Below are 57,671 nucleotides of genomic sequence, written 5' to 3' on the forward strand. Positions count from 1 at the left end.
CCTCGTGAACGGCTTTTAGCCATCGGGCCCAACACTTCCAATTTATGAGATTTAGGGCGAGTGCCACTATGGACAAGCATATACGTCTTGTAGTAACGTTCGCAAGCTTGATGTAAAAAGAATGAACCTAATTTATATTCTTTTTCCACTTGAGCCAATTTTCCATGTCTTAATAATCCCTCTGCCATGTCGAAACATCCTGCATATTCTTCCTCCGCATATTGCTTTATTTCCCGATATGGCAACTTCTCCGGTTTGCCAATCTGAAACGTGCCGTCATCATATAACAGAATGCCGTCTCTTAAGGCCTCATAAAAGAAATAATGTTTCCTTCGGATAGCCCGATTAAAAGTTGTCGTGCTTTCAACAATGATCTGAGGTGGTGCAGGATGTCTCCTTCCTTCCATTCGTTTATCATACCTGGGAACAACAAAGGCGTTCGCATGATTCTCCGCTTTAATAGCATCGCCCGTATCACATATCACCAGAATATCAAGGTCGCTTTGGTAGTAAGTAAGTCCACCTCGTTCGTCGTATGTTTCATCCCAAATGACATATTCTCCACGTGCATAACTCCCATAGAGGATAATCATACGTACATTCACAAGGTACTGCAATATCAGTTCTTGCAGCACTGCCAACTCTTCCTGTGTGCGTTTGGGCAAACGCTTTATTGATCTTTTCATAATGACAATCATCTATTCTTAACCGCAAAGATAACTTAAATCAGTGTATTAATGATTGTATTGAAACGCTTTTTTCAAGACTTTGATAGTGTGTTATACTAAGAAATGGCATGTCTGCTATTTTTCATTCCATTGATTCTAGTACTTACTCCCATCAACTCTTGTACTTCATCTTGCAGTTTCTCGTACTTCATACTTCCAACTCAAGTACTTCAAACTCTCAACTCCAGTACTTTACTTCTTACATTCTTGTACATCATTTTCCCTCTTCAAGTACTTCAATCGTTACACTCCTCTGCCTCATTTCCTTTCACTTTTCGTTCTTTTCTCTTTGTATTTCTGTTCTTTCGCACTCACATATGTATACTATTTGCACCATTAAAAAGTCCTTTATTCCCTACTGACACTGACAACTGCCACTTTAGCGTTTCTTTAGTAATAACATTTCTTTTTCCGTTTGCATACATTACTAATTATCAACACATTATAAACATCTAAAATATTAATTTCATGCACACTCTGTCAGTATGGAACATTTAGTGGCAGTACTTTTCCATTCATTCATTTGTAAACATATACACTACAACAAATATGAATAACCGGACGAAGGTAGGAATACAAATTCAACAGCGTTGAATAGGCTTCTTTCTTCCAGTGATGACAAAGTTATTAGTAAACTATGATTAATTCAAGTTTCGCAAGTTACTTTTGCGTTATCCAAACTATCTTAATTCCCCTCCCTCCTGGTAGGAGACTTAAGATACTACCGACTTTTTAGTCACTCCCAATTGAGATACTACTGTTTGTCAATAATATAAAGAATTTGCGGAACTTCAGTGATTAAGAGTTATTTAAAGGCATTTTAATTTACATACTCATCCATTCCTCTTGGATGTATTCTCTGTAAAGAGGCCTTAAGGTGTCAGTTGTCAGTAGTGTCAGTAGATTTACTTTTCTGTAGGGATAGCACAACAATTAAAATCCTGATAATCAATCAAGAGATCATCTTTTTTATTTTTTCAGTCTTCTGCCGTTCCACCCTGCATTTACTGACATAAAAATTGTTAATCTCCCGGGGAATATCGTAAATATATGATACAAACAAGTTTTTCACCAGTCTATAAGAATGAAAACAAATAATAGAAAAAGCCAGATTAAACCATCTGTTGATTTGCAACAAATGAGCTATCGTTCATTCCCGGACAACTTATCGATTAAGACAGCATCGATATCTTTTGCCAATTCTTGATAGGTCGCCAAAGGATCATCTGTATATACAGCACGAATAATCCCCTCCTTGTCTGTTATCAATATACGGGGAATGGTATGGGAAGCAAAAAGCGAAAAGACAGCATCATCATTCTGAGCGGAAAAAGGCAAGGTAAACGAATGTTTTTCCCAATAGGCTTGTACTTCAGAGCCCGATTCTGAACGGCTGATACAAGACAATAATACATCCGGATTCTCTTTATACGTATCATAAACTTTCTGAATAACCGGAAGTTCTTTCTGACAATCCGGACAATCCGTATGAAAAAAGACAATCACTCCAACCTTCCCGCTAAATGACTGCGTATTCAACACTCCCCCATCACTCATCTCTACCGAAAACTGAGGAAGGGCGTCACCGGCAACAAGAGCAAAGTCTCCCCTATCATCATCATCGTCCGTGATACAGGAAGAAAAAACTGCCAGAACGATACATAGCAATATCACCACTTTGCTTCTTATTTCCACTTTCATATCTTTCTTCGTTAGTTATGCAACTCCCAAAAGCTCTACCTCAAATACCAATGTCGAAAAAGCCGGAATCGGACCGGATGCACGGGTTCCGTATCCCATCGTGTAAGGTATATAGATGATCCATTTATCTCCCGCACGCATCCGTTGGAGCGCCAGTTGCCAACCATCTATTACATCGCAGAGGCGGAAAGCTTCCGGACAATTACGTTCATAAGAATTATCGAACACCCGACCGTTAATCAGACTCCCTTTATAATGAACGGTAACAATACTCCGCACATTAGGAAAAACAGTCCCCGTACCGGTCTCCAAAACCTTATAATAGATGCCGCAAGGCAAGGCATAAACACCTTCCTGCGATGACAATTCTTTCAAGAACTCCAAATTCGTCTCTTTATATTCTTGCTTTCTTCCCATAAATACATGATTTGAATGTACAAAAGTAAGCAGATTTAAGAGAAATCTTCCATAAAAACTGTATATTTGTTTGTTGAATCATAAAAACTCATCGCTATGGGACAAATTAAAACCAGATGCAGCGCTGCTGCCGGACTATTCTTGATTCTTTTGACAGTAATTGCGGGATTTTCGTCCTGTAAAAGTAATCAGAAAGACATTATTCCTTCTGCCGAATACGCTCCATACGTCAATGCTTATACGGGAGGAGTGATTTCGCAAAACTCAACGATACGCATAGAGCTGACACAGGACCAGCCGATGGTAGACCTGAATCAGGAACTGAAAGACAATCCGTTCAGTTTCTCTCCTTCATTGAAAGGAAAAACGTATTGGGTCAGCAACAATACCATTGAATTTGTCCCCGAAGAAGGGGCACTGAAACCAGGTGCCTTTTACGAAGGAACCTTCCACCTGGGAGATTTCGTCGATGTAGACAAAAAGCTGGAAGAATTCAACTTCTCTTTCCGCGTGCAGGAACGAAACTTTAGTATTCATACCGATCCGATAACCGTCACAGCCACCCAGCCCGACCAAGTGACCGTAACGGGTGAAATACGTTTCAGCGATGTAGTGAAAAAAGAGGAAGTAGAGAAAATGCTCACAGCCGGAAGCGAAAAGAACAAAAGCTATCCGATTGAAATCACCCAGACAGATCACCCGACCCGATACGCATTTAGCATCAGTCAGATAATCAAAGAAGCGGAAGATTACCAACTGGAAATTACCGCCAAAGGCAATCCGGCAGGCATCGACCGTACCCAAAACGAAAGTATTCTGATCCCGGCAAAGAACAGTTTCCGCTTCCTGTCCGCCGTACGCATCGACCAACCGGAAAACGGAATTGAAATCATATTCTCCGACCCTGTATCCAACACACAGGACTTGAAAGGGCTCATCGACGTTCCGGAAGTTTCTTCCTCTATTTTCCAGATCAAAGAAAATAAAGTATTCGTTTACTTCGAAACCGGCAAACTGAACAAACTGACGCTGAATATCCATGAAGGAATAAGAAACAGCCAGGACAAACCGCTGGGCACTTCCCACTCCATCTCATTCAGCGAACTTAACCTGAAACCGCAGGTAGAAATGGCTACTTCCGCCGCTATCCTGCCCGATTCGAAAAGTCTGATCATCCCCTTCCGTGCCGTCAATCTATATGCGGTGGATTTGAGCGTGATCCGTATTTTCGAAAACAACGTATTGATGTTCATGCAGAACAACTCGCTCTCCTCAGCCAATGAATTGCGACGTTCGGGACGACTGGTTTATAAGAAGACATTGTGGCTGGCGAAAGATTCTTCCAAAGATGTGCACCGCTGGGAAGACTATTCGATAGACCTTGCCGGATTGATTCATCAGGAGCCGGGAGCCATTTACCGTGTCATCCTCTCGTTCCGCCAGGAATACTCCGCTTATCCTTGCGGGGGAAGTGAAAACAAGGAAATGCAGTTCGCGGACAACAAGTCTTCCGACAACCTGACCAAAGTCAGCGGAGAGACATTGTCGGGAGACGATGAAGCGGTATGGGACACTCCGGAAACATACTATTATTATAACGGCAGCGTGCCGATGGACTGGAGCCAGTACCGATGGACAGAACGGGATAATCCCTGCCATCCGTCCTACTATATGAATTCCGACCGGATAGCTGCCTGCAATATCTTTGCCTCCAATTTGGGAATGATTGTGAAACGTAATTCACTGAATAAGTTGTGGATTGCGGTAAATAACATTCTGGATACGAAGCCGGTAGCGAAAGCACAGGTAACAATTTACAACTTCCAGCTCCAGCCGATTGGAAAGGGAGAGACGAACGGTGAAGGGCTGGTAGAAATCACTCCGAAGGGAGTTCCTTTCATAGCGGTAGCCGAAGCGGACAAGCAAAAGGCATATGTACGCGTGGTCGATGGCGAAGAGCAGTCGGTCAGCCGGTTCGATGTGGGAGGAAAAGACATTCAGAAAGGTCTGAAAGGATTTATCTATGGCGAGAGAGGCGTATGGCGTCCGGGAGATACACTGCATATTTCCTTCATGCTGGAAGACCGTGAGAAACGCATTCCGGACAAACATCCGGTAGCATTGGAGATTTACAATCCAAGAGGACAGTTCTATACCAAAATGATCTCTACGCAGGGTACAAACGGATTTTATACATTTGCCGTGCCCACACAAGCCGACGATCCCACCGGATTATGGAATGCCTACGTGAAAGTAGGAGGAACTGCCTTCCACAAGAGTCTGCGCATCGAAACCATCAAGCCGAACCGTCTGAAGATTACACTAGCTTTACCAACCATCCTTCAGGCTTCGAGCAAAGACGTATATGCCCCGCTTACTTCTTCATGGCTGACGGGAGCCACCGCATCGCGACTGAAAGCCAAGGTCGAAATGTCCTTATCAAAGGTCAATACGCAGTTCAAGAACTACGGGCAATACCTGTTCAACAATCCGGCAACGGACTTTACGACCGTCCGGGCGGATGTGTTCAACGGGGTACTGGATGCGGAAGGAAGAGCAGGCGTCAATATACAGCTTCCGGTAGCAACGGGTGCTCCGGGCATGCTGAATGCAACGCTCACCACCCGTGTTTTCGAACCGGGAGGAGATGCAAGCATTTACTCGCAGACTGTTCCCTTCTCTCCGTTCACATCGTATGTGGGCATCAATCTGAACCAGCCGAAAGGAAAGTATATCGAAACAGACAAAGATCATGTGTTTGACATCGTGACGGTCAACGATCAGGGACAGCCGGTGAACCGTTCCAATCTGGAATATAAAATCTACCGGATCAGCTGGAGCTGGTGGTGGGAAAACGGTGAAGAGTCTTTCGGAACCTACATCAACAACAGTTCCATCACTCCCGTTGCCAGTGGTAACCTGCAGACCACAGGAGGAAAAGCCTCCTTCAAGTTCCGCATCAATTATCCGGATTGGGGACGCTATCTGGTGTACGTGAAAGACCGTGAAAGCGGACACGCCACCGGAGGAACCGTCTACATCGACTGGCCCGACTGGCGCGGACGTTCAAACAAGACAGACCCGAGCGGCATCAAGATGCTTGCTTTCTCACTGGACAAAGATTCTTATGAGATAGGAGAAACAGCCACGGCAATCATTCCCGCAGCCGCCGGAGGACGTGCGCTGGTATCCCTCGAAAACGGTTCGACCGTCTTGCAGCAGCAATGGCTCGAAGTGTCCGATCAGGGAGATACGAAACTCACCTTCAAGATTACACCGGAAATGGCTCCGAATGTTTATCTGCATATCAGCCTGTTGCAGCCTCATGCGCAGACAGTCAATGATCTGCCGATCCGTATGTACGGCATTGCTCCGGTATTTGTGACCAACCGTCAGACGATTCTGCAACCGCAGATCAAGATGCCGGAAGTGCTGCGTCCGGAAACTGACTTTAACGTGACTGTCAGCGAGAAAAGCGGAAAACCGATGACTTATACACTGGCGATTGTGGATGACGGTCTGCTCGATCTGACTAACTTCAAGACGCCCGACCCGTGGAACGAGTTTTATGCACGCGAGGCTCTCGGCATCCGTACATGGGATATGTACGACGATGTGCTGGGTGCTTCCGGCGGACGTTACAGTTCATTGTTCAGCACAGGTGGAGATGCCTCGCTGAAACCGGCAGATGCCAAAGCCAACCGTTTCAAACCGGTGGTCAAATTCATCGGTCCTTTCTATCTCGCAAAAGGTAAGCAACAGACACATACGTTGAAGCTTCCGATGTATGTGGGTTCTGTACGTGCGATGGTAGTTGCCGGACAGGACGGCGCTTACGGAAATGCGGAAAAGACTGCATTTGTGCGGACACCGCTCATGCTGTTGTCTACTCTGCCCCGTGTATTGAGTACGCAGGAAGAAATTACCGTTCCGGTAAATGTATTCGCTATGGAGAACCAAGTGAAGAACGTGACCGTATCGCTGGAAGCATCCGGCGCAGGCGTACAGATCACGGGCAATCGCCAGCAGTCACTCACTTTTGACCAGCCGGGTGACCAACTGGCATACTTCACTCTGAAAACAGGCAGCAAAACCGGAAAGGCAACCATCCACCTGACGGCAAGCGGCAACGGACAGCAGACAAAAGAAACGATCGAAATAGAAGTCCGGAATCCGAATCCGGTGGTTACCTTACGCAACAGCCAATGGATAGAAGCCGGTCAGGAGGCCGAACTGTCATACACACTGGCAGGTTCTTCTTCGGCTAACAATCAGGTGCAACTGGAAGTCTCCCGCATTCCGTCGGTAGACATCAGCCGTAGATTCGACTTCTTATACAACTATCAGCATCATTGCACAGAGCAACTGACTTCCAAAGCATTACCTCTCTTATTCGTCTCTCAGTTCAAGGCGGTGGACGAACAGGAAGCCGAGAAAATAAAGGCGAATGTACAGGAAGCTATCCGGCAGATATATGCCCGCCAGCTTCCCAACGGCGGATTTGTATACTGGCCGGGCAACGCCGTCGCCGATGAATGGATCACTTCTTACACGGGTATGTTCCTGACACTGGCACAAGAAAAAGGGTATGCCGTTCATCCGAACGTACTGAACAAATGGAAACGCTTCCAGCGTGCCGCCGCCCAAAACTGGCGTATGCCGCAGGAAGCAAGTAACTGGCAGATATGGCAATCGGAATTGCAGCAGGCCTTCCGCCTCTATACCCTTGCACTGGCCGGTGCACCGGAATACGGAGCCATGAACCGCATGAAGGAACAGCCGGGACTCTCCATCCAAGCCAAATGGAGACTGGCAGCCGCCTATGCGCTGACCGGTAAGATGAAACCTGCCGGAGAATTAGTATACAACGCAGAAACGACCGTCATTCCTTATTCTTCCATGAACCTGATTTACGGTTCGTCCGACCGGGATGAAGCAATGATTCTGGAAACGCTCATTCTGATGAAGCGGGATCGGGATGCGTTGCAACAGGCTAAGAAGGTATCACAGAATCTGGCACAGGAAAACTGGTTCAGCACGCAGTCTACCGCCTTTGCCCTGATGGCAATGGGACGCCTTGCGGAGCAATTATCCGGTACACTGGATTTCACATGGAGCTGGAACGGCAAGCAACAGCCCGCCGTGAAATCTGCTAAAGCCGTATTTGAGAAGGAGATAGCTACTTCTCCGAAATCGGGAACAGTCTCTGTGAAGAATCAAGGCAAAGGAGCATTGAGCGTAGACCTGATTACACGTACCCAATTGCTGAATGATACGCTGCCAGCCATTGCCGATAATATCCGGCTGGATGTGAAATACACAGATATGGCAGGTTCACCGATTTCCGTGGAAGACATCAGACAGGGAACGGACTTTATGTCTGCGGTCACCCTATCCAATATCAGCGGTACTTCCGATTACAGCAATCTGGCACTGACCCATATTATACCGTCCGGATGGGAAATATATAATGAACGGATGATTGTTCCGGAAGCGTCCTCTTCCAATTCTAATGAAGCGAATACTCCGGAAAGTTCAGCCGATAAGTACACCTATAAAGATATTCGTGATGACCGGGTATTGACTTATTTCGACCTGCGACGGGGTGAATCGAAAACATTTACCGTAAGGTTGCAGGCAACTTATGCAGGTAACTTTATTCTTCCGGCCATTCAGTGCGAAGCTATGTACGACGCAGCGGTACAGGCACGCACCAAAGCGGGAAGAACGACTGTCAGCCGCTGACAAGACTCTGAACAATAAGACAGCATTGACAGATAGCATAAGTGCATGGGAAGCAAAATCTTGAATTTCTTCAAACGATTGTCCGTCACCAAAAAAGTAATACTTTGTATTCTTGCTTTTTTGGTGACAGGATATATCTTTTGTCTTCCCCGCCACCTTTTTCATGTCCCCTACTCCACAGTAGTGACGGACCGGAACGAGGAACTGCTGGGTGCACGCATCGCCTCCGACGGTCAATGGAGATTCCCTCCCCGAAACACGACTCCGGAAAAGATCAAGGAATGCCTCATTACTTTCGAAGACAAACATTTCTATCACCATTGGGGAGTCAATCCGTTCGCTATCGGAAGAGCTTTCTATCAGAATGTGAAGAATAAACGCATCGTAAGCGGAGGCAGTACGCTGACCATGCAGACCATCCGCCTGGCACGGAACGAATCGCGCACCTTCCGTGAGAAACTGATTGAAATGATCTGGGCCACCCGCCTGGAATTTCGCGCTTCCAAAGAGGAGATTCTTTCCATGTATATCTCCCATGCCCCTTTCGGGGGAAATGTAGTGGGACTGGATGCCGCCGCATGGCGCTACTTCGGACATTCTGCCGATGACTTATCGTGGGCGGAGTCTGCCATGCTTGCCGTTCTTCCCAACGCGCCCGCCATGATTCATCTGTCCAAAGGACGGAAAACGTTGCTTGACAAACGAAACCGCCTGCTGAAACAGCTTCTCGAAAAGAAAACCATCGATTCGTCTACCTACGAACTGGCTATCAGCGAGCCACTTCCCGACGAGCCTCATGCGCTCCCACAAATCGCACCGTACCTGGTCAGCCGGTTCTATCAGGAACGAAACGGCGAATACTCCCGTTCGACCATCAACAAGGGCATTCAGACTCAGGTAGAGGACCTGGCGGAACGATGGAGTAACGAATTCGGGCGAAGTGATATTCGCAATCTGGCCATTCTGGTGATTGACATTCCGAGCAATCAAGTGGTGGCATACTGCGGCAACGTCCATTTCGACCGGAAGCAGGGAGGAAATCAAGTAGACGTCATTCAGGCTCCGAGAAGTACGGGCAGTATTCTCAAACCTTTCTTATATTACGCAATGTTACAGGAAGGAAGTTTACTGCCGGATATGTTGCTGCCGGACGTACCTGTCAATATCAACGGATTTACGCCACAGAATTTCAGTATGCAGTTCGAAGGAGCTGTTCCCGCTTCGGAAGCTCTCGCGCGTTCATTAAATATTCCCGCAGTCACGATGCTGCAAAGATACGGAGTCCCGAAGTTTCATAGCTTCCTGCAACAGATCGGGCTAAAAACGATCAACCGTTCTTCTTCCCACTATGGTTTATCACTTATTCTGGGAGGAGCGGAAGCCACTTTATGGGATGTAACAAACGCATATGCAATGATGGGACGCAGTTTGTTGCAACTGCCGCAAAGGTCTTGCAGCCTGTTGCTCCCGACAAGCCGAATCACAGAATCAACCGATCCTTTTCAGCCAGGCGCCGTATGGCAGACATTCGATGCCTTGAAAGAAGTCAACCGTCCCGAAGAGATTGACTGGAAATCCATTCCTTCCATGCAGACCATTGCATGGAAAACCGGAACGAGCTACGGATTCCGGGATGCTTGGGCGGTGGGTGTTACGCCCCGCTATGCAGTCGGCGTATGGGTAGGAAATGCCACCGGAGAAGGAAAACCCGGGCTGGTAGGTGCACAGACAGCCGGCCCCGTACTATTCGATATTTTTAATCTGCTCCCCTCCTCTTCGTGGTTTACACGTCCTGCGGGCATCTTTGTCGAAGCAGAGGTCTGCCGGAAATCGGGACATCTGAAAGGACGGTTCTGTGATGAAACGGACACACTTCTTGTTTTACCGGCAGGACTGCGGACAGAGGCATGCCCCTATCACCATCTCGTCACTTTATCAGCCGATGAAAGCCAGCGTATTTATGAAAATTGCGCCAACACGGAGCCTACGCTTCGAAAAAGCTGGTTCACACTGCCACCCGTATGGGAATGGTATTACAAGCAACATCATCCGGAGTATAAACCGCTGCCTCCTTTTAAAGCCGGATGCGGAGAAGATACTTTCCAGCCGATGCAATTTATATATCCTCCGATGAACGCACGCATCAAACTGCCCAAGCAACTGGATGGCAGCAAAGGTTTCCTGACTGTAGAACTGGCGCACAACAATCCTAACGCTACCGTTTTCTGGCATCTTGACGAGACCTACCAAGCGCAGACACAGGACTTTCACAAAATCTCCCTGCAACCCGCCGCCGGCAAACATTCGCTGACGGCAGTAGACGGTGAAGGAAATACCATCTCCACCACTTTCTTTGTTGAGTGATATTCATTATCTTTGCGGCATGAAACAGTCATTGAAAGAAAACGGAGGTCTGCCGGCATCCATCCTGTGGACGCTCGCCATTGTGGCAGGAGTCTCGGTAGCCAACATCTATTATATCCAACCGCTGCTAAATATGATACGCCATGAACTTGGCATATCAGAATTCCGTACCAACCTGATTGCCATGGTCACACAGATAGGCTATGCAGCGGGACTCTTGTTTATCACTCCCTTAGGTGATTTGTATCAGCGGAAAAAGATTATCCTTGTCAATTTCTTTGTCCTGATATTCTCCCTGCTGACGATTGCTTTGGCAGATAATATCCATCTGATACTCCTTGCTTCGTTCTTCACCGGAGCCTGCTCCATGATTCCGCAGATATTCATTCCCATAGCCGCCCAGTTCTCCCGTCCGGAAAACAAAGGCAGGAATGTCGGGATCGTCCTATCGGGCTTGCTGACCGGAATCCTTTCTTCACGGGTGGTCAGCGGATTCGTCGGCGAACTGTTCGGATGGCGCGAAATGTATTACATCGCCGCAACCATGATGTTCGTCTGCGCGATTGTCGTGCTCAAAGTCCTTCCCGATATTCAGACCAACTTCCGGGGCAAGTACGGCGACCTGATGAAATCCCTGCTGGCTTTGGTGAAAGAGTTTCCGCAGCTGCGCATTTATTCCATCCGTGCGGCGTTAAACTTCGGTTCCCTTCTTGCCATGTGGTCCTGCCTTGCCTTCAAGATGGGGCAAGCCCCCTTTCATGCCAACAGCGACATCATCGGTTTGCTGGGATTATGCGGTGTGGCGGGAGCATTAACCGCCTCCTTTGTGGGGAAATACGTAAAGAGAGTGGGTGTCCGCCGCTTCAACTTCATCGGTTGCGGACTGATCCTCTTTTCATGGCTACTCTTCTTCGTCGGAGAAAACACCTACCTTGGTATCATTCTGGGAATTATCATCATCGACATAGGTATGCAGTGCATCCAGCTCAGTAATCAGACCAGTATCTTCGAACTGTCACCCCGAGCCTCCAACCGCATCAATACAATTTTCATGACGACCTACTTCGTCGGCGGTTCCCTGGGAACCTTCCTTGCGGGTACATTCTGGCAATTGCACGGATGGCATGGTGTTATTGGAATTGGAGCTACACTGACCTGCATTTCTTTACTAATTACAACTTTGTCGAAGAAGTGAGTCAACAAAACGGAGCAGTAAACCGTTTAATACAAAAAAGGGAAACATGAAATACGGAGTTAACAAAGAAATCTTACTTATCACAGCAGGCACCGTCTGGATTATCGCCGGTGCCAATATCTTGCGAATAGGCATCGTTACATGGCTTAATAACTCCGAAGGCTGGATGTTCAAGATAGGAGAAGCAACCATCGTCTTTCTGCTGTTCTTCGTATTAATCTTCAAAAGACTCTATTACAAGCATACTCAAAGGATCGAACGGAAAAAGGAACAGAAGAACTGCCCTTTCTCCTTCTTCGATGTCAAAAGCTGGATCGTCATGATCTTTATGATCTGTATGGGCATCACCATCCGCAGCTTCCACCTGTTGCCCGAAAGTTTTATATCTGTCTTCTACACAGGACTGTCCATCGCACTGATCCTGACCGGTGTACTCTTTATCCGTTACTGGTGGCTGAGGCGCAAGACGAATCCGGTGTAGCAGGAAAGCATCTATATTCCAATAAAATATAAACTTATAATAAATTTTATTGTGCTGTCCGGCAAGGTAAAAAGAATTCTGTCTTTTTATTGTATCTTTGCGCGACCAAAAAAAATAAAGAAATGATTCCAACCCAACAGGATATTGCCGAATTCACCCGCTTTCAACGAAACGAGATAACAGAAAGCATCTTATATGAACGGCTCGCATCTATCGAAAAAGACGAGAATAACCGCAAAACGCTCCGACTGATAGCAGCAGAAGAAAAGTCGCATTACGCCATCCTCAAGAAATATACAGGAAAAGAAATCGGTCCGGACTATAAGCGTATCGCCCGTTTCTACTTTCTGGCACGCATACTAGGTATCACATTCGCCATCAAATTAATGGAGTCCAGTGAGGAAAATGCCCATAATAATTATGATAAATATGCCCATATACCGGACCTACAACGGCTGGCACATGAAGAAGAAGTGCACGAGCAAAAGTTGATTTCACTTATCAATGAAGAACGGCTGGAATATATGGGATCGGTCGTACTGGGACTTAATGATGCGCTGGTTGAGTTTACAGGTGCACTGGCAGGTTTCACACTTGCCTTGAGTGACAGTAAACTGATAGCACTGACCGGCAGTATCACAGGGATAGCCGCTGCACTGTCAATGGCATCTTCCGAATATCTTTCTACCAAATCGGAAGGGGATGATAAGAAACATCCGGTAAAAGCAGCTGTATATACAGGAATCGCCTATCTGATCACGGTAGTGTCACTGGTTACTCCGTTTATACTGATCAGCAATGTAATCGTAGCTTTGGGAGTGATGCTGACCATGGCACTTATCATCATTGCCCTTTTCAACTACTATTATTCCGTAGCCCGTGGAGAAAGCTTCCGAAAGCGGTTTACGGAAATGGCTGTACTCAGTTTCAGTGTGGCAGGTATCAGTTTCCTGATAGGATACGCTCTAAAGACATTTACCGGAATCGATGCCTGAAATCAATAAAGCATCCGACATCATTGAAGGTCCGGTAGTTACATAATAAAGAAACCTAAACCACCAGATTAAATAATAAAGCGTTATATTTAGAATGAAGAAAGCTCCATCTCCCCTCATATCACTATTGCCCATTGTCGTATTAGTGATATTACTATTCGCCACCATTCGTGTATTTGGCAGTGATGCCCTCAATGGCGGAAGTCAGATATCGCTGCTTACTACCACCGCCATTTGTATCCTTATCGGCATGGCTTTCTACAAAATCCCTTGGAAAGACTACGAACTGGCAATCACGAACAACGTGGCAGGAGTGACAACAGCCATCATCATCTTACTGATTATCGGCGCATTAAGCGGTATCTGGATGATTAGCGGAGTAGTGCCCACTTTGATTTATTACGGGATGCAGATTATCCATCCCAGTTTCTTCCTGACATCCACCTGTATTATTTGCGTATTGATCTCCGTTATGACCGGAAGTTCATGGACAACGATCGCCACCATCGGTATTGCTCTCATGGGCATCGGAAAGGCACAGGGATTTGAAGAAGGCTGGATTGCGGGAGCTATCATTTCCGGTGCCTATTTCGGCGATAAGGTTTCTCCCTTGTCCGAGACGACCATATTGGCGGCATCCGTCACGGACACGCCCCTCTTCCGTCATATCCGCTACATGATGATTACTACGGTGCCCTCACTGATCATCACACTGACTATATTTACGGTAGCAGGTCTGTCTCATGACGCCAGCAATACCCAGCACATCGCGGAAGTGGCAGCTGCCCTGAACGAAAAGTTCCATATCACCCCGTGGCTGCTGATTATACCGATAGCAACAGGCATATTGATTGCACGGAAAGTGCCTTCCATCATTACCCTGTTTCTGTCCACTCTATTGGCGGGCATTTTCGCTCTGATCTTCCAACCGGATTTGTTGCGGGAAATTTCGGGGGCTGCCGTTTCCAACTTCGACTCCCTGTTTAAAGGACTGATGATGACCATCTACGGCAAGACAAGCCTGCAGACCGACAATGCTGTTTTGACAGATTTAATTGCCACCCGTGGTATGTCGGGAATGATGAATACCATCTGGCTGATATTATGTGCCATGTGTTTCGGCGGGGCAATGACAGCCAGCGGTATGCTGGGAAGCATCACATCGCTCTTCGTACGTTTCATGAAGAAAACGGTCAGCGTCGTATCGGCTACCGTCTGTTCGGGGCTTTTCCTCAATCTGGCAACTGCCGACCAGTACATCAGCATCATCCTGACCGGGAATATGTTTCGCGACATTTATGCTAAAAAAGGTTACGAAAGCTGCCTGCTCAGCCGGACCACCGAGGATTCAGTAACCGTTACATCCGTACTGATCCCATGGAATACCTGCGGAATGACGCAGGCTACCATTCTGAGTGTGCCTACGCTGGTGTATCTCCCCTATTGCTTTTTCAACATTATCAGTCCTTTAATGAGTATCGCTGTCGCAGCTATCGGATATAAAATTGTAAAACGCCCGTGAACAATCTGGCATACACTTTGTTTTTGCAATAAACGAACAACGTATTAAACCTAAACAAAAAAAAGTTATGAAAAAGTTTATTGCATTATTAGCATTAGTTTTAGTAAGTGCGAGCACAATGATGTATGCACAGGAAAGTAACGCAGCCATCCGCCGCGCAGACAGAAAAGCAGAAAGAGACGCAGAAAGAGCAAAACTTCGCGCAGAAGAACAGGTACAGGACATGGCAGCCTACCAGCAGGCTGTACAGGCTTTGAAGAACAAACAGTTTGTTCTGGAAGCCAATCAGGTGATCTTCCGTAACGGTATGAGTTCCTTCGTGACTTCCAACACTAACTTCGTCCTGATGAACGGAAACAGAGCCACTGTACAGACAGCTTTCAACACTCCTTATCCCGGCCCTAACGGTATCGGTGGTGTGACTGTAGACGGTAACTCTTCGGACATGAAGATGAATATCGATAAGAAAGGAAATGTAAACTGTTCATTCAGTGTACAGGGCATCGGTATCTCAGCTCAGGTATTTATTAATATGAGCAGCGGTAACAACAATGCTTCGGTATCTATCAGCCCGAACTTCAATAACAACAACCTGACATTGAACGGTAACATCGTCCCACTGGATCAGTCAAACATCTTCAAAGGACGTGCCTGGTAATCCGAACAGAAGAATATAAGAATAACTCCGCTACAAATCGCGCAAAATGCGTACATTTGTAGCGGAGTTTTTTTAATTGATCATTATGAGGGAATATATCATCGCAGATAATCAGGATATCAGCAAGGCAGGAATGATGTTTCTGCTAAGCCGGCAAAAGGATGTATCCGTTCTTTTAGAAGCTGACAACAAGGCCGAACTGATTCAGCAGCTGCGCCTGTATCCGCAAGCAGTGGTTATTCTGGATTATACCTTATTCGATTTTGCCGGAGCGGACGAACTGATCGTCCTGCAGGAGCGGTTTAAAGAGGCCGACTGGATTCTGTTCTCCGATGAGTTAAGTATCAATTTTCTCCGGCAGGTATTATTCAGCAGTATGGCTTTCGGAGTAGTGATGAAAGATAACTCAAAAGAGGAAATCATGTCAGCCCTGCAATGCGCTTCACGCAAACAACGATATATCTGCAATCATGTCAGCAATCTGCTGCTTTCGGGAACGGCTTCTTCCGCCGCATCCCCTGCAACGGTGGATGATCATCTGCTGACGCAGACAGAAAAGAATATCCTCAAAGAAATTGCACTGGGGAAGACGACAAAAGAAATAGCGGCAGAAAAGAACCTCAGCTTTCATACAATCAACAGCCACCGAAAGAATATCTTCCGGAAGCTGGGAGTCAACAATGTGCACGAAGCTACCAAGTACGCGATGCGTGCAGGGATTGTGGATTTAGCGGAATACTATATTTGACAGCCGGTTCAGTTCTGAAAGGGAACAGCCTATCGGGTTATCTCACCACTTCCTACACATATCCCCGCTTCTTCATCATAAATCACCCCGAACTGACCGGGAGCAATGCCCTGCAACTTCTCAGAAGATAAGATACGGAACTGACCGCCCTCTTCCTGTACCAGCTTTCCCTTCGTAAATTCAGGAGTGTGACGAATCTTGAAGGTAATATCTATCTCCTTTCCGGCATCTTTCCACGGATTCTCCGTAATAAAGTGGAAATCATTGATACGGAACTCACTGCCAAACTGCGTTTCGACTCCATATCCATGAGAGACATAGATGATATTTTCCTCAACATCCTTCTTGATCACAAACCAGGGACCGCCACTCAATCCGAGTCCTTTCCGCTGTCCGATCGTATGGAACCAGTAGCCGCGATGCGTGCCCACTTTCTTTCCGGTTTCCAGTTCTATAATCGCCCCTTCCCGCTCTCCCAGGAAACGACGAACGAAATCATTATAGTTAATCTTTCCCAAAAAGCAAATTCCCTGACTGTCCTTTCTTCGGGCACTGGGCAATCCTGCCCTGCTTGCGATTTCGCGTACTTCCTGCTTCATAAGTCCGCCGATAGAAAACATCAGTTTGGAAACTTGCAGGTAGTCTATCTGGGCCAGGAAATCCGTCTGGTCTTTAACAGGGTCTTTGGCTGTTCCAAGCCACGTCTTGCCGTCCTGCCGGATGGTGGTGGCGTAATGCCCTGTCGCCGTAAAATCGAAATTCTTTCCGACCTGCTGTTCGAAACAGCCAAACTTTATGAGTTTGTTACACATCACATCCGGATTCGGTGTCAGTCCTTTCTTTATTTTATCAATCGCGTAGGCGGCCACATTCTCCCAATACTCCTTATGCAAATCCACGACTTCCAAGGACAAACCATACTTACGGGCAATGGCAGTGGACATTTCAATATCTTCTTCGGCTGAACAATCCATATACTCCGCCCCGTCCATACCTATTTTGATATAGAAAAGAGTCGGTTTGTATCCTTGCTCACAAAGAAGGTGAACGACAACAGAGCTATCGACACCTCCGGACAATAATGCAGCTATATTCATCATCATAATTATTCGTTAAACAACAAAAGTTGTGCTAAGATGCCAATGTATTAATCACCGACAAATTAGCACATCAGCAAATCTGTTTCATTAAATCTTTATCAAAGTCAGGTTACGGTCCATCCAAAAATCATTTACTCTATATCACTCTCTTTGGATTCTAATTATTCTCTCTCTATTTATATGAATACCTATTGATCATTTTCGATGTTGCAAAGATAAGGCGGGATTTGCTAACAGCCTATCACATATTGAAGGCATTTTTATACCATAAATGTGGTAGATAAGCAAAGTATTTCCTACATTTGCACACTGAAAAGCTTTTTAAGATGACGAATTTACGCAAAATACTACTTATACCTGCCCTGATCGTCGTATCTGTCAGCAGCTTCTTTTCGTGTGGTGTGGACCGCTGGCCGGAATATGCCCACCTGACTGAACTGGATACATGGATGTATGATATCATGCAACAGAATTATCTGTGGTATCAATATATGCCTGGCTACGATGAAGTAAACCTGTTTCAGGACCCTGCCACCTTCTTATCCAAAGCAAAATGGGACAAAGACAGCTACTCTTTTGTAGATTCTGTCCTGGAAGCTCCGTTGCCAACCTATGGATTCGACTACTCGCTCGTCAAGAGTCAGGATAACGATACGGCATACAATGCCTTGATTACTTATGTTATCCCCGAATCACCCGCCGAAAAAGCCGGACTCCAACGCGGTGACTGGATTATGAAAGTAGACACTTCCTATATCAGCAAGAAGTATGAAACGCAACTACTGCAAGGTACAATAGCAAGAGAACTTTCGATGGGGGTATGGAAAGAAGTCGAGGAAGAGCCCGAAGAAGGGGAAGAAGTACCGGAAGAACCGGTTATGGTGTATAAAGTAGTACCGAACGGTGTCACGCTGGATTTGGGAGCCGCCCAGTCTATAGAAGACCAACCGGTACATAAATACGAAATTCTGACTTTAGACAATGGTGCTAAAGTCGGCTATCTGATGTACAACAGCTTCACCGCCGGAACCAATGACGATCCGGAGAAGTATAATAATGAATTACGTAAAGTCTCAACGATATTTCAGGAAGCCAACGTACAAGCCACTATCCTTGACCTTCGCTATAACGAAGGAGGATCGCTGGACTGTGTTCAGTTACTTGCCACCATCCTTGTGCCAAATGCAAGAATGGGCACTCCGATGGCTTATCTGGAATATAACGACAAGAACTTGGACAAAGACGCGACCATCAATTTCGATCAGGAGGTGCTGAAGACCGGTGTCAATCTGAATCAAAACACTTTGGTAGCAATCACCAGCGGAACAACAGCCGGAGCAGCAGAAATGCTACTGACCAGCCTATACAAAGAGGATCAGGCTCCTAACATTATTGTCATGGGTAGCGCAAGCAAGGGACAAACAGTGGCTACAGAGCAATTCATCAACGAAACCTACCGTTGGTCTGTCAATCCGGTGGTATGCACCGTTTACAACTCCGACCATGATGCAGGCGAAGACGCATTCGTGCTTGTTCCCAGCGATAAATTCAAAATAAGCGAAACGTCTATTAACGGGACTACTGATTACAGCCAGTTCCTCCCTTTCGGCAATCCTAAAGAAAGAATGCTAAGCATAGCCATCCAGACATTGGAGGGAACCTATCCGCCGAAAGACGAAGACAAAGAAGAAGAAACTCGAAGTACCAAGAGTATTAAGATAGAAAAAAGTGTCAGCAGTCCTGCCAGCAGAAGATTTGCCGGAGGGTTACGGATTAAATAAACAAGTATGAAAAAGATAGCACTTCTGTTGTGTGCGATAGTAATGTTCGGTTGTTCGGATGATGAAGAAAAAGCAGGCACAGAAGTTCCTGACCCGGAAATAAGCAAGATGCTGTTCTCCGAATTTTGCAAGTCCGATGGAATCGGAGTATCTGACGTTACTAAAGAAGAAGAGTTTCGCTACGAAGATGCCTGGCTGACCGGTTATACCTACACGCAAGAAGTTTCGATAGCGGACTTGACAGAGATCATCAGCCATCCGCTTACCATCCAATACGGAAACAACAGAAGCAGTGTTACTTTCACAGACGAAATAGGGACTGAGCGTAAATACACCCTAAACGAAGAAGGATACGCCACGCAATGCGAATATGCTTCTCTCGACCAGAAGAGACAATATACCTTTTCATATACGGACGGCTATCTGACACAAGTGAATGAAAAGATTATGCCCCGGGAAGGAAGCAGCGATGCAGTTGTCGCGCACACTCTTTCTCTACAGTATGACAAGGGCGATTTAATTTCCACCATCTCTCCTTCACTGCCCTATGAATCATCCACCGGTTACGGAAAGCTTCAGACTAATTATGAAGCGGGAGAAGATATCAATTATTATCGTCTTCCCTGTATGCTGGTGGCGGATACTTATCCCCTTTCCTTCCATCGTGAAGCCTTGTTTGCCGGCATGCTTGGCAAACCGACACAACACCTTACTACCGCCTCTTATCCGGAGAAAACCAGTGACACATACACCGAAAGAACCGAATATACTTATAGCTTTGATAAAAACAAGAAACCTGTCAGTCTAAAGGTCAGCACTAAATATGGTAATGGCAAAAGTATATCTTATCTGAATCGCACGATCTCAATTACGATTGAATAACCCGATTCTTGTCAAGAGCAGATTTATAGATTCTTAACTCCGACTAGCCTTTTCCGCTACATAAAAGTCTGTTTATCGAAACAAAGCCTCCGTTTTCACCTAACAAAGCATCTGATTACACTTAACATAGTATGTAATTTGCCTTAACATACCTTCTAATTCTTCCCGACATCCCTTCTAAATTTCAATAAGCACCGAGCTGAACCACTCCCAGCACCGATCTGAACAGTTCCTCACCAAGTAGTACACAAAAAAGGAGAAAGTTTTCACTTCCTCCTTCTATCGTAGTTTAATTTCAATCTACTATATGATTATGTCTCCAAAGATACGACATCCGGATGCAAAAGTCAAGCTTTTCCGGTTTTATTTCTTGAAGAATTTATCAAAGAACAAAATCTGGTAATCGATAGCGTTATTCCAGTATTCTCCGGTATGTCCTCCGGGACGGGTGATAAAATCATGATCGATCTTCTTTTCCAATAAGCGGTTGTGCAAATCCTTATTCACCTGAATGAAGAAGTCAGCCTCGCCACAATCAAAGATAATTGCCAAATCCCCGTTCTGAATCTTATCAATCTGATTGATTACAGTATGCGTATCCCATATTTCCTTGTTAGATTCATAATCCCCCAGGCGTTTTGCCATGTCCCAATTCTTCGGGAACGGACGAATGTCTACGCCTCCACTTGTACTTCCACAAGCGCCAAAGGTATCTTTATGACGGATAGCAGTCCACAGACCACCATGTCCGCCCATACTCAGACCGGTAATGGCACGCCCCTTGCGGTCGGTGATTGTCTTGTAATGTCCGTCGATATACTTCACCAGTTCCGATGAGACAAAAGTTTCATATCGGAAAGACGGGTCTTTCGGACTGTCCCAATACCAGCTGGTACTTCCGTCCGGGCAAACAAATATGATTCCTTTCTCATCCGCAATCTGAGGCAGATTGGGTTTAATCTCAATCCACGTCTTGGCATGTCCGCCAAAACCATGCAAGAGATAAACAGTAGGACACGCCGTAGCTTTCTTTCCCAATGCCGCATCCGGAGTGACTACTACTACCTTGATGTCCTTGTTCATGGAAGGACTTTTCACTAATAACGTATCTACTTTGGCAGCAAAAGAAGACGCTGCCCCAACTAACAAAAGAGCGATTAATAGAAGTTTTTTCTTTTTCATTGTGTTTATAATATGTTTAGATCCAATCATTCTTCGTCTTCTCCCGAAGGTTGAAATTCGGCAACAGGTGTCTCAAAAGTCTGATGACACTGCTGGCAAGTATATTCCCAATGATTGTCCCCCGGAGGCGCCGCTGCCAGCATGGAAAGTACAGCCGCACCAACGGCACGCAGTTTGTGTCCTTTTCTCAATACGAATTTAATATCGGACGAACCGCAATAAGGACAGAGCGTCAGTTCTTCGGGCCAGCTTTGGTTCTGCCTCAGCACCTGAACGGCTTTCTCATAATCTTCATCCGCCACCAGGATATCCACTCCCGCAATACTGCTCACGCAACTTTTATACAAAGTAGAAAAGTTCTCATTATGCAGAATAGATTCAATGCCCTCATTCTCCAGCGCTCCTTGAAGGATATGCGCCTTCATCGCGTCATTACAGGTAATCAATTTTACGGTTTTCATACTTAACCAGATTTTATTATTCCCACAAAAATAGAACATAAAATTGAAATGTGAAACTATTTTCCATTAACTTTGCAGTCGCTAAACTACAAATAACATGAAAAGACTACTGTCGCTTCTGCTGTTTTGCAACATAACCATATCCTTCCTTCTGGCACAGCCTGTCCACCAAGTGAAGGGAACAGTCATTGATAAATCCAGCCGTCAGCCGTTGGAATTTATCAATGTAATGATTGTCGGACTCAATAAAGGCGGAGTGACGAATGCCGAAGGTAAGTTCTCGATCGGGCAAGTACCGCCCGGCATCTATCGCCTGCAAGCGTCCGCTATCGGATACAAAACTGTCACTACCCCCGAATACATACTTTCGACCAGAGACCTACATATACAAATAGAGATGGAAGAGAATCAGACGGAACTGGAAGGAGTGACCGTCACCGCCTCCCCTTTCCGCCGGGACATTGAAAGTCCGGTCAGCCTGCGCATCATCGGACTGCAGGAAATAGAAAAAAGTCCGGGAGCCAACCGGGACATCTCACGCATCGTACAGTCTTATCCGGGAGTTGCCTTCTCACCGATAGGATACCGTAACGACTTGATCGTACGCGGCGGATCGCCTTCCGAAAACCGCTTTTACCTGGACGGAGTAGAGATCCCTAATATCAACCATTTCAGCACACAGGGAGCATCGGGCGGTCCGGTAGGTATCCTTAATGCCGACCTGATACGGGAAGTGAACTTCTATACCGGAGCCTTCCCGACAGACAAAGGAAATGCGCTCAGTTCCGTGCTCGACTTCAAATTGCGCGACGGGGACATGGAACGCAATTCCCTGAAAGCTACTCTCGGAGCTTCCGAAGTCTCCCTTGCCTCCAACGGACATTTGGGCAAAAAGACTTCCTATCTGGTTTCCGTCCGTCAGTCCTACCTGCAATTCTTGTTTGATATGCTCGGGCTGCCCTTTCTGCCGACTTTTACGGATGCGCAGTTCAAGCTGAAAACAAGGTTTGACGCCCGGAATGAATTGACTGTACTAGGGCTGGGCGGCATTGATAAGATGAAACTAAACACCAAAGCCGACGATGAAGACAACGAATACATCCTCAGTTACCTGCCTAAGATTCAGCAGGAGACGTTCACTCTAGGTGCCGTATACCGGCACTATGCGGGGGCACACGTGCAGTCGGTCGTTGCCAGTCACAGTTATCTGAACAACCGGAACACCAAATATCAGCAGAACGACGAAAGCGATCCGGATCATCTGATGCTCCGCCTCCGCTCTACGGAACAAAATACTCAGCTCCGTCTTGAGAACAGTTCGTCCTTCCGCAACTGGAAAGTCACTGTCGGAACCAGTCTGGACTATAGCCAGTATAGCAACACCACCTTTCAGAAGGTATATACCGACCGTGCGCAGACGTTCGACTACCATACCTATCTGGGCATCATGCGCTGGGGACTTTTCGGAACGATCAATTACACCTCCATAGACGAGCGTTTTACGGCTTCTCTGGGACTGCGTGCCGATGCCAACAACTACTCGGCAGCCATGAAAGACCTGTCCGACCAGCTCTCTCCCCGCCTGTCACTCTCCTATCAACTGACGGAGCACTGGTCGCTGAGCGGAAACGCAGGACTCTATTATCAACTGCCTCCCTACACCGCTCTCGGCTTTAAAAACAATAACGGACTCTATGCCAACAAGTATGCGCTCCGCTATATGCAAGTCAGCCAGGGTAGCATAGGACTGAACTGGAGAAAGGGCGATACCTTCGAAGTATCCGTCGAAGGATTCTATAAAGATTATGACAAAATTCCTCTTTCCGTAGCCGACGGCATTCCGTTGACCTGCAAAGGAAACGATTACGGAGTGATTGGCAACGAGCTGCTTACTTCCACCGCACAGGGACGGTCTTACGGAGCAGAACTTCTCCTTAAATGGCTGGTCGCCAAGAAACTGAATCTCGCCTCATCTTTCACGCTCTTTAAAAGCGAATATCGTACTGATAAGGAAAGCGAATACATCGCTTCCGCATGGGACAACCGCTTTATTTTCAACTTGCGGGGAACTTACAATCTCCCCCGGCACTGGAGCGTCGGAATGAAAGTCAGCTGTATAGGCGGTGCCCCCTATACTCCTTATGATGCCGACAAGTCATCTCTGGTAACAGCCTGGAATGCACAGGGAAAACCGTATTACGACTATACCCGATACAATGAAGAACGGCTCCCGGCCTTCACTCAGGTAGATATCCGCATAGACAAAACATTCTATCTGAAGCGCTGTATGCTGGGTTTCTACATTGATCTGCAGAATATCGCGGGCAGCAAGCTGAAACAGGCAGATGTATTAATGAGCACCGGAGTAATCAAAAATCCGGACGCACCGATAGCCGAACAACGGTATGTCATGAAGTCGCTCAAGCAAGAAAGCGGTACACTGCTGCCGACTTTGGGAATCACGTTTGAATACTAACACTATATTATATAATAACAAACTAAAAATTCACTATGATGAAAAAACAAATTGCATTAGTAGCCCTGTTATTTTTGGGCATGAGTTGTTTTAACGCTTCAGCACAATTCAAGAAATTCAATTTAGGCAAAGCTATTCAAGCAGGAAAAGATGCCGCACAAGCAATCTCTCTATCTGACGCCGACATTGCTGCTATGAGCAAGGAGTATATGGAATGGATGGACAAGCATAACCCACTGACCAAACCGGACAGCGAATACGGAAAACGCCTGGAAAGACTGACCGGAAACATCAAAGAAGTAGATGGTATGAAAGTTAACTTTGGCGTATATGAAGTAGTGGACGTTAACGCTTTCGCCTGTGGTGACGGCAGCGTACGTATCTGTGCCGGACTGATGGACGTCATGACTGACGAAGAAGTAATGGCAGTAATCGGTCATGAGATCGGTCATGTCATCCATACCGACTCTAAAGACGCAATGAAGAATGCATATTTCCGTTCGGCTGTAAAGAATGCGGCAGGAGCAGCCAGCAGCCAGGTCGCCAAACTGACTGACTCTGAACTGGGAGCAATGGCAGAAGCACTTGCCGGCGCACAATACTCACAGAAACAAGAGTACGAAGCAGATGCCTACGGCGTAGAGTTCTGCGTAAAAAACAACATCGACCCTTATGGTATGTACAAATCACTGAATAAACTTCTCGAATTGTCCAATGGGGCTCCCGCATCTTCCTACATGCAGAGAATGTTTTCTTCACACCCCGACACTGCCAAACGTGTAGCCCGTGCTAAAGAACTGGCTGATAAATACAAACAATAAAAAAGACTCAAGATCAGAAATAGCAAAAGAACATATTCCGAGAGCATTTACTTTGCAACCTCGGAATATGTTCTTTTGTTCTTAAGCCCCCCTCATTTCAAAGAATACATCGCCATTCCGCACCAATTGTTTATTAAAAAATCATTAATATACAGCACATATTTGCATGATGTCGTGATTTCATGTAATTTCACGGCAATAATCATTTAAATCCATTTATGGAATTTCTTATCATACTTCTCTTACTTGTACTGAATGGCATCTTTGCCATGTACGAAATTGCGCTGGTATCATCCAGCAAAGCACGTCTCGAAACTCTCGCCGGAAAAGGCAACAAATCTGCACGTGGAGTACTGAAACAACTGGAAGAACCCGAAAAGTTCTTGTCCACCATTCAAATCGGTATTACCCTGATCGGTATCGTATCCGGTGCCTATGGTGGTGTCGCTATCGCAGACGACCTTGTTCCACTCTTCTCCCTCATACCGGGAGCGGAAGCCTATGCACGTAATCTGGCCATGATCACCACTGTGGTAATCATCACCTATCTCTCTCTTATCATCGGAGAGCTGGTTCCCAAATCCATTGCCCTCAGTAATCCGGAACGATACGCAACCTTGTTCAGTCCGATTATGATTTTATTGACGAAAGTATCCTATCCGTTCGTCTGGCTGCTCAGTATCTCCACCCGCCTGCTGAACAGAATCATCGGCGTAAAAAACGAAGAACGCCCGATGACACAGGAAGAGATCAAAATGATTCTCCACCAAAGCTCCGAACAGGGAGTGATCGACAAGGAAGAGACGGAAATGCTGCGTGATGTGTTCCGTTTCTCGGACAAACGTGCCAATGAACTGATGACGCACCGCAGAGACCTTGTCATCTTCCATCCCGACGATACAAAAGACAAGGTGATGAAGACAATCGAAGAAGAACACTACAGCAAATATCTGTTGGTGGACGAGCGGAAAGACGAGATTATCGGTGTGGTATCCGTCAAAGATATTATTCTGATGGTAGGAAATAAAAAGGAGTTCAATCTGCGCGAAATAGCCCGTCCGGCTCTGTTTATCCCCGAAAGTTTATATGCAAATAAAATTTTAGAGCTGTTCAAGAAGAACAAAAACAAGTTCGGAGTTGTTGTTAACGAGTATGGTAGTACAGAAGGTATCATTACCCTGCACGACCTTACCGAAAGCATCTTCGGAGATATCCTTGAAGAAGACGATACGGAAGAGGAAGATATCGTCAGAAGACAGGATGGTTCGATGCTGGTGGAAGCCTCGATGAACATCAAGGACTTTATGGAAGAGATGGGAATCTTATCTTATGAAGACCTGGAGGACGAAGACTTCACGACCCTCGGAGGATTGGCAATGTTCCTGCTGGGCGGTATCCCGAAAGCCGGAGATATCTTCACCTACAAGAACCTGCAATTCGAAGTAGTGGATATGGACCGTGGACGGGTAGACAAACTGCTGGTCATCAAACGGGACGAAGAATAAAGAAAAAATAACCCGAGCAGTAAGCTCACTATATTTATATTAACTTAAAGCACTTAACGATGAAAAAAGTAATTATGTTAGCAGCAGTCGTAGCTGCTTTGGCATCTTGCCAGTCAAAAGCCAACAAAGCCGCAGAGGCAGAAGCAGACAGTCTTTCTATAGAAATGGCTCCGATCACAGAAGTGACCGAAGTTTATGAAGGTACACTCCCTGCTGCCGACGGTCCGGGTATCGACTACGTATTGACTCTGAACGCTGCAACTGACGGTGTAGATACCACGTATACACTGGATATGACTTACCTCGATGCAGAAGGTCAGGGTAAGAATAAAACCTTCTCTTCTAAAGGAAAACAACAGACTATCCAAAAAGTAGTGAACAAAAAACCTACCAAAGCTGTTAAGTTAACTCCGAATGATGGTGAGGCTCCAATGTATTTTGTGATTGTAAATGACACTACCCTGCGTTTGGTAAACGATAGCCTGCAGGAAGCTGTCAGCGATCTGAATTATGACATCATCAAGGTAAAGAAATAACAACCTAAACCCTAACCAGTAAAATCATCCTCGCTACAGCTATCTGTGGCGAGGATGATTTCGTTAAAAGGGAAGTCTGACACATCCCCCTTTTTATTTCTATCCCAATACTCCTTCTCCCTCCTGCAGGCGTTTCAGACGAAGCAATGCCTCTATATAATAATAGTCTGCATAGATAATAGAAGCGTCTATCTCCGAATGAGCCGGCCAATGGCCTGTGCTATGAAGCAGGAAAGCCGGATTACTTTTACCGCTCTGATAATTGTCGGAACTCAGGCTTGTCAGCATTTCGATAGCGGCATCCTTGTAGTGTTTGCCCTTCCCATTGGGGAGATAGGCAGACAGTTCGAGCAGTGCGGAAGCAACTACGGCAGCCGCCGAAGCATCACGCGGAACATCGGGTATGCCTGGAGCACTGAAATCCCAATAAGGTACTTTGTCTTCGGGCAAGCGTTCCAGATAGACATCGGCTACTTTCTGCACAAAGTCAAGGTATTTGGGATCTTTCGTTTCACGATAGACTACGGTATAGCCATAAATAGCCCATGCTTGTCCACGTGCCCACATTGTGCTGTCCGCATATCCTTGATGAGTCACTCCTTTAATCAGGTTACCTGTGATAGTATCATATACCGCTACATGATATGAGGTATAGTCCGGACGGAACTGACACTTCATAGTCTTGTCGGCATGAGATACAGCGATGTCGTATAAGTAAGGATTACCACCGTTCTTTGCTGCCCAGAAAAGCATCTCAAGATTGATCATATTGTCCATGATGGTATTGTGGGGCCAATTGCGGGGTTCTACTTCCCGCGGCCAGGACAGCATCGTGCCGACTACCGGATTAAACAAAGTAGCCAATGAATCGGCTGTATCCAGAATCACTTGTTTGTAAGCGGGATTCTTGGTCAGGCGATATCCGTTGCCGTAGCTGCAAAAAACCAGAAAGCCCAGATCATGATCATAAGCCGGAATGCGGGAAAGGAACTCTAAGGATGCCGTAAACTTTTCGGCTTCTTCCAGTATATTCTTGTCTTGTGTATACTCATAATCATACCACAACACTCCCGGCCAGAAACCGGCACACCATTCTTCCTTCGTTGCTTTCCGACAGTTCCAATGATGTTCGTCTGCCATGACATTACGTGGCATCATTGTATAGTCTATACCCGAGTCTCCTTTCAGTTCTACCAGTGAACGTTGGGTCTGTTCCGCGCAATAATCCAGAGCTTTATTCACATCCAACGTACCGGAAGTCCGATGGGCACATGCACAAAACCCTAGTACTACAACCAACCCTGCTACAATCTTCTTCATTTTTTCGTTCTATATCTTCGTGTTAGTTTCTTATTTTTTATTCTCACTTATTCTTTCTTATCATTTAGTTACCCGGAACCAGTCTACATCCGCCCATCCGCGATTTCCGTCATTAGGAGTGACGCAGAATAAACCAACTTTCGCTCCTATCCACTTTCCCTGCCGGGCAGTAAAAGGTTCTCCCGCTGCTGTGTACTTCTTTCCGTCGAGACTATAGGCAAAGGTGCAAACGGCTCCCTTGGCAACCTTTACCCGTAAGTAAACGGTCTTCCACTCATTATCAGCCACTCCCGGCATTTTCAGATATTCCACCGGAAAACTCGCCAGTTCCTTCACTTGTTCGGGGTGCTGTTGTTCCGCATCTTTGCATACGACTTGTTGCAGGATAAACTTGTCGCCGGCTTTACGGACAGACAAATAACTATAATCCCATCCCATTACTATCATTCCGGCTTGCTCTCCATCCTGCTTGGCGGTAAACGTCAGCTTGGTAGTAGCCGTAAACTCTTCAGCGGGAAACTTTTGCAGCAACAGATTAGGCACTTCCCAAAAGTTCACGAACTCTTTGGAAAGGCTGCCTGCATAGAGTCGGATATATCCCAGATCGGTCGTAAATCCGTAGGTATCCTGTTTGTTGGCATGCCACTGCCACTGTAATCCCAAGTGCCGTGTATCGAACTCGTCACTTTCCGGAGGAGTAGTTACCGGATACATCTTTCCGACATTCGGCTTTTTATAGGTGGTGACAGGTTCTCCGCAACCGTCTTTGTCTTTATCTACTCCGATCACAGGCCATTCATTCACCCATTTCATCGGATTGAGATGAATAACACGTCCGTAAGCCCCTTGATCCTGAAAGTGGACGAACCACGATTCTCCTGTATTTGTATCTACCCAGCCTCCCTGATGCGGACCATTGATGGTGGTCTTCCCCTGCGCCATCACGATCTTTGATTCATAGGGTCCATAAATATTCCTTGAACGAAGCACCAGCTGCCAACCGGTAGCTACTCCGCCTGCCGGAGCAAAAATATAATAGTAACCATTCCGTTTATAGAGCTTCGGTCCTTCTACCGTATGATTCTTCCCGTCATTTCCATCGAACACCATTACCGGATCGGAGATCACTTCCGTTCCTTCCGCATTCAGTTCGCAAATAACCAGAATGCTGTTCACTCCGCTGCGACTGCCGGCATAAGCATGTATCAGATATACTTTCCCGTCCTCGTCCCAAAGTGGCGTCGGGTCGATCATTCCTTTTCCGGCTTTCACCAATACGGGTTTGCTCCATGATCCTTTCGGATCTCTGGTCTTTATCATGTAGATTCCATAATCCGGATCGCCCCAATAAATATAAAACTCTCCCTTATGAAAGCGGATAGCAGGAGCCCATACACCTTTCCCATGCTGCGCTTTATCGAAAAACTCTTTGGGTTCCTGTACCGGCAGCGCATAATTCACCAGCGACCAGTTTACCAGATCACGGGAATGAAGTATAGGAAGTCCCGGTATGCAATTAAAACTGGAAGCCGTCATATAGAAATCATCTCCTGCCGCACATACGTCCGGATCGGAATAGTCGGCATAAAGCACAGGGTTCTGATAAGTACCATTGCCTTTATCAGCCACCCATGTCCGGGATATTTCCTGTGCACTCGCCCAAGTACAGCAAGCCATCATTCCTGCTATAAACAGAATCTTTTTACGCATATTACCTTACTAATCATTTCATTCAAACATACTAATCGTTATTCCTAAAAACAGGTTCTTTTTACCTTATATTAAAACCAATCTTTCAAAAACTGAATCCTTTATCTCTTTTCAACAATCTTATTACTGACCTATTTGCTTATATATACGAAGGGGATCAGGTAAATACCTAATCCCCTCGCAAAAATATTCCAAAATGTATCGTCATTCCCGGTAATACATCAATGTGCCGAAACCTAACTGATCAAATCCACCGCTATTCGGTCCATAGTTTCCACCACCTCCGTCGGGGCGCATTTGCTCTGCCCACTTCCCGCTGTAAATGGAAGATATACCTTTTGCCTTGCAATATCCATAGAACAGTTCCCATGCCGGTCTTTTCGTTCCGCGCTGGTCTGTAGATATAGTTGCATTGGTATAAGACGGATTTGAATAGGAAGTATAGGGGAAAGAATTGGAATCATATACAAAATCATCACCAACTAATGTTCCTTTATTGAAGGCTTCATCTTTGATCAGATTGTACTTGCCTACATACTCAGCCATTGCTACTGCCCTATAATTATCAAAAGCAAACAGGTCCTCACCGATACTATAAGCCATCTGACAGAATGCCCCCATCAATGACACACACAATGTCGCATGCCCTTGGTCACGTCCCGACTCTTCACACTGTCCCAAAATCTCATCAGAATCCGGATCCTGATGCAAAAAAGGAACTGCATTTTTGATATTTCCAGCTTCTTTATATCTTCCTTCTTCATTCTTAAAATATACGATAGCTTGATTAATCAGCACATTATCATCACACAATATTCCAATGGAAAGAATAGATGTCATCTGAGCCAGATCCCAGTTTAGCCAGTAATGCATATTGCCCTGTCCGCCGTTATGATTCTTAAGGAACATATTGGAAACACTGTAAAACGTATCTTTCATCCAAGTCTTGAACTTCTCAAAATCATTCCTATCCCATCCGTTGTAATCTCTGAGCAATTCCGCCGCATTTGCCCACTGATGTGCCTGAATAGGTATCAAATATAAATTAGGGTCTGGAATATTATTAGTATAACCTTCCATTCTCAATATACCCTTGCAGTTCGTAGCCCATGCATTAAACAGTTTTACAGCAGCATCTGCAAATACGGTATTTCCCGACAACTGATAGCGGAGTGCCAGTTGGTAAGCAGCCGCAGCATCATACATACACGATGTGTAATTAGAGTAATCCGGATATTTACCCGACCAATTATTCTTATCCATTCGTTTCAAATATCCATCAAGCAAAGCACTCGTTTTTTCTGTATAAGAACTTTGCGCATAATCGCTTGCTTCCAGTTGAGCGTAGGCATCTTTCCAGGGCGATCGTGTCAGATTACTTTTTACGCGATCAATATCGGCCTGTGTATGAAGCATACAAGGATGCTTCAATGGCAAATAGTCTTTCTTAACCATATCTTCTTCAGGACTTTTCAAATCACTGAATTTACTGGTATCCCCATTGGGAATTTCACTACTGCAGGACATCATACCAAATGCTATCACAAAGCTAAAGAATAAGCTTATATATTTCGTTTTCATATTTCAGATTTATTTGTTATTTTCTTTTTCTACGTAAACTTTTAAATCTTCCAATGTCTTGAAAGTACGTACCCAATATACCTTATAAGAATAAGGTTGTACAGTAACGTCCGCTATCTTCAGCTGGAAAGTCGTCAACTTATCCGATGGAGCATCCGTTGGAAAATAGGGCTTAGCCTGCAAATCATAATATATAACCTGCGAATCTTCAGCCAAAACTCCGGTCGGATTGTTACCATAATCACCTTTGTTCGTATCCAACTTAAGACTTCCGTTACCCGGCACATCCATTCTAAAGGCAAGATAGCGGTAAGTTCCTATATTCAAGACAACCGGACGGTCATTAGAAGCCATCTTTAAGTCTGCCCTATATTTGCTGTTCGATTGCAGAGACATATTTACAGTCATACCTTCAGCATCAAAATTGACCGAAGCGGGCGTTTGTCCAAATCCCCATCCCAGTGCTTTCAGTTCATCCTGATTACGAACATAAGATAGTGACAATGAGACTACTCCTTCACCAACTACTTTGACAGCTATCGATGCTGATAGTCCGGACAATGGATCCTGAGCTATAATTTCGGCTTCGCCTGCACCCACAGCAGTTACCAAGCCATCAGCATCCACTGTGGCAACTCTGTCATTGGTAGTACTCCAGCTTAATAATCCAACCGATGCATCAATTGGTTCCAAAAGACAATTTATCAGAGTCTTATCTCCTATCATCATATCATATCCCGGTTCACTTAATGTGATTTTATCAATAGGAATCACTTCTTTTACTGTTACTACAGCCGTAGCAGTCAATTGACTACCATCTTGACTTGAAACTGAAATATTAGCTGTTCCAGGCTTTTTCCCCGTTATCGTACCATCGTCCGCTACCGTTGCAACTTCTTCATTATCACTTTTCCAATCAAACACATTATATCCGTCTGAAGGAGTCACATTGACAATCACTTTCTTATTTGTTCCTTCAAACAGTTCCACGTTTTCAAGCTCTATAGCTGTAGCCACCGGCATTACTTGGACTTCTATTGTTTTGAGAGTCTCAAAGGCGGTACTCTGAGACAAATTAATATATGCTTTTCCGATCATCTTAGCCGTAACCCTGCCGTCCTGCGAAACAGACACCACATTTTCATCCGATGATGTTAAAGTAATCTCCGGATTCGTCACATTCTCCGGAACCGGCTTATAATCTAAAACAAAATCCATTCCTACAGCTAAAGGTAGTGATGAACCTACATTTACCTCTATATCATTCATTAGTTGCGCCTCATTCATAGCATCACCATATTCCTTATCGCCACATGAAGCTACTGACAGTAATAAGCTTAGCATCCCAAGACCTACTGACATCCATTTTACTGATAAGAAAGCTATATGTTTCATATTTTTTCTTTTTTATTATTCATATTCCATTATTCTCCCCAACCCGGATTTTGTCCCAAAGTCAGATTTAACTGTAACTGATCAGAAGGCAATGGGTACAAGTAATTCTTATCCGCCCACTGACGCCCAGTCTCTACAACAACACATCCTTCATCATTCAAACTAAAGGTTGTATTCCAGGACTCATATTCAGTCCCCTTCCATTTAATTCCCAACATAGTCTGCGGCATCTCGTTCTCTGCTGTTTTCCAACGTTTCAAATCATCAATGCGAAATCCTTCATTAAAGAGTTCGACAGTACGTTCCCTCCGTATTTCCGTTCTCATATCCAACCCATGTGCCTGTGTAAGCTCGTTAGTCAATGCCGGCATATTGGTATTTACACGTTGACGAACCAGATTCAAGGAAATATTCAAGTCTTCATTTTCAATTTTATCATCTCTCTCATATATGGCTTCTGCATAATTCAACAAGACTTCCGCATAACGGATAAGCGGGAAATCATATCCCTCTTGCGTATCGGGTACCACACGTTCAGCACTCCATTTTTGGTTGCCATAACATGTACCGGAAGCTGGATCATAGACTTTGGATGTTTTAAGATCCGTCTCATCCCACTGCCACGAAGTTCGGCCGAATTTATTCCCCCAATAGCGGGTACCCGGTTTCAGCAACGTATAACGCATACGATTATCGCGATTCAAAAATTCAGAGACCTTTTTATCATACTTCTGGAAGCGCCCCGATTTCTCAATAGGTAATCCATCATCACACAAATAAAGATTGGCAAATTTACGAGTGACCCATTGCACATTTGCCAGACATTCTTGCGTTATATTCTTACCGATTGAGGCCAATACCTGATCATGACGACGAGCAAAAATATACTCATGATTAGAAGACTTTTTAATACCTGCCGGATTTGACTTCTCATTTTCCAAAATGAACATATACTTCTGCGCACTGTCACCCAGTATTTTTGTCTCACTGTCTGTTCCAAACAATCGGAATGTGTATCCATATTTAGCATCAATCACAGTCCGTGCTGCTTTGGCAGCTATGTCCAACAGATTAGCGGAACGTTGCGTATTCTGATTACCATTACGCGACTTCTGCCATGTTCCTTCATAAAGAGCCACTCTTGAAAGGAAAGCCTGTGCACCTTCTTTAGAAATTCGTCCTTCCTCTTCGGTCGTAAGTTCTTTAAAAGCCGGTAAATTTTCAACGGCATGATTAAGATCATCGATAATAAGATCGACTACTTCGCTGCGGTCATTCCGTTTTACTTTCATCTCAGGGTCTGTAATGTCCAACGGCTTCTTGGTGATGATAACGTCTCCATACAATTGAAGTAAGTCAAAATAACTATAAGCACGGAAAAAATAAGCCTCTCCTATATATTGCTTTATATCTTCCGGCTTAGCATAAGCTTCAGCATTCTGCAACAATAAGTTCGTGCGCCGGATATGCTTGTAGTTATCCGTATAGTTGGCGTCCGAAGACGGAATTGAATTTATTCCTCGGCTAAATTCATTGTAGCTCTGATAAGTAATCAAATCCGAACGTTTGTCACTATGTGTTCCATCATATACGACAGAAGAAAAATCACGCGTCCAACTATAAAAGGTATTGGCAAACTGCTTATAATCATTGACAGAAGTCCACATATTCTTACCACCCAACTGATCCTGAGGTTCCAGATCCAAACAAGAGTGGAATGTCATTCCTAACACTATGGCAAGGAGAATTGTTATTTTTGATCGTTTCATACTATTCTATTTAAAAAGTTGCATTAACACCTACCGTGAAAGTTCTGTTAAAAGGATAACGTCCTAAATCTTTAGTTTTACGTGAAGCTTCCGGATCCCAGCCGTCTCTTAACTTACTATGTTCCCATAAATCAGCTCCTGTAAAGTATATCCGTAGTTTACTGATCGCATTTGTTTTGGCCAACCATGAAGCAGGTAACGTATATCCCAAAGTCAGATTCTTTAAACGGAGATAGGCTCCATTCTCTACAGACCAAGAAGAACACTGATAATTATAATTATTTATAGAACCAATGCTTGTATAAGAGGGATAATAGGCATTTCTGTTCTCCGGGTTCCATGTATTACCGATGGACTGGGTTGTAGTATTCAAGTAAATAGCACTCATCGGTACCCGCCATGTTTCATTTCCTTCACCACCACGGAAAACTGTTCTGCGCCCCACTCCCTGAAAAATAGCAGAGAGATCAAAGCCCTTCCATTCCAATCCGATGTTGATTGAATAAGAAAGTTTCGGATCATCCGTCCCTAAATATACATAATCATTCTGATCCAGTTTGCCATCACCGTTCACATCTTCGAACATGTGGTCTCCCAGACGAAGATTATCCTGCATTCCAATTCCATTGCCATCCAAATAGTAATATTTGTATTTTTCCAGTTCTTCTTGGGTCTGAATTTTACCGACATAGCGTAATCCAAAATATGAGTTCAACGGGTAACCTTGCTGCTTACCAACAAAACCTGATTTCAGAACGGAAGTTGCTCCCAAATCAATCAATTTATTAGTAGTATAAGTTATAGTCCCTCCAATATGATATTGTACAGGTCCTATTTTGTCCGACCACGTCATGTTTCCTTCCCATCCTTTAGCCTCAAACTTTCCAAGATTCATCGTTGGGGCATTATCTCCCAACACACCCGGATACTGGGCATCAATCAACATATTATTATTTTTCTTCATAAATAACTCTACAGTACCAGTCAGTCGGTTATTGAAGAATCCGAAGTCCAGCCCCAAGTTATAACTATGAATACGTTCCCAAGTACGGTCTGTAGTTACAATCTTCCCATTCGTATCAATAGTCGAAACTTTTCCAGAGCCAATATATGCTCCGCTAGACGAAGAAAAATTGTACAACTGAGTACCATCGTAACGATCTACGCCACTTTGATTGCCCAATACACCATAAGACAGTCTCAGCTTTAAGTTACTGACCAAAGAAGATAACGGCTGCATGAAGCTTTCCTCACTCAAACGCCATCCTCCAGATACTCCCCAAAAGAATTGCCAGCGATTTTCGGGACGGAACTTTGAAGAACCGTCATATCGCAGATTGCCTTCCACCAAATAACGTTGTTTATAATCATAGTTCAAACGTCCGAAATAGGACATCATTGCCTCATGCCATTTTGCAGGCTTACTGTCTCCATCTTTTATCAGAACTTCTCCGGCACCATTTGGTATCTCTAAAGACGGATTGATATCTTTTACAGATACAAAAGTATATTTATACTGTGTGTAATTATACTGTGTACCAGCCATTGCACTCAGATTATGTACTTCCGCCAATGTTTTGTGCCAATTCAGGTAACCGGAAACCATATAGTAGTCTGTTCTTGAAAAAGAATCAGAGTATTTACTCTTTTCCTGAGTAGGTTCTGTCGCCAACAATTTAGTGCCTGCATAATTATACCAATCAATAGATTTCTCTACTTTCTCACGTGTAGCGGTTGAAGTGTTATAGCCCACATTGACAACGGCATCCAGATCCGAATATATCTTCCAGTTCAACGATTCGCTGATATTGATAGCCGAAACCTTCAGTTTATTGTCTCCGCCTTCCTCAGCCCACCAGTTCAATGCACGCCACGTTCCCCATCCATAGGGACGTCCGTCGATAGTAGAAGCAGGCAAACCCGGTTGTGGGGAAGACTGGGAAAGAACTTTCCCTATCATACTGGGAGATACTTGATCCTGACGGTTATAACCGATACTAGATGTCAACATCACAGCATCCGATAGCTTAAATTGGTTGTTCAAACGCATATTGTAACGTTGATTGTTATTATTTCCCCATTTCAAGGTACTGTTGTCATACATATATCCCAGTGACAAACGAAACAAGTTTTTCTCTGTACCTCCCGAGACACTGAGGTCATGTTGTGTAGACCATGAATTTCCCCATAAAATATCCTGCCAGTCATTATCCATAAAGACAAAGTCTTCCACATCCTTGAATCCTTCGGGAATCGGGTGTGCACTATGACTCAAATCAATGTACTGGTTCTTATACAATTTGGCTAGTCTGGCATAGCGAATCCAGTTTGAATCAGAATAGCCATCATTAGTCTGAGCAGTAATCACTGCATCCGCCCATTGATCCAACGACATCAATTCCGGTTGAAGCCCTACCACTTTTCCAGTAAAAGAACCATTATACTGGACAACAGTTTTACCCGCTTTTGCCTTCTTCGTTGTAATCAATACAACACCTCCCGCTGCTTTCGATCCATATATAGCAGCCGAAGCATCTTTCAGGAAGTTGATAGATTCAATGTCATCCGGATTCAAATTGCGCATACCGTTGATACCGTCACTATATTCCACACCATCTACAATAATGAGTGGATCAGTAGAGTTGGATGAAGACGCTCCACGAAGTTTCATACCCCAACTCTCATCTCCAGGAGCTCCGGAATTACGAGTGATAAGTACTCCGGGCACAGTGCCCTGCATTGCCTGCAACGGGCTTGACATCGTACCTTTATTTTCCAGTTGTTTGGCTCCTACAACGGTTACAGCACCTGTTAAAGATTCCTTTCTCTGAGTACCATATCCTACAACCACCACTTCGTCCAGTACTTCAGTGTCTTCTTTCATTATAATCTTCCGCAATTTAGGATCGGAAGCCGGAAGTTCCATTGATTTAAAACCAATATACGAAATAACAATCACAGCATTCGGAGAACTTACATTTAAAGAGAAATTCCCATCAATATCAGAAATTACTCCATTCGTAGTTCCCTTCTCGAGTATACTTGCACCAATAACAGGTTCTCCCGTCGCATCTACAACCTGACCTTTGACTTGTTTTTGAGACTGTGCTATAGTCCTGCTATCATTAACATTTGCATAAGCCCATGTCCGGGAAGCCGGACACAGCATCAACATCAGTCCTAAAGCAACTATGACCGCCTTATTAGGTTGCGAATTAAAAATTAATCCTCTTCGTTTCATAACATTAAATTTGAGGTTTAAAAATAGTATTAAATTCTTGTTCTCTAAAATTTGTTGAGGCATAAAGATACCTCTCACTCAGTATTGATTCCTTTTCCATAAGCACCAAAGGTTGTTTATTATATGAATAATTTTATATACAGTTTCGGAAGAAGTCACGCATATCACGGCGTCCGAGAAAAAGATGGTTTTCCACTGTACGGCAACTCAATTCTAATTCGGAGGCTATCTCCGGAGAAGATTTATCCTCAAAACGATTTAACGTATAGATCAGCCGTCGCTGTTCGGGCATGGCTGCCAACCGTGTCCGTTCCATCGCCATCAAATCATCAGCAATGATTTTCTCTTCAGTATCATTGGAAGAAGTGACAGTAAAATCATAGAGGTAACTATCTATCTCCTGCTTTTTATAATAACGACGGATATAGTCGGTCACTAAATTGCGTGCGATCGTAAAAAGGAAGTATTTTACTGTATCCGGACGGAGCATCTGTTTGTAATCCATCAGACGCACAAATACATCTTGAGTTAAATCCTCCGCTTCATAACGGTGAGCAATCCGATAGGTAATATAGTTTAAGATTACCTGATGATATTCCTCGTAAGAACGGGTGATAATGTTGTCGGAAGTGTAAGCTGTTGTCTCCATAATACTATCTTTTTCGGTTTTGAACACGATGCAAATATAAAGGCAATTCCGGAGAATGATTTCAAAAAACAAGGGAGATGAATCTCAACGCATCTAGGTAGACTTTATTTTATTTAAGCAAATGAATTACAATCACTTACACACTTTTTTTAAACGGAGTCTCACTTTATAAAATGAGACTCCGTTTGGGCATAATAAGCAGACCGATGGTTCACATCTCATCAATTTGAGCAAAGTAACCTGGGAAATAAAAAGCCTTTGGTTATTGTCACTTATCACCTTGGCAGGACAAGTGTCTTATAATTAAAGCAGTAAGGGTGATAATAGATGGTGATAATAAGGTGATAATAGAATAGTTATTGATTTCTATTATCACCTGTTTTTGATAAGCGATCTATTTATTCAATTGATTATCAGGTGTTAGACAGACTATTCAAGGGTAACGTCTACCAATGTTAAAAACACCATTTTTTCCATGAATGTACGTTGTTTACGCCCAATATTGTTCTATGTAAGCTGCATGTATTAAGACAAAGGCTGGGAAGCTTAACATACAAACAAGGCTTGACTAATATATTCAGGTGCTTTCATGTATTCATTTCACGTACGTGAACCGTTCAGCTCATGTACGTAAGCCCAATGAATCACGTACATGAACCGATGGAATCACATACGTGAAACGATCTCTTGTTACTGACCGAATACATTAATCTTACCTGCATAATATCTTAATGAAGGGAGCACATTTACTATTCATCTTTAGCCGTTCCTCCGATACTGCGAATATACTCGTTCGGAGTAACTCCGGTACTTTTCTTGAATGAACGGAAGAAAGAAGCACGTGAACTGAAGCCGCATAGTTCGGCCAATGCAGTCAATGTATAACGGGAGTAATCATTATCCTCTACCATTTTCTTGAACTGGGCAACCCGATACTCATTTATAAAGTCATAGTATGACTGATTAAGATATTGATTGAGCAGATAGGACAAGGAATGGGAAGAAGTATGCAATGCGGCGGCAAGTTCTCCCATTTTCAAGTCGGGATTAATATAAGGTTTTTCTTTCTCCACATAAGCAACAAGCCTGTCATGAAGTTCTTTACATTCGGCTTCGCTCATACGGTTGGCCTTATATTTTTCTTCTGCAGGATGTGGTTCCACCGTCTTTTCTTCTTCCTCTTCTTCTTCGGATGAGATCTCGTGTACTTCCATGACCAATGGAGCAGATTTCCGCACATAATATCTCACTAGAACAACGATCAGAATAATCGATATAGCGAGAATCACCCATCCCCACCAAGGAATCATCGGCTGCACAGTCACCTTATAAATGGCCATTGATTGTTCATTGCCCGGAATACGTACACAGAATGTGTATGTCCCGGAAGAAAGCCCATAATACGATACTTCACTCTGTGCTGTCAGCAACTTCCAGTCACTGTCCGCTCCCTCCAGTTTATACTCATATAACAAGGCAGAAGGTAATCCATATGCAAAATCGGTAAAACAGAAAGTAAGATTGTTCTGATTATACTTCAAAGACGATTTATTGATAGAAACTCCATTAGCCAGAATATCCGTAAAGACAATCGGACGGACCTTTCCACGTACCTCATCTACCTGTTTCGGATCTACATAGATCAGCCCCTTGGTATTGCCAAACCACAACAGTCCTCTTTCATCTTTATAAGCCGCTCCGTTAGTGAAAGTCGGTCCCGGCACTCCGTCATTGAAGGTGAAGGAGTCATACTCTTCTCCTTCTTCCTTAATACGCAACAATCCATCGTTGCAGCCTACCCACAGCCAGCCTTGATTATCTTCTGTTATTGACATCAGCGAGTTATCGGGAAGCGTAGAAAGTACTGATTGATTGCGGAAATGGTTCATCGTTAAGGTAGAAGTAAACAGGCTGCCTTTCTCACGGATAAAGTAAAGGTTATGTTCTGCATCTTCATAAATAGTACGTACTTTATCTTTGTGTACAAATCCTTCCGGAAACACATTGGAACGAAGGCTTTGTGAGGCCGGATCATAGATGCACATACCGGTTTCTGTAGCAATCCATCCTTTTCCGGTAGAGTCAAAACTTACTTCATACACATTTCCTTCGGGCAACTGAGAGTTGGTGCTGGTGAAGTTTTTGATTTGCTTTGTCTGCCCGTTGTAACAGAATAATCCCTGCGAGGTGCCAATCCAAAGATTTCCCCTGTTATCCGGTTTTACACAGAAGATATGTCCTTTCTGGAAGAGTTCCGTATCACCTTGTGTAAAGTATTTGAGAGATAACGTCTGCGGATTTAATACCATCATACCACCGCCATACGTACCGATATAATATTCACCTTCATAGAAGCAAATGGTAAGGATCAGATCGGACGTAAGAACCGGTTTCACGAAACTTTTCACTATGCCGGTAGCTTCGTTAATATAGAACAATCCGTCACGCGAACCAATCACTTTCTCCGGTCCCCGGTTTACGAACGAACGAATTGATAAATTGGCAGAGTTAAACTGAGGAGGATAAGCGTACGTACGGAACAGTCCGTTTTGATACAGTGAATAATCCAATCCGGCTTGGAAATGTCCTACCCAGACTGCACCCCTGTCATCCACCAGTAGTGAGTAGATAGAATTACTGCGAATCCCTTCTTTATCATTCACATCATGGAAAAAGCGGCGAACCACTTTCCGGTCTTTGTGAGAAAGGAAATGAACCCCATTTCCATCTGTAGCGATGTACACCGTCTCCTTTCCATCACCGGAAATATCAGATATCACATCACATCCCAAAGAAACCGTATGGGCAAATGTCTGTTTCGGGATATCGAAACAGACGACTCCCTGACTCATTGTACCCAGATACAGCGTTTCACCTATGCGGGTCAGACAACGGAAATAATCGGCTTCGGGAACATTCTCTCTGAAATGCCAGGAATTAATCTGACCATCTTTCAGCGAATAAGAAAATAACCCTTGCACTGTTGCCAACCAAAGGACACTCTTATCCTCATTCAGGCAGAGGTCCATGATCCGGTTACAGGCTGCCAGCATATTTTTATCGGTCTGTACCTGAAGCAACTGACTGTCTTTCTGAATAAACAGTCCTCTCTCCGTACCTATATAAAGTACATCTCCATCTGCCAACAAAGCATTGACGGCACAGTCGATCTTCTCGGGAACGATTCTCTGCAATTCACTACCGGAGCGATTCAGCCGCCAGAGTCCGATTCCATTTCCGATCCATAGTTGCTTGTTATCGGTTTCTGTAATACAGTTCACCCGTTTCTTTCTTCCCGAATCTACTCCGCGGAATTCGAAATGCTTCACCTTCACACCGTCAAAACGGTCGAGGCCGTTGTCTGTCCCCAACCAGATGAAACCTTCCGAGTCTTTATAAATAGCATTCACCAACAAACCGGAAAGGCCGTCGGACATAACGACATTACGAAACATATAGGGTTGTGCCTGCAAGTTTTCCCCGCAAACCCAACACATTATTATAAGAACCAAATATTTAATCGTGCTTTTCACCTGCCAACGGGCTTTATCATATTAAACATGTGACAAACATACACAAAAATCTCCAAAAGAGAGCGGTTCCTTATCTAAAAAGTCGCCTCTCCGTATTTGCTGATGCTAATAGACAAATACGAAGAGGCGGAAGTATTTACTCAATGCACCCGAATAATTTATTCGTGCCTGTTCATTAAATTAAATCAATCTTGTAAATCCCAATACACTACATAACGCTGGTGATGCAAATCATAAAGCGGACGGATCACATCTCCTTGCTTCGTAGTAAATTTCAAGTCTTTTCCCACACGGCGCAATGTTCGTTCGGGGTGTTTCACGTCTATTTTCAATGATGTACGCAGATCGGCAGGAACATGAAAATTATAAGTATAATAATCGTTGTAAAGAGCAGGATCAGAGAAGGGAGCAGGTGCCTGCATTCCTTCCGTTCCCCGTTCTCCGGCAAGTACTAACGGTCCATACAGCAAAGCTACTTTATTCGGATTATCGGGAGTAGCTTCCAGTTCGATCTGCATGGGATAAGTGGCCGCAATACGGTCACCATCTTTCCATTCACGGGTAATAGCAATATAAGAACCCGGTTTCTGTTTCACTGACACCTTTTTACCATTCACAAGTACCTTCACATTTTTACTCCATGAGGGATATCTCAAATAAATAGTAGTATGCCTTGGCTTTTCTGCACGAAGAGTGAGCCGAGTAGTCTCTTCCTTCGGAAAATCGGTTTCCTGAAGAAGCGTCAGTCCTTTTTCTTTCCAAGTCACTTGGGAAGGAATAAACAGATTCACATAGATGCCTTTATCATTATGGTAATAGATGGCTTCTCCATATTTGGCATGATTCTCAAATCCACTGCCTACACAACACCAGAAAGAATTTTCTTTGGTGCTATACAGTTTATGAGAGCCGGAAAGTAACGGAAGGAAATAAGTTACCATCCCTGTTTCCGGGTCTTGCTGTCCAAGGATATGATTGTATAATGCTCTCTCGTAGTAATCGGCAATAGAAGAATCACCGGTCCAGCAGAAAAGATGGCGACTAAGTTTCAACATATTGTAGGTGCAACATGTTTCACCGGTATAACCAGTCAAGTGTTTAGAGCATTTCTTCGGGTCGAAAAAATGCTCTTTATCACTGCTGCATCCCGGAGCAAAGGTGTGATGGTCAATCATGGTATGCCAGAAAAACTCTGAAAGTTTTTTACTCGTCTCATTCTGTGTCAATTCATAGTTGCGAGCTTCTGCAATTACTTTCGGGATAAATGTATTTGTATGTTTGGTTCCCAAATCATCCCGAAGTTCTTTCAGTGGGTCGATCACGTCATTATGATAGAAATATTCCGCCAACCAACGATAACGCTCGTCGCCTGTGATGGCATATAAATTATAAAATGATTCGTTGATTCCCCCGAACTCATTACGTATCATTAACCGGCGTGTCTCTTCACTAAGCGGTTTCAGTTTGTTATAAGCCCAGTCGCCCATTTTGGTCACCACACTCAAAGCCTGCTGATTATCTGCATATAAGTATTGGTCTATCAAACCGGAATAAAGTTTATGCAAGGTATACCAAGGTGCCCAGACACTCTTTCCCTGAATATTGCGGTTGATCAGTTCTTCGGGATATGCGCTCAAATATCCTCCTTTAAGTGCATTCTGCACTTCGGTCAATCCATTTACAAGGCTATCTCCTTTAAGTTTGAAAATCTCACTTCCGGTAGCAGCGTACATCAATGCGTAAGCTGAAAGCAAATGTCCGGTAGTATGTCCGCGAAGTTCGCAGTCCAGAGATTCCCAGCCACCGAGTTTTTTTACAGTCATATAGCCGCCTTCACGACCTGCAAAGACACCGGCATTGGTCCGGAAGCTATGTAACAGACGATTCACATCAAGAGAAGTCATCCATGCCGAATCCCGCAACATATTATCACGAAAACGACTCGCTAAGAGGCGGACATCCTTTAAATCAAAACTCTGTACCCGAATTGGAGCCACTGTCTCTTTTTTCATTTTTCCCTGATGCTGACCGGGGTATACAGACTGGGCGGACATCATAGTCGACACTGCCAACCATGCTATTACAACTAGATTTTTCTTATTCATAATCATTCTTTGTATCCTTTTCAATAAGATACGAATAAGCGCTGTTCAACACTCAATACAATGAAATTAATTCTGATTGATCGTTCCGTAAGCTTTCGTTTTATTCCATATTATTGATAAATAAAGAAACTTCGTTCTATCGGCTCTGCTGTCTGTACCTTTCCCGCCAGCCCATATTGCCAGGCAACTACTGTCACCTTCAACGGATATTTACTGTGAGGAGGTATCGGAGTAAATACAAGTTTGTTTCCGTCGATTTCCGCAGGGCCTTCTTTCACATAATAATATACAGGCAGTCCGCAATCGGAAGTAGCCCGAAGAGTGACGGACTCCGTCCCTGCCTTCACATCCCCAATGCCTGGGAAAAGTATATACTGTCGTTTCCCCTCCGTGTTACGGTAAGGAATCCGGAAACTAAGTTCCTGCACTGTACTTTTATATTGATTATCACCGTCATGACTCGCCAAGAGGCAGATGTCTCCTGTGCGACGCTTATTATACATTCCCATGCGGTAGAAACGAACAGTAAAAGTAGTATCATTCACCTTCTGTACCGGTCCGCAGATGCGGGTTATTTCGGGAAAGGTCGATGAATGTTCGTCGGAGATGGTTGTATGCAGACTATCCGTAAATACAGCTTTCAGATGAAAAGTAAGTCCATCTTCCTCCGGCAGGAAACGGGCGGCAACTTTCACATGAGACTTCGGGTGATATGCAAGAAGGCTGTTCTCTTGTACAAAACCAAGATATTGCGGTTTTTTCCCTCTTTCCTGACGATAACGTTCTTCTGTCATGTCAGCCATCTCTTTATCGAAATACCAGAAGGCATCATGCGGATCGCCTTTGTATTGTTTGAAGGGAGCTGCTTTAGCACGTCTCTTTTGGTCAGGATGCCAACGCTCGGCAAGCCATCCGTTTTCCGGATTCAATTTCTTCAGCATCACGGGCTTATCTACATCATACGTTTCCGGCAATCGGTACTCCATGGCTTTCTTCAGAAACAATGCAAGGTATACTGCTGTACGGTCTGCAATATCAAAATGTCCGCGCCCAGTATCACAAAGAAACGAGATGCAACTCCGGGGATACATCAGGCGAAACGCCAATGCCGGATTTACGCGATCTTCCCACCATTCATATTCTCCTTCGATCATCAAGCCGGGAATGCCGTCAATAGTACGTTTCCCCCACTCCATGTTATCACGGCCATATCCGGTAAGATTAGTACGCGGTGCGTCTCCATGAAAGGAAATGACAGCCAATGTCCGTTTGGGATTCCATGCTGCAAAATTCCAAGGATAAGTTGCCATCGCCGAATGTCCGAAAGGAACAATCGGAACGTATTTTAATTCATTGTAACCGCTGATAGCGGCAAAGTCCTCCAACATCTGTTCAAATGCCCTCTGACTTCCGGCAGATACATCCCATTTCTGGTCCCAGCCCGGAGTAATCCAGATCAAGCCCATACCTATTTCGGACATTTTCTCCCGAAACAGAAGATTCTCAAACAGGGTTTCCTCTGTCATATTGTGAGTACCTATCATCACACCTCTTACCTGGGCACAATCAGAAGGTATCCATAGGAATGCCTGTGGATGATCATCGGTTTCGTTAGAAATAATGCCGGGTATTTGTACAGACCACTGCCATTCCGCCGCTATACATTCCGGCCATAACATAAACACTAATATTCCAAATACTAAAAATCGAAGTAGTTTCATGTTCCATTCATTTATCGTTATTTTATGTAATACGTAACGAAACCAAAGTATACTCAACCGAAAAATATAAAAAAACTATTATTATAGGAACTCTTTCATCGACAATTTCACAAAAACGTCGTATCTTTATTCTCAATTAAGAAAGGAGTGATATGGATTTACGTACAGCAAACGTAACTAGATATATTCTTCCCCTGCGGGAAGGCGGATCATTGCCGGCTTTGGCTGAAGCTGACGATGAGTTCAAATATGTCGTAAAATTCAGAGGAGCAGGCCACGGAACCAAAGCCCTTATCGCTGAATTGATCGGAGGAGAAATAGCCCGTACTCTGGGCTTCAGAGTACCGGAGATCATCTTCCTGAATTTAGATGAAGCTTTCGGCCGAACGGAAGCAGATGAAGAGATACAGGATTTACTGCAATGGAGCCGTGGATTGAATATCGGTTTGCATTTCTTGTCCGGAGCGTTGACCTTCGATCCTGTCGTACATCAAGTGGATGGTAAAACCGCCTCACAGATTGTGTGGATGGATGCTTTTCTGACAAATGTGGACCGTACCATCAAGAATACCAATATGCTGATGTGGCATAAAGAATTATGGCTGATCGATCATGGAGCTTCCCTTTACTTCCAACATAGCTGGACCAACTGGCAGAAACAGGCACTCACCCCATTCGTGCAGATAAAAGATCATGTTTTATTGCCATTTGCCGACCAACTGAAAGAAACAGATATGGCATTCAGACAGTTACTAACCTCCGATAAGATACGGGAAATAGTCAATACCGTCCCCGACGACTGGTTGAACTGGACGGAAGGACAGGAAACTCCACAAGACCTGAGAGATATTTATATTCAATTTTTAGAGGAAAGGATCAAGCATTCCGAACTATTTGTAAATGAAGCGCAACATGCAAGAAAGGCACTTATATGAATACGCAACCATTCGTTTCGTTCCCAAAGTAGAACGTGAAGAATTTATCAATGTAGGTATTGTACTGTTCTCCAAACGATGCAAATACCTCAAATCACTTTATACGATAGATGAGAATAAACTGAAACTGTTTTCTTTCGAACTGGATATGAATTGTCTGAAAGAAGGACTGCATGTCTTCGACAGGATTTGTTCGGGTAGTAAGGAAGGGGGAATGATAGCAAGCATGGATGTCCCCGATCGTTTCCGGTGGCTGACCGCTGTAAAAAGCTCATGTATACAAGTATCCCGCCCGCATCCCGGATTTTCCGAGGATTTGGATGCTACCTTGGAGCGTTTGTTCAAAGAATTAGTGCTTTAAATGATCAATCATGGAATTTATCAAGATAACAGAGCAACCATCGCTCTATGATGACCTCGACAAGAAGTCGGTAAAAGAGATTCTGGAAGATATCAATACTGAAGACCATAAAGTAGCAGATGCCGTGCAGAAAGCAATCCCACAAATAGAGAAACTGGTCACATTAATTATTCCCCGAGTAAAAAAAGGTGGGAGAATATTCTATATGGGGGCCGGAACAAGCGGACGTTTAGGTGTACTCGACGCTTCCGAAATACCTCCGACTTTCGGTATGCCTCCCACCGTAGTTATCGGACTAATCGCCGGAGGAGATACCGCCTTGCGCAATCCCGTCGAGAATGCGGAAGATGATATGTCCCGCGGATGGGAAGAGTTATTGCAGCATCATATCAATAGTGAAGATACAGTCATCGGAATTGCAGCATCCGGCACCACTCCTTATGTGATCGGAGCCATGCATACAGCACGGGAACACGGAATACTGACCGGCTGCATTACCAGTAATCCAAATTCGCCGATGGCTACCGAAGCTGATGTACCGATAGAAGTTATTGTCGGTCCGGAGTATGTGACAGGAAGTTCTCGGATGAAATCGGGTACTGCTCAAAAGATGATTCTGAATATGATCAGCACTACTATCATGATTGAACTGGGACGCGTGCAAGGAAATAAAATGGTCAATATGCAATTGAGTAACCAAAAACTCATTGATCGGGGAACGCGCATGATCATTGAAGAACTCCATCTGGACTACGAAAAGGCTGAGGCACTTCTGTTGCTACACGGTTCGGTTAAGTCTGCGATAGAGGCCTATCGCAGACACAACTCTACTCAGCAAGAGTAAAATGCAGTGCAGCACCACCGGAGGACTTTAACTTCAAAGTTAGCTTATCTCCGGCTTTTATTTTCTTATGAGTAGTACGAACCTTTGTACGTGTATTCAACTTGTCGTCATCTTCATACAAGTTGACTATATACTTCGTTCCCGGTTTCAAAAAATCCGTGGTTAACGTAATGGTACGCGCTTCTGTATTTGTCATTGCTCCCACAAACCATTCTTTTCCGGAACGACGAGCCTGCACAATATATTCACCTATTTCTCCATCTAATGCACGACTTTCATCCCAAACAGTCGGGATGGCTTTCCAGAACTCCAGTTCCTCCTCACCTTTATACATAGCAGGATTATCATACCAAAACATAAATTGCAAAGGACTGTAATATACGGCTGCCATTGCCAATTGATGTGCTTTGGTGTTTTTCACACGACTATTAAAATAACAGAGTGTATAATCTCCTGCGCCTGCCAGAAAACGAGTATAAGGGAGAATGGTATTGTGTGTCGCATCCGGCATCTCTTCATTTCCACGGATACCTTCTTGCGTCATCAAATTGGGATAGGTACGACTGAAACCGGTTGGACGATATTCATCATGAATATCCACCATCATTTCATATTCCGCACATTTACGGACTGCATCATGTAGCCACGTACTCCAATGCTGATTACCTATCTGTACAAAACCGAATTTAATTCCTTTCAATCCCCATTTTTTATACAATGGCAATAAAGAATCTAGCTGTTGAACCAAAGCACGTTGATTGACATAGACCATTAATCCAATGCCTTTAGATTCTGCATATTTACATAAAGCAGAAATATCAAGATCTTTATCCGGAGAAACCGTAGTAGCATCCGAACTCATTTTCATTTCCGGGCCATACCATCCTGCATCCATATGTACATATTGAATGCCACGTTCCACTGCAAAATCAATGGCTGCTTTTACTTTCTCCTGTTTTAAGTCTCCAGAACGGAATACTTTCCCAGGCTTAATCCAAGAAATATCTGATATCCGACAAGGAGTATTTAAATTCAAAGCCAAATCATTATGATTGATCAAATCGACCGGACGTTCGGCAGCCATAATGACACGCCAAGGGGTACTGTAGGGAGAAATAATGTCAACGCTGCTATACAAGCTAGTTTCCAGTGTTGAAGGCTTCTCTGCAGACAAACGGAATTTTCCACGAGCATAATCCACCATCTCCGCTTCCAGTAATGCAACAGTCAATCCATCTGGCAGTTTCATAGTCAAAGGGCGTTCACTTTCCTCTTTTCCCCACCCTGACAGGGGACGAAGCTCATAAGGACCTTGTGCCCAACGTTCATAGTAAGCCATTGTACCTTCAGGCATTGTGAAACTTGTCCGTTCACCTGTAATATGTAAAAATAGCCCATTGGTCGTTTCCGGAAAATGATAACGGAATGCCACTCCTTCGTTATAGGCACGGACGATAATATTCATAAAGTAGTTTTTACGTTTGTCGTAACCGCCTTCAGTCATCCCTTGTCCCTCACCTTTACGAAACTTTAAAGTCATTTCATTATAACAGTCCCGAACTTCGGCACGTTCTCCATATACAGGTTTCCATGTTGCATCGTTTTTCCGATGATCAGTATCCGTTAATTTCAGATTCTCGCACCAAAAATAGCAAGTATCATTTGGTACTCCCAATGCCGATTCAAACAATTGATTCTCTATCTGTACACCGAGTTCACCCTCCTCCACTACAGGACGATTCTTATATGTCAGCGTATAATACATTCGTGCATTATCCTCTCCGAACGAACGCTGGTAAAAGGTGAACCGATACGCTCCGTCTGGGGAAGTCAGTTCCCGGCGGGTTTCTGTCATCACATTCTGTGCCTTTGTCAATGTTGGTATTACCAACAGTAAAAGCAAGATACTTTTCTTCATTCTATTTAAATTCATGTTTATCCGTTTTTCCAATATATACGAACGAATTAATTATTATACTCAATCTGTCTCCCAAAGAAACACTACTTCTCAATTCTTTTTATAAAAGTCTCTTTTCTTTCATACATTTCTGCAAATATAAACAAACATCTTGCAAAAATAAGCACAACATCACATTCAAAAAGCAGCTACTTTTGCATCAATTCATATAAATAATAAAGAAAACCATGAACGAATTATTTAGTATTGCCGGTAAGGTAGCTGTAATTACCGGAGCAGGTGGTGTGTTGGGAGGAAATATCGCCCAGCACTTTGTACAGCAGGGAGCAAAAGTTGTAGCTATCGACATCCGTCAGGAACAACTGGACAACCGTATAGAAGAACTTAAACAATATGGTCAGGATGTTATCGGTATTATTGGAGACGTGCTGGACATCGCCAGTCTGGAAAAAGTAGCGGAAGAGATTGTTACCCAATGGGGACAGATTGATATTCTGTTGAATATTGCCGGAGGCAACATGCCGGGAGCCACTCTTGAACCGGATCAGAACTTCTATGATATGGACATTTCCTGTTGGGAGAAAGTGACCAGTCTGAATATGAACGGTACAGTCTATCCGTCTATAATCTTTGGTAAAGTGATGGCAGAGCAGAAAAAAGGTTGCATTATCAATGTGTCTTCTATGGCTGCTTATAGTGCCATCACCCGTGTGCCGGGGTATTCGGCTGCAAAAACAGCTGTAGCTAACTTTACACAATGGCTTGCCAGTGAGATGGCTCTGAAATATGGTGACGGCATCCGTGTAAATGCCATTGCTCCCGGTTTCTTTATCGGCGATCAGAACCGTCGCGTACTTATCAATCCGGATGGCTCGCTGACTAACAGAAGCAAAAAGGTTTTAGCCAAGACACCGATGAACCGTTTTGGTGATATTAAAGAATTGAACGGTGCCGTACAATTTTTGTGTAGCGAAGCTGCCAGTTTTGTAACCGGTGCAATGTTGCCTATCGACGGTGGATTCAGTGCATTCAGCGGCGTATAAAGAGAAGAAACTATGATGGAAAAAACATGGAGATGGTTTGGCAAGAAAGACAAGATTACCTTGCCAATGCTCCGGCAAATAGGTGTGGAAGGGATTGTTACAGCTTTGCACGACATACCGAACGGAGAAATATGGACAATAGAAGCGATTAATGATCTGAAATCCTATATAGAATCATACGGACTGCGCTGGTCTGTAGTAGAAAGTTTGCCCGTATGCGAAGCGATCAAATATGGTGGGACAGAACGTGAACAGTTGATAGAGAACTACAAAGTAAGCCTTACCAATCTAGGTAAATGTGGAATAAAAACTGTTTGCTATAACTTTATGCCAGTCATCGACTGGATACGTACAGACTTGCAGTACCTCTGCCCCGACGGTACTAGCTCATTGTATTATGACCGTATCCGTTTCGCCTATTTCGACATGAAGATACTGGAACGGGAAGGGGCTGAAAAGGATTATACGGAAGAAGAACTTCATAAAGTTTCCGAACTGGATCAAGTGATCACCGAAAAAGAGAAGGATGATCTGATTGATACCATTATCGTTAAGACACAAGGATTTGTCAATGGGAACATCAAAGAAGGAGACAAAGAACCGGTCATCCTTTTCAAACGGTTGTTAACTTTGTACAAGGATATTAACCGTGACATCCTGCGAGAAAATATGTGTTACTTTCTTTCTGCCATTATGCCGGTTTGCGAAGAATACGGAGTGAATATGTGCGTGCATCCCGACGATCCTCCATTCCAGGTTCTTGGTCTTCCTCGTATCGTCACCAATGAAGAAGATATCGCCTGGTTTCTGAATGCAGTAGACAATCCGCACAACGGACTGACATTCTGTGCAGGTTCCTTGAGTGCCGGCGAACACAATGATACCCGCGAATTGGCAAAGAAGTTTGCTAAGCGTACGCACTTTATACACCTACGCAGCACAGCCGCCATGCCGGGTGGAAACTTCATTGAAAGTTCTCACCTGGCAGGAAGAGGACATATCATTGACCTTATCCGAATCTTTGAGAAAGAAAATCCGGGATTACCTATGCGCATTGATCACGGGAGAATGATGCTGGGAGATGAAGACAAGGGGTATAATCCAGGCTATTCTTTTTATGGACGTATGCTGGCACTGGCGCAAGTAGAGGGTATGATGACGGTAGTGGATGATGAAATAAAACGTCAGATGAAATTATGATTCTCTTTCACCAGACATTGATGCAAAAAAGAAGGGAGAAGTCATATTTAACATCTCCCTTCTTTTTATCTATCATAGCAATAATCAATTTCTCTTTGAAACGATTTATTTCTTTTGTCCTTCTTGGAAATCCGGTATACGTTTTACATCCGCACCTTTCATTACACCTTTTTTAATTGCTTCATTGGTTTCTGAAATTTCTTTCTTAACACGCTTATAATATTCTTTAGTCAGTCCTTTCTCCACAGCTTCAGACTCTGTAGCCGCCCAGAAATACTGGTAATCCATCAGCATCAAGTCAGGAGCAACCACCTTAAAGAAAATACTATCTCCTTCAAATTTTTCACGTAAATCACCTAAATAAATAGTGTCTGCCGGATTTACTTCTTGTGTACTTGCATTTTTTTGTGAACTACTGCTACCGCAAGAGGCTAACAATAAGCCTCCAAATAACGAAATAAAAATTAATAATTTCATATATCTATCATTTATAATATAAAACATGCTCAACGGTTCAATTATCAGGATCAGAATATCATCCTGTAACAGAGTGCACAAAAATAGTAATTTATAATATCATAATGATCATTTTTCTGTTCTTTTTCTATATTTTCCTACAAATTACTTGAGTAATACGTTAATTACTCCCTAAAAATGCTTCACACATACTTATATCATATCACCACTTTATCTATCCCTTTCTACTTTTTCCAATCTGAAAGCACTGAGACATAACTTTTGTCCGGCCTTGTCAACACGTAAACGCAATACACAGGCACCAGCCGAAAGTGAAAGTTCGCCAAGTTTTGTTTCTTTCCACTTTTTAGAAGAAGGGATCGAAGACGAGATTTCTAATCCCTGATCAGAGGCCATTGCTACATGTGAAGAGGAATTTGCCGAATAAGTAAGATAAACAGCATAAGCTCCACTTTTAGGGATATTGACAGTATAATTCATCCACTCGCCGTCTTCTACCTGAACCACTACGTATTTATTATCTATTTTCTGTAATTCAACTGCTCCATCCGGACGATACTCATTTCCACGTACTGTCCCTATATTATGATAGGTATGCCCTTCAGGATTTTCTGATATACAATAATAATCATAATCAGCAGCCAAAATTGTACTGGGCAATTGATGCAAACCGGAAACTCGCTTACCTGTAGAAAAAGTAACCGGATCACCTGCCATCCAAGGGGTCAGTCGCTTAGTTAAAGTCCCCCAACCAGTCCACTCATAAAACCAATTCGGGGCTACTCCCCAATTCTCACATCCATAACGTTCTATCATATAATCACGATAACGCTGTAACCAGGTATATTTTTCAGCCGGTAATCCACTACGCACCGCATAATGTGCCAATGCCATTTCTCTGGTTCCTCCTGTCCCGGCAACATCTCCCCGTCCATGAGAGGAGATATTCACAGACTCCCAACGTCCGCTACGACTTTTTATCTGGAGATATTTCCCGTTATCAAATGTGACTTCATTCATATCCTTTGTTAATCCTGTTGGCTCCCAAGGTGTTTCCTGTTTTTTGTAAGATTGAATACTTGACAGGTTATAACGATAACTCCATTCTAGCCCGAGCAATAAACGATTGTCCAAACTACTATATAAAGAATCCCCCTGATTCCATGCCATTTCTGCAATAGCAACATAATTGTGCAACCCGGCTAATACATGTCCCTGATCACGACTGGATTCCTGACACTGACCATTAGGATAAATATAATATTGAAGCTGTTCGTCATAACCATAATCCTGAATATCATTCTTCCGTTGTAACAATTTATAATCAATCATAGTAGGAGAAACATGAATGGGTTGATCGCTGGAAATAGCCGGTCCTGAAGGATATGGCAAATCATCTTTACGATGTTTCATTCCCAGTAAATAGCGATAAGCACGGTCATACATTATCTCATTATCAAGATAGATAGCCATTGCCATCATACTGCGTGCTGCAAACAATCCTTGATTACCGAAACGCGCTGCATCAAAATTATAGATATTCCAATAAAAAGTTACTCCATTTTTTGTATCATCCAGATAATTAGCATATTTAGCAGAATAATTTTCCGTATTACTATACCCCGGATAAACCAGCATATCTTTGAAACGTTGCTGATCTTGCCGTGTCCATCCAGAATAATCTCTCATCATTTCAGCCGCATCAATCAACAAATAAATTTTCCCATTATCCAACGGTCCTGTACCACGGCTACTAGTATTAGTATAATAAGAATTTGCATTCAAATATTCTACAGCCTTACGTGCATAGGCTTCTTCTCCTGTCAAGTGCCAAAGAAGAGCTAAATCATGAGCACGACGCCCATCCACCCCGATTGTAGCATTAAATCGCCCTTCCTTTATTTGCTCTCCACGATTCACCACAGGTGCATCAAGTGATGAATAAGAAGACTCCTTCAATTTCAAAAAGGTAGAATAATAAGGTTCTTGTCTGGCTTCTACCATTGCTTTCATACGATCGAGGTCACCTTGCGTATAAGTAATACCCGGATGAACAAAACGACGTTGTGACTGAGCTACATCACTTGTAAAAACAATATTTTCCACATGAGGTCCTACATATATGCGTGCCATATCTGAAGTCTTATACCACCGAGGTTTGTCCGGCATATTATCATCAATCAATTTTCCATTTATTTTCAAATTTTCAAAACGTATGTTCTTTACCTTACGTTTTTCATCATATCCTTCAATAATAGAAAGTTCCGCATTCTCTCCGGTATAGGATATATTCTTAAACAATACGTTCTCAATTCCTCTTCCGGGAGCAGTACAGTATTTTTCATTATAAAAGATACGTAAATTGACAAGTTGCCCCTGACGGAAATTCTCAACACGGATGTCCTCAAAATGAACATTGCGTATTAAATTGTTATCACCTGCATTAATAGCCATACATCCTTGATAATCGACTTGTTTCTCTCTATGATCCAATATATCAATATTAATATAATTCAGATCTTCCAAAACTTCGGGAGCTTTAGAATTACCATGAATTCCAATAAAAATAGGATGGGCTACATCTGCCCAAAGAGTGGAATTCTGCATTGTTATATTCCGACAACCTCCTTCAAATCCCAAACGAGTGCCATAAACAGTTGTACAATCATCTGAGTTACGGCAGAAGACACCATCAAATAATACGTTATTGCTCGCAAAAACATTCATGCCATCTCCCCACCCATAATAACTAATACTTTTGACATTACGGATAGTAACATTTTCCGACCCTCCTGTCGCACATTGAGTAGCAACAATTCCTTCTACATAGACATCTCGGGAATTCGCAATACGAATACCTCCTTTTATAGAATGATCGATAATTCCTCTTCCTAGCAATTTTACATCATGTACGTTTTCGATTAGGACACGCCCCATTAAAACAGCTCCTCCTGCCAGATACACAGTCTTACCGGATGGCACTCTCAATTCCCCATTTTTAACTGTATGTATTCCAGGACCAAAGTAAATTACTTCCGGATTATCTTTGTCCGGAATCGTTCTTTCCGGAGATCCTGTAAATAAGTGAAGATTATGAAAAATATCCCCATTTACTTCTACTGACAAATTTCGAGGATGCTCTAATGTAAAAGTTACTGTATTACCATCGATCTGAAATGGGATATCATACGAGAGAGGACGGACTTTTGCCGTCTGTACTTCTCCCAAATTATAGGTTACGGCTACTTCCACTTTTCCTGTAAAATCAAAAATTGCCATCGAAGCATTTTCTACATAATGTCGTGTATCTCTTACCTCATCCACCTTAATCAGATAAGAAGATAAGGTATGCCAGACTCCATCTTGCAAACGGACCTTAACCGTAAAATCACTATTTAAAGCAACTCCTGCGGGAGCCTTCCAAGTTGCAAGTGTGTCTTTAGCAAAGATACAAGTTGCACCACCTAATAATGCAGCTAATAATAAGGACCAATATTTCTTCATGATATTATCGAATAAAATTCTTTTATAGTATTACGAACAATAAAGACGATTCACCTATTCTCTATCAAAGATATTTATGAAAACTCGCAAAACAACAATCGTTCAATTAAAACAATGATATGTTTATTCATCTAACAATGATTCTTATTGTACAGCCAATAACGTCAATTCGGTGGTTATTCCAGATTGCACCGCTTTTCCGTCAATCACCATCTTACAGGGGGCAGAAGAAAGAATATACCATTTTCCCTGCTTCTTTTCGAGCAGCACATTAGCAGCCTCCGAAGTCTGGATACTGATACCGGATGCAATCAGTTGCGTTCCGTTCCCTATAAACAGCGTCCGGTTTCCCGCATATTCGTTACTGATTACGGCATAGTCCGCTTTCACTTTCATTCCCTGATAGGTTGCGGTCTGCGACGAATCCGTCAAAGAGAAAATATGGTCAGTACGCCCGTTTTTACTTTCCACACAGATACCGGCAAAATCTTTCAAGCCAGGCTCTTCCGCATCAAAGTAGGAGACTGACTGAATAGCCGAAGGCTCTTTCTGCGTACTTGGTTCATAAACAGCAACAAAAGGACGATTCCATGCTTCTCCATGCTGCCGGGCAACGAAGGTGAGAGTTGGCTGTTCCTTTATATTATAAGGCATATGGGGAGTCCGGCTCAATCCTTCGGTCATCGGTGACAGTGCGGTGAACACTTCCCGTTCCGGTTCTCCTTTCATCCAGAGATTCATGGAAATATCATCTCCGCCTTTATCCTTCATATCGATGGTAAAAGTCACTTTCACATCCTGACCGGTGGTAGCCACTTTCTTATCATATAAGTAGGAATAAGCATAAAGATGGGCACCTGCAAAAGCAAGTTCTTCGGTAGGCTGCAAATTCAAGTCCGTGCCGTTGGCAGCCGTTAGTGTCATTGTCTGACCTAGATTATGGTAGAAATAATCGTGCATTTTATCGCCTCCCCGCTCTTTCCGGCTGCGGAATACATCCACATAATACCCTGTCTCCGGGCCGGTAGTAACAATGCCCATCAGTCGAGTCTGATCCGCCCTGCTCT

The 57,671-nt window shown here is 43.9% G+C and carries 39 protein-coding genes (1 of these 39 running past the window's edge); 19 read left to right on the forward strand and 20 right to left on the reverse strand.

Translation table 11 applies throughout. The annotated features are described in order from the left end of the window. The 3 genes from DW640_RS18570 to DW640_RS18580 form a co-directional block, all read right to left on the reverse strand. On the reverse strand, window positions 1-686 hold a 686-nt coding region (locus tag DW640_RS18570), incomplete at its 3' end, for a toxin (protein WP_117578825.1). A 1,185-nt stretch (window positions 687-1,871) separates the two neighbouring features. Beyond that, window positions 1,872-2,429: a TlpA disulfide reductase family protein gene (locus DW640_RS18575; RefSeq protein WP_022471235.1), complete on the reverse strand. Its 558-nt coding sequence runs from the start codon at window positions 2,427-2,429 to the stop codon at window positions 1,872-1,874. A 15-nt stretch (window positions 2,430-2,444) separates the two neighbouring features. Then, a complete protein-coding gene (locus DW640_RS18580; RefSeq protein WP_008766716.1) occupies window positions 2,445-2,846 on the reverse strand; it encodes an FKBP-type peptidyl-prolyl cis-trans isomerase in 402 nt (133 codons plus the stop codon). A gap of 96 nt (window positions 2,847-2,942) precedes the next feature. Between DW640_RS18580 and DW640_RS18585 the strand changes: the two genes are divergently transcribed. The 8 genes from DW640_RS18585 to DW640_RS18620 all read left to right on the forward strand — a co-directional run bounded on the left by DW640_RS18585 (window position 2,943) and on the right by DW640_RS18620 (window position 16,554). Then, a complete protein-coding gene (locus DW640_RS18585) occupies window positions 2,943-8,591 on the forward strand; it encodes an alpha-2-macroglobulin (protein ID WP_117578813.1) in 5,649 nt (1,882 codons plus the stop codon). Window positions 8,592-8,636: 45 nt separating this feature from the next. Further along, window positions 8,637-10,955 (forward strand): penicillin-binding protein 1C, encoded by a 2,319-nt coding sequence (gene pbpC / locus DW640_RS18590; RefSeq protein ID WP_117578814.1) that lies wholly within the window; start codon window positions 8,637-8,639, stop codon window positions 10,953-10,955. A gap of 19 nt (window positions 10,956-10,974) precedes the next feature. After that, entirely contained in the window at window positions 10,975-12,150 is a 1,176-nt protein-coding gene (locus DW640_RS18595; protein ID WP_117578826.1) for an MFS transporter, read from the forward strand. A gap of 46 nt (window positions 12,151-12,196) precedes the next feature. Beyond that, a complete protein-coding gene (locus tag DW640_RS18600) occupies window positions 12,197-12,631 on the forward strand; it encodes a hypothetical protein (RefSeq protein WP_008760478.1) in 435 nt (144 codons plus the stop codon). Between the two features lie 122 nt (window positions 12,632-12,753). Next, complete coding sequence (locus tag DW640_RS18605; protein ID WP_008760477.1) at window positions 12,754-13,626, forward strand: VIT1/CCC1 transporter family protein; 873 nt, start codon at window positions 12,754-12,756, stop codon at window positions 13,624-13,626. Window positions 13,627-13,720: 94 nt separating this feature from the next. After that, window positions 13,721-15,148 carry a Na+/H+ antiporter NhaC family protein gene (locus DW640_RS18610; RefSeq protein ID WP_008766720.1) on the forward strand — a complete coding sequence of 476 codons (1,428 nt, stop codon included), beginning with the start codon at window positions 13,721-13,723 and terminating at the stop codon, window positions 15,146-15,148. A gap of 67 nt (window positions 15,149-15,215) precedes the next feature. Then, window positions 15,216-15,806 carry a DUF4251 domain-containing protein gene (locus DW640_RS18615; RefSeq protein WP_008766721.1) on the forward strand — a complete coding sequence of 197 codons (591 nt, stop codon included), beginning with the start codon at window positions 15,216-15,218 and terminating at the stop codon, window positions 15,804-15,806. Window positions 15,807-15,891: 85 nt separating this feature from the next. Beyond that, window positions 15,892-16,554, forward strand: a complete 663-nt coding sequence (locus DW640_RS18620; protein ID WP_008760474.1) for a response regulator transcription factor — start codon at window positions 15,892-15,894, stop codon at window positions 16,552-16,554. Window positions 16,555-16,583: 29 nt separating this feature from the next. Here DW640_RS18620 and mnmA read toward each other — a convergent pair whose 3' ends face one another. After that, window positions 16,584-17,651: a tRNA 2-thiouridine(34) synthase MnmA gene (gene mnmA, locus DW640_RS18625; RefSeq protein ID WP_080979775.1), complete on the reverse strand. Its 1,068-nt coding sequence runs from the start codon at window positions 17,649-17,651 to the stop codon at window positions 16,584-16,586. Window positions 17,652-17,980: 329 nt separating this feature from the next. Between mnmA and DW640_RS18630 the strand changes: the two genes are divergently transcribed. Together DW640_RS18630 and DW640_RS18635 are read left to right on the forward strand one after the other, a co-directional pair. Next, window positions 17,981-19,435, forward strand: coding sequence for a S41 family peptidase (locus DW640_RS18630; protein ID WP_008760472.1), 1,455 nt, complete (start codon window positions 17,981-17,983; stop codon window positions 19,433-19,435). A gap of 6 nt (window positions 19,436-19,441) precedes the next feature. Then, window positions 19,442-20,317 carry a DUF4595 domain-containing protein gene (locus DW640_RS18635; RefSeq protein WP_117578815.1) on the forward strand — a complete coding sequence of 292 codons (876 nt, stop codon included), beginning with the start codon at window positions 19,442-19,444 and terminating at the stop codon, window positions 20,315-20,317. A gap of 363 nt (window positions 20,318-20,680) precedes the next feature. On the opposite strand, the gene DW640_RS18640 is transcribed toward DW640_RS18635, so the two are convergent. Then, on the reverse strand, window positions 20,681-21,499 hold the full coding sequence (locus DW640_RS18640) for an alpha/beta hydrolase family protein (RefSeq protein WP_008760470.1): 819 nt from the start codon (window positions 21,497-21,499) through the stop codon (window positions 20,681-20,683). A gap of 26 nt (window positions 21,500-21,525) precedes the next feature. Then, window positions 21,526-21,960 carry a DUF2007 domain-containing protein gene (locus DW640_RS18645; RefSeq protein WP_008760469.1) on the reverse strand — a complete coding sequence of 145 codons (435 nt, stop codon included), beginning with the start codon at window positions 21,958-21,960 and terminating at the stop codon, window positions 21,526-21,528. A 97-nt stretch (window positions 21,961-22,057) separates the two neighbouring features. Here DW640_RS18645 and DW640_RS18650 point away from each other — a divergent pair, with 97 nt between their 5' ends. From DW640_RS18650 to DW640_RS18665, 4 genes are all read left to right on the forward strand, one after another. Then, entirely contained in the window at window positions 22,058-24,436 is a 2,379-nt protein-coding gene (locus tag DW640_RS18650) for a TonB-dependent receptor (protein WP_117578816.1), read from the forward strand. 38 nt (window positions 24,437-24,474) lie between these two features. Further along, window positions 24,475-25,257 (forward strand): M48 family metallopeptidase, encoded by a 783-nt coding sequence (locus DW640_RS18655; RefSeq protein WP_011107141.1) that lies wholly within the window; start codon window positions 24,475-24,477, stop codon window positions 25,255-25,257. Between the two features lie 218 nt (window positions 25,258-25,475). Then, the gene (locus tag DW640_RS18660; RefSeq protein WP_008760466.1) at window positions 25,476-26,762 is read left to right on the forward strand and encodes a hemolysin family protein; all 1,287 of its coding nucleotides are present in this window, start codon (window positions 25,476-25,478) and stop codon (window positions 26,760-26,762) included. Between the two features lie 59 nt (window positions 26,763-26,821). Next, a complete protein-coding gene (locus DW640_RS18665; protein ID WP_008760465.1) occupies window positions 26,822-27,298 on the forward strand; it encodes a copper resistance protein NlpE in 477 nt (158 codons plus the stop codon). Window positions 27,299-27,397: 99 nt separating this feature from the next. Here the strand turns inward: DW640_RS18665 and DW640_RS18670 are convergent, their stop codons facing one another. From DW640_RS18670 to DW640_RS18715, 10 genes are all read right to left on the reverse strand, one after another. Beyond that, window positions 27,398-28,618, reverse strand: coding sequence for a glycoside hydrolase family 88 protein (locus DW640_RS18670; protein ID WP_054959963.1), 1,221 nt, complete (start codon window positions 28,616-28,618; stop codon window positions 27,398-27,400). Window positions 28,619-28,678: 60 nt separating this feature from the next. Next, window positions 28,679-30,328 (reverse strand): glycoside hydrolase 43 family protein, encoded by a 1,650-nt coding sequence (locus DW640_RS18675; RefSeq protein ID WP_016268002.1) that lies wholly within the window; start codon window positions 30,326-30,328, stop codon window positions 28,679-28,681. A gap of 204 nt (window positions 30,329-30,532) precedes the next feature. Further along, window positions 30,533-31,909 carry an alginate lyase family protein gene (locus tag DW640_RS18680; protein ID WP_117578817.1) on the reverse strand — a complete coding sequence of 459 codons (1,377 nt, stop codon included), beginning with the start codon at window positions 31,907-31,909 and terminating at the stop codon, window positions 30,533-30,535. 9 nt (window positions 31,910-31,918) lie between these two features. Beyond that, complete coding sequence (locus tag DW640_RS18685) at window positions 31,919-33,304, reverse strand: Ig-like domain-containing protein (RefSeq protein WP_008766733.1); 1,386 nt, start codon at window positions 33,302-33,304, stop codon at window positions 31,919-31,921. 29 nt (window positions 33,305-33,333) lie between these two features. Next, window positions 33,334-35,073: a RagB/SusD family nutrient uptake outer membrane protein gene (locus DW640_RS18690; protein ID WP_117578818.1), complete on the reverse strand. Its 1,740-nt coding sequence runs from the start codon at window positions 35,071-35,073 to the stop codon at window positions 33,334-33,336. 10 nt (window positions 35,074-35,083) lie between these two features. Then, complete coding sequence (locus DW640_RS18695; RefSeq protein WP_170848630.1) at window positions 35,084-38,314, reverse strand: TonB-dependent receptor; 3,231 nt, start codon at window positions 38,312-38,314, stop codon at window positions 35,084-35,086. A gap of 133 nt (window positions 38,315-38,447) precedes the next feature. Next, window positions 38,448-38,963 (reverse strand): RNA polymerase sigma-70 factor, encoded by a 516-nt coding sequence (locus DW640_RS18700; protein WP_008766735.1) that lies wholly within the window; start codon window positions 38,961-38,963, stop codon window positions 38,448-38,450. 749 nt (window positions 38,964-39,712) lie between these two features. After that, a complete protein-coding gene (locus tag DW640_RS18705) occupies window positions 39,713-42,496 on the reverse strand; it encodes a two-component regulator propeller domain-containing protein (RefSeq protein WP_187323723.1) in 2,784 nt (927 codons plus the stop codon). Between the two features lie 185 nt (window positions 42,497-42,681). Next, the gene (locus DW640_RS18710) at window positions 42,682-44,601 is read right to left on the reverse strand and encodes a glycoside hydrolase family 127 protein (RefSeq protein ID WP_182427170.1); all 1,920 of its coding nucleotides are present in this window, start codon (window positions 44,599-44,601) and stop codon (window positions 42,682-42,684) included. Window positions 44,602-44,711: 110 nt separating this feature from the next. After that, window positions 44,712-46,322: a hypothetical protein gene (locus tag DW640_RS18715; RefSeq protein ID WP_117578821.1), complete on the reverse strand. Its 1,611-nt coding sequence runs from the start codon at window positions 46,320-46,322 to the stop codon at window positions 44,712-44,714. Between the two features lie 152 nt (window positions 46,323-46,474). On the opposite strand from DW640_RS18715, the gene DW640_RS18720 reads away from it, so the two are divergent. The 3 genes from DW640_RS18720 to murQ are packed head-to-tail and all read left to right on the forward strand — an operon-like array spanning window position 46,475 to window position 48,462. Next, window positions 46,475-47,257, forward strand: a complete 783-nt coding sequence (locus DW640_RS18720; RefSeq protein WP_022470143.1) for a HipA family kinase — start codon at window positions 46,475-46,477, stop codon at window positions 47,255-47,257. Then, a complete protein-coding gene (locus tag DW640_RS18725) occupies window positions 47,235-47,618 on the forward strand; it encodes a DUF3037 domain-containing protein (RefSeq protein WP_117578822.1) in 384 nt (127 codons plus the stop codon). Before DW640_RS18720 ends, DW640_RS18725 begins: the two co-directional genes overlap by 23 nt. Before the next feature lie 10 nt (window positions 47,619-47,628). Beyond that, window positions 47,629-48,462 carry an N-acetylmuramic acid 6-phosphate etherase gene (gene murQ / locus DW640_RS18730; RefSeq protein ID WP_061474223.1) on the forward strand — a complete coding sequence of 278 codons (834 nt, stop codon included), beginning with the start codon at window positions 47,629-47,631 and terminating at the stop codon, window positions 48,460-48,462. On the opposite strand, the gene DW640_RS18735 is transcribed toward murQ, so the two are convergent. Continuing rightward, entirely contained in the window at window positions 48,446-50,395 is a 1,950-nt protein-coding gene (locus DW640_RS18735) for a glycoside hydrolase family 97 protein (protein ID WP_173664611.1), read from the reverse strand. The two genes, murQ and DW640_RS18735, sit on opposite strands and share 17 nt — an antisense overlap. A gap of 212 nt (window positions 50,396-50,607) precedes the next feature. Here DW640_RS18735 and DW640_RS18740 point away from each other — a divergent pair, with 212 nt between their 5' ends. Together DW640_RS18740 and uxuA are read left to right on the forward strand one after the other, a co-directional pair. After that, the gene (locus DW640_RS18740) at window positions 50,608-51,423 is read left to right on the forward strand and encodes an SDR family oxidoreductase (protein ID WP_117578823.1); all 816 of its coding nucleotides are present in this window, start codon (window positions 50,608-50,610) and stop codon (window positions 51,421-51,423) included. A 12-nt stretch (window positions 51,424-51,435) separates the two neighbouring features. Beyond that, entirely contained in the window at window positions 51,436-52,623 is a 1,188-nt protein-coding gene (gene uxuA / locus DW640_RS18745) for a mannonate dehydratase (protein WP_090611878.1), read from the forward strand. A 105-nt stretch (window positions 52,624-52,728) separates the two neighbouring features. On the opposite strand, the gene DW640_RS18750 is transcribed toward uxuA, so the two are convergent. From DW640_RS18750 to DW640_RS18760, 3 genes are all read right to left on the reverse strand, one after another. Beyond that, complete coding sequence (locus DW640_RS18750) at window positions 52,729-53,100, reverse strand: hypothetical protein (RefSeq protein WP_008766743.1); 372 nt, start codon at window positions 53,098-53,100, stop codon at window positions 52,729-52,731. Window positions 53,101-53,310: 210 nt separating this feature from the next. Beyond that, on the reverse strand, window positions 53,311-56,604 hold the full coding sequence (locus DW640_RS24450) for an alginate lyase family protein (RefSeq protein ID WP_117578824.1): 3,294 nt from the start codon (window positions 56,602-56,604) through the stop codon (window positions 53,311-53,313). 144 nt (window positions 56,605-56,748) lie between these two features. After that, window positions 56,749-57,671, reverse strand: the 3' end of a protein-coding gene (locus DW640_RS18760; protein WP_016268011.1) for a heparinase II/III family protein. 1,834 nt of this gene lie beyond the right edge of the window; the window shows 923 of its 2,757 coding nt (coding positions 1,835-2,757); its start codon lies off the right edge, out of view; it ends in the stop codon at window positions 56,749-56,751.

This window comes from Bacteroides sp. AM23-12 (genome assembly GCF_003434395.1).
In the GTDB taxonomy this organism is placed as follows: Bacteria; Bacteroidota; Bacteroidia; order Bacteroidales; family Bacteroidaceae; genus Bacteroides; species Bacteroides thetaiotaomicron.

Excerpts from the sequence above, each read along its gene's own strand:
- DW640_RS18630 (WP_008760472.1), top strand. The coding sequence starts at position 17,981 with ATGACGAATTTACGCAAAATACTACTTATACCTGCCCTGATCGTCGTA.
- DW640_RS18575 (WP_022471235.1), bottom strand. The coding sequence starts at position 2,429 with ATGAAAGTGGAAATAAGAAGCAAAGTGGTGATATTGCTATGTATCGTT.
- DW640_RS18690 (WP_117578818.1), bottom strand. The coding sequence starts at position 35,073 with ATGAAACGATCAAAAATAACAATTCTCCTTGCCATAGTGTTAGGAATG.
- DW640_RS18720 (WP_022470143.1), top strand. The coding sequence starts at position 46,475 with ATGGATTTACGTACAGCAAACGTAACTAGATATATTCTTCCCCTGCGG.
- DW640_RS18695 (WP_170848630.1), bottom strand. The coding sequence starts at position 38,314 with ATGAAACGAAGAGGATTAATTTTTAATTCGCAACCTAATAAGGCGGTC.
- DW640_RS18700 (WP_008766735.1), bottom strand. The coding sequence starts at position 38,963 with ATGGAGACAACAGCTTACACTTCCGACAACATTATCACCCGTTCTTAC.
- DW640_RS18600 (WP_008760478.1), top strand. The coding sequence starts at position 12,197 with ATGAAATACGGAGTTAACAAAGAAATCTTACTTATCACAGCAGGCACC.
- DW640_RS18685 (WP_008766733.1), bottom strand. The coding sequence starts at position 33,304 with ATGAAACATATAGCTTTCTTATCAGTAAAATGGATGTCAGTAGGTCTT.
- DW640_RS18715 (WP_117578821.1), bottom strand. The coding sequence starts at position 46,322 with ATGAAACTACTTCGATTTTTAGTATTTGGAATATTAGTGTTTATGTTA.
- DW640_RS18580 (WP_008766716.1), bottom strand. The coding sequence starts at position 2,846 with ATGGGAAGAAAGCAAGAATATAAAGAGACGAATTTGGAGTTCTTGAAA.
- uxuA (WP_090611878.1), top strand. The coding sequence starts at position 51,436 with ATGATGGAAAAAACATGGAGATGGTTTGGCAAGAAAGACAAGATTACC.
- DW640_RS18740 (WP_117578823.1), top strand. The coding sequence starts at position 50,608 with ATGAACGAATTATTTAGTATTGCCGGTAAGGTAGCTGTAATTACCGGA.
- DW640_RS18610 (WP_008766720.1), top strand. The coding sequence starts at position 13,721 with ATGAAGAAAGCTCCATCTCCCCTCATATCACTATTGCCCATTGTCGTA.
- DW640_RS24450 (WP_117578824.1), bottom strand. The coding sequence starts at position 56,604 with ATGAAGAAATATTGGTCCTTATTATTAGCTGCATTATTAGGTGGTGCA.
- DW640_RS18595 (WP_117578826.1), top strand. The coding sequence starts at position 10,975 with ATGAAACAGTCATTGAAAGAAAACGGAGGTCTGCCGGCATCCATCCTG.
- murQ (WP_061474223.1), top strand. The coding sequence starts at position 47,629 with ATGGAATTTATCAAGATAACAGAGCAACCATCGCTCTATGATGACCTC.
- DW640_RS18650 (WP_117578816.1), top strand. The coding sequence starts at position 22,058 with ATGAAAAGACTACTGTCGCTTCTGCTGTTTTGCAACATAACCATATCC.
- DW640_RS18605 (WP_008760477.1), top strand. The coding sequence starts at position 12,754 with ATGATTCCAACCCAACAGGATATTGCCGAATTCACCCGCTTTCAACGA.
- DW640_RS18735 (WP_173664611.1), bottom strand. The coding sequence starts at position 50,395 with ATGAATTTAAATAGAATGAAGAAAAGTATCTTGCTTTTACTGTTGGTA.
- DW640_RS18620 (WP_008760474.1), top strand. The coding sequence starts at position 15,892 with ATGAGGGAATATATCATCGCAGATAATCAGGATATCAGCAAGGCAGGA.
- DW640_RS18645 (WP_008760469.1), bottom strand. The coding sequence starts at position 21,960 with ATGAAAACCGTAAAATTGATTACCTGTAATGACGCGATGAAGGCGCAT.
- DW640_RS18615 (WP_008766721.1), top strand. The coding sequence starts at position 15,216 with ATGAAAAAGTTTATTGCATTATTAGCATTAGTTTTAGTAAGTGCGAGC.
- DW640_RS18675 (WP_016268002.1), bottom strand. The coding sequence starts at position 30,328 with ATGCGTAAAAAGATTCTGTTTATAGCAGGAATGATGGCTTGCTGTACT.
- DW640_RS18655 (WP_011107141.1), top strand. The coding sequence starts at position 24,475 with ATGAAAAAACAAATTGCATTAGTAGCCCTGTTATTTTTGGGCATGAGT.
- DW640_RS18665 (WP_008760465.1), top strand. The coding sequence starts at position 26,822 with ATGAAAAAAGTAATTATGTTAGCAGCAGTCGTAGCTGCTTTGGCATCT.
- DW640_RS18750 (WP_008766743.1), bottom strand. The coding sequence starts at position 53,100 with ATGAAATTATTAATTTTTATTTCGTTATTTGGAGGCTTATTGTTAGCC.
- mnmA (WP_080979775.1), bottom strand. The coding sequence starts at position 17,651 with ATGAATATAGCTGCATTATTGTCCGGAGGTGTCGATAGCTCTGTTGTC.
- DW640_RS18710 (WP_182427170.1), bottom strand. The coding sequence starts at position 44,601 with ATGAATAAGAAAAATCTAGTTGTAATAGCATGGTTGGCAGTGTCGACT.
- DW640_RS18635 (WP_117578815.1), top strand. The coding sequence starts at position 19,442 with ATGAAAAAGATAGCACTTCTGTTGTGTGCGATAGTAATGTTCGGTTGT.
- DW640_RS18640 (WP_008760470.1), bottom strand. The coding sequence starts at position 21,499 with ATGAAAAAGAAAAAACTTCTATTAATCGCTCTTTTGTTAGTTGGGGCA.
- DW640_RS18585 (WP_117578813.1), top strand. The coding sequence starts at position 2,943 with ATGGGACAAATTAAAACCAGATGCAGCGCTGCTGCCGGACTATTCTTG.
- pbpC (WP_117578814.1), top strand. The coding sequence starts at position 8,637 with ATGGGAAGCAAAATCTTGAATTTCTTCAAACGATTGTCCGTCACCAAA.
- DW640_RS18725 (WP_117578822.1), top strand. The coding sequence starts at position 47,235 with ATGCAAGAAAGGCACTTATATGAATACGCAACCATTCGTTTCGTTCCC.
- DW640_RS18670 (WP_054959963.1), bottom strand. The coding sequence starts at position 28,618 with ATGAAGAAGATTGTAGCAGGGTTGGTTGTAGTACTAGGGTTTTGTGCA.
- DW640_RS18680 (WP_117578817.1), bottom strand. The coding sequence starts at position 31,909 with ATGAAAACGAAATATATAAGCTTATTCTTTAGCTTTGTGATAGCATTT.
- DW640_RS18660 (WP_008760466.1), top strand. The coding sequence starts at position 25,476 with ATGGAATTTCTTATCATACTTCTCTTACTTGTACTGAATGGCATCTTT.